The sequence below is a fragment of the Streptomyces sp. NPDC104226 genome (assembly GCF_055584085.1).
On sequence record NZ_JBVJMS010000005.1, the window covers coordinates 558,164 to 615,180 of the forward strand.

Here is a 57,017-nt window from a genome sequence, read left to right on the forward strand (position 1 = left end):
GCCGTCACGGTCCCGGCCGAGAAGGCCAAGGCCTCCTGACCCCGTAGGGGCCGGCAGGACCAGCGGGACCGGTCCGGCCGGCTCGACAGGTTCAGACAGGTTCGACACGCAGTACCCGTACGACCCAGTGCGTCCCGAAGGGGCTGCCCGCCATCCGTGGTGCGGGCAGTCCCTTCGGCATATTCGGGACCGGATCCGGGTAGGCCGTCCGGTCGGAAGTTGTCAGAACTTGTCAGGAGCTCTTCGGAGCCCGTTGGAGGATCCCGCATGAACGACGCCGCGCCGCGGCTGGCCGCTTTAGCCGAAACCCTGCTGGGAGCCCCCCTCCCCGTCCGGATCCGGGCCTGGGACGGCAGCGAGGCCGGCCCGCTCGGCGGTCCGATCCTGGTCCTCAACCACCGCCGCGCCCTGCGCCGGATCCTGTGGAAGCCGGGCGAGCTCGGCCTGGCCCGCGCCTGGGTGGCCGGTGACCTGACGGTCGACGGCGACCTCTTCGAACTGCTGGACCGGGTCGGCGGGCTGCTCTGGGAGCGGGACCGGGAGCCCGCCGCGGAGGCGGCCGCCAAGGCCGTCAAGGGCTTGGGTGACAAGGCCGCCGGTCGCGCGGCCCAGCTGCGCGATCCGCGCACCCGGGCCGCCGTACGGGGCCTCGTGGGCCTGGCGCGGCCGTGGACCAAGCCGGCTCCGCCGCCCGAGGAGGCGCACCGCCGCGGCGGCGGCCCCCGGCACACCAAGGGGAGCGACCGGCAGGCCATCAGCCACCACTACGACGTGGGCAACACCTTCTACGAGCGGGTCCTCGGCCCCTCGATGGTGTACTCCTGCGCCTACTGGACCCCCGGCGGGAGCCTGGAGGACGCCCAGCGGGACAAGCTGGACCTGGTCTGCCGCAAGCTCGCCCTGCGCCCGGGGGACCGGCTCCTGGACGTCGGCTGCGGCTGGGGCTCGATGGCCCTGCACGCGGCCCGGGAGTACGGGGTGAAGGTCACCGGGATCACGCTCTCGCGGGAACAGGCCGCCTACGCCCGCAAACGGGTCGCGGAGGAGGGCCTGGCCGACCTCGTCGAGATCCGGGTCCAGGACTACCGGGACGTCAAGGACGGCCCGTACGACGCGATTTCCTCCATCGGGATGGCCGAGCACGTGGGCGCCGACCGCTACCGCACGTACGCCCGCACGCTGTACGGCCTGCTGCGGCCGGGCGGGCGCCTGCTGAACCACCAGATCGCGCGGCGGCCCGAGCCGGACGAGGAGGCCTACCGGATCGACGCGTTCATAGACGCCTACGTCTTCCCCGACGGGGAGCTGTCCCCGCTGGGCACCACCGTCGGCGAGCTGGAACGGGCCGGCTTCGAGGTCCGCGACGTGGAGGCGCTGCGCGAGCACTACGCGCTCACCCTGCGGGCCTGGGTGGCCCGGCTGGAGGAGCACTGGGAGGAGGCGCAGCGGCTCACCTCGCCCGGGCGGGCCCGGGTCTGGCAGCTGTACATGGCCGCCTCGGCGCTCGCCTTCGAGCACAACCGGCTCGGCGTCAACCAGGTGCTCGCGGTGCACACCGGGACCAGATCGGCCTCCGGGATGCCGCTGCGCGCCCGGGAGTGGCCGGCGTAACCCGTACGGGCGAAACGGCGCAGGGCCCCGCGACGGGATGTCGCGGGGCCCTGCGCCGTTTCGTGGAGCGGTGGCCGCTACTCGGTCTTGATCGCGGTCAGCATGTTCAGCCGGGCCGCGCTGCGGGCGGGCCACATGGCCGCCAGGGCGCCGACGATGCCGGCCAGCAGCATGAAGATCGCGATCCGGTCGAAGGGGATCACCAGGGCGTAGTTCGGGATCGAGCTCTTGATGGTCTCGCCGACGGCCCAGGCGATGAAGGTGCCGAGGGCCACGCCGATCACCGCGCCGAAGAGCGAGATCACGATGGCTTCCAGGCGGATCATGTTCTTGACCCGGCCGCGGTCCAGGCCGATGGCCCGCAGCATGCCGATCTCCTGCGTCCGCTCGTACACGGACATCGCCAGGGTGTTGACGACGCCGAGGATCGAGATGATCAGCGCCATGCCGAGCAGTCCGTACATGATGTTCAGGGCGGTGTTGATCATGCCGCCCATCTCGTTGCGGATGTCCTGCTGGGTGGAGAAGGTGATCGCCGGGTTCTTCCCGAGGGCGTCGACCAGGGCGGCCTCGGCCTTGGGGGAGGCGCCGCCGTCCATCTTGACGTAGGCCTCGCGGACGGTCGGCTCCTCGGTGTGCTGGTCGAGGATCTTGGAGTCGATGACGTACGGGGAGAGCATGCCCTCCATGTCCTTGTAGATCGCGCCGACCTTGAGGTCCGCCTTCTTGTTGTCCTCGAAGGTGACCTTCAGGGTGGAGCCGACCGACAGGCCGGCCGCCTTCGCGGTCTTCTCGGCGACCGCCACCTGGCCCGAGGCCAGGCTCGCCAGCTGACCGCTGACCACGTCCACGTTGAGGAGCTGGCCGATGGCGGCCGGGTTGACGCCGGAGACGGAGTCGTAGCCGTCACCCGCGGTCTTGAAGTACCCCGCCTGCTGCGGGGAGACCGCCTTGACGCCCGGGGCCTTCTCCAGGGCCGGGATCACCGAGGGGTCCATGCTGCCGAAGGTGTCGCCCATGGAGACCTTGTAGTCGGCCTTGAGGTTGTCCGTGGTCATCCGGTCGATGGCCTTGCCCATCGTGATGCCGAGCACGGACAGGGCGGTGACCAGGGTCAGGCCGATCGCCAGCGAGGCGGCGGTGACGGCGGTGCGGCGCGGGTTGCGGACCGCGTTCTGGGCGGCCAGCTTGCCGGCCACGCCGAAGGCCTTCTCCAGCAGCGGGCGGACCGCCGCGATGACCGGCCGGGAGAGGGCCGGCAGCAGGATGATGATGCCGATCATCGTGAGGAAGGCGCCGGCGCCGATGAGCATCCGGCCGTCCCTCCCCGCGATCGCGCCACCGAGGATGCCGAGCAGGCCGAGCAGGGTGACCGCGCCACCGATGCTGTTGCGCAGCACCAGGGACTTGGCGGTGGCCGGCAGGTGGGCGCTGCCCATGGCCGCGACCGGGGCGATCTTGGCGGTGCGGCGGGCGGGCAGCCACGCGGCGAGCATGGTGACCACGACGCCGATGGCGATCGCGGCGACGACGGTCAGCGGGGCCACGACCAGCGGGCCCGCCGGGATCTTGGCGCCGAAGGCGCCCATCGCGGAGCGCATGGCGATCGCGAGGCCGACGCCGGTGACCAGGCCGATGGCGGAGGAGATCACGCCGACGACCAGGGCCTCGGCGAGGACGGAGCGCTTGACCTGGCCGCGGTTGGCGCCGACGGCCCGCAGCAGCGCGAGCTCCTTGGTGCGCTGGGCGACCAGCATGGTGAAGGTGTTGTAGATCAGGAAGACGCCGACGAAGAGCGAGATCAGCGCGAACACCAGCAGCATCTGGTTCATGCTGTTCATCTGTTCGCTGATGAACTTGGCCTGGTCGGCGGCGAGCTGGGCTCCGGTCTGGGCGGTGACGTCCTTGCCGACGACCGGCTTGATCTCCGAGAGCAGCTTGTCGTCGTCCGTGCCCGGCTTCGCGCCGACGGAGAGCTCGTTGTAGTAGCCGGGCTGGAGGTAGAGCTGCTGCGCGGTCGCCGTGTCGAACAGGGCCAGCGAGCCGCCCGCGTTGACCGCGCCGTCCTCGGTGGTGAAGATGCCGGCGAGGGTGTACTCCGTGGCCGGTCCCTTGCCCGCCACCCGGACCTTGTCGCCGACCTTGTACTTGCCGCGCTCGGCGGTGTCCTTGTCGAGGGCGACCTCGCCGGCCTTGGCCGGACCGGCGCCCGCGGTGAAGTCGTAGCGGGGGTCCTTGCCGTCCGCCATCGGGAAGAAGTTGGCGCCGGTGTTGGACCAGCCGTTGCCGATCAGCTTGCCGTCCTGGTCGCCCACGGCGGCGAACCCGGAGACGCGGCCGGAGACGGAGGACACTCCGCCGAGGGCCTTGACCTTGTCGAGGGTGCCCTGGCTGATGCCGGGCTCGCCCTCCTTGGCGCCTTCCTCGGTGCGGCCCTGGCCGTGGGAGGTGACCGAGACGGCGACGCCGTCGAAGCTCTTGGCGGACTGGTTGGACATCGCCTTGCCGACGGTGTCGGTGAAGACGAGCGTGCCGGAGACGAAGGCGACGCCGAGGACGACGGCGAGCACCGTCATCAGCAGCCGGGCCTTGTGCGCGAGCACGTTGCGCAGGGCGGTACGGAACATGGTGGAGGAATCCAGGGTCTGTGGGGTCAGCGGGGACGGGGCGGAGGGGCGTCCCTCAGCTGGTGCGGCCCTTGGCGTCGAAGGCCTTCATGCGGTCGAGCACGCCGTCCGCGGTGGGCTGGATCATCTCGTCGACGATGCGGCCGTCGGCGAGGAAGATGACGCGGTCCGCGTAGGAGGCGGCGACCGGGTCGTGGGTGACCATGACGACGGTCTGGCCGAGTTCGCGCACGGAGTTGCGCAGGAAGCCGAGGACCTCGGCGCCGGAGCGCGAGTCGAGGTTTCCGGTGGGCTCGTCGCCGAAGATGATCTCGGGGCGGGAGGCCAGGGCGCGGGCCACGGCCACGCGCTGCTGCTGGCCGCCGGAGAGCTGGGTGGGGCGGTGGGAGAGGCGCTCGGAGAGGCCGACCATGTTGATCACCGCGTCGAGCCACTGCTTGTCGGGCTTGCGGCCGGCGATGTCCATGGGGAGCGTGATGTTCTCCAGGGCCGTCAGGGTCGGCAGCAGGTTGAAGGCCTGGAAGATGAAGCCGATCTTGTCCCGGCGCAGCTGCGTGAGCTGCTTGTCCTTCAGCGTGGACAGCTCGGTCTCGCCGATGCGGACCGATCCGGCGGAGAAGGTGTCCAGGCCGGCGACGCAGTGCATCAGCGTGGACTTGCCGGAGCCGGAGGGGCCCATGATCGCGGTGAACTGGCCCGCCGCGAAGTCCACGGAGACGTTGTCCAGAGCGACCACCTGGGTCTCGCCCTGGCCGTACACCTTGGAGAGGCCGGTGGCGCGGGCGGCGACGGCCTGGGAGGTGTGCGGGGCGTAGTTCATGGTGGTCACGGAGGCTGCTCCTGTCGGGGGCTGCGGCAGGCGGACCGGGCTCGCGGTCCGCGGTTGGCGGGACTCCTCCATCGTCGCGGCGCCCACCCCCGCTCGGGATCAGCCGTGATGCCCCTTCTCCGGTCCACCGGAGAGTGACCGCGGAGGGCCGCGTCTCCTCCTTTGGTATGACGGCGGCCCGCAGGCGGTAGGGGGAGGCTGCCGGGCGGGCGGCGCCGGGAGGGGAGCGGGAGCCGGGTCGCGCGGCGGAGCGGAGCCGGAAACGGAGCCGGGAACCGAGCCGGGAGCGGGGCGGGGCCGGAGGCGGCACCGGGGGTGGAAAGGCACCGGAAGCGGAGCCGGGCCGAGGGGGTGGCGGACGGGGTGGCGTGCCGGTGGCGCGGGCCATCGAAATCCCGTCAATCCCGCGGTGGCCATGATCGACGCCCGGAACGTGCCGACCGTGGCTTCTGTCCCCTGACGTGCCATCAAGCGCCAATAAAATCAGACAACATCGGTGAGATGCCCAGGTGGGGGCGCAAGTGTTCCGGATAGGCTCGGCGTAGCGTTCAAGGCTTTTCCTAGGGGGCCGCTACGCCCTGCCCGGATGGTGGAATGCAGACACGGCGAGCTTAAACCTCGCTGGCCTTCGGGTCGTGCCGGTTCAAGTCCGGCTTCGGGCACGCTGATGGTGAGGACGTTCCGTTTCAGGCCGGAACGCGCGAGGGCGGGGGCGCCACGAGTGCCCCCGCCCGTCCCGCTGAGCGGGGCCCGTATCAGGGTGCAAAGATCCTCCTCCAGCAGTAGGGCGATTTCTTTGCGTTCGCATTACTCTTGATTCCAAGGCCGCGCACGGTGGCCATGGAGGAGTGAGATGAGGAGCAGCAACCCGGTCTTCTCGCGACGGGGGTTCAGCCGCGACAACGGTGCTTATGCGGGCTTCGGCACGCAGCAGCCCCAGGCCCAGGCCGGGACCGCCACCAACCCGTACGCGACCAACCCTTACGCGACCGACCCGGCCACGGGTATGCCGCAGGCGCCGGTCCGTGGCAACGCGATGACCATCGACGACGTCGTGAGCCGTACGGCCATGACGCTCGGCACGGTCATCCTGACGGCGGCCGTCTCCTGGATCGCGCTTCCGGTCGACCCGGCCAACATCAACAAGTCGTACGGCATCGCCATCGGCGCTGCGCTCATCGCGTTCGTCTTCGCGATGATCCAGTCGTTCAAGGCCAAGCCGGTCCCCGCGCTGATCCTGGCCTACGCGGCCTTCGAGGGCGTCTTCCTCGGCGTCATCAGCTCGGCCGTCAGCACCTACGTCGGCCCCGGTACGGTCGTCCAGGCCGTCATGGGCACGATGTGCGTCTTCGCCGGCGTGCTGATCGCCTACAAGATGCGCTGGATCACCGTGAACCGGCGCTTCGTCGGCTTCGTGACGGCGGCCGCCATCGGCTTCATGCTGCTGATGGTCGTCAACATGCTGTTCTCGGTCTTCGCGGGCGGTGACGGCCTCGGCTTCCGCAGCGGCGGCCTCGGCATCCTCTTCGGTGTCATCGGCATCATCCTGGGTGCCGCGTTCCTCGCCATGGACTTCAAGATGGTCGAGGACGGCGTGACCTACGGCGCCCCCCGCGAGGAGTCCTGGCTGGCGGCCTTCGGCCTCACCATGACCCTGGTGTGGATCTACATGGAGATGCTGCGCCTGATCTCCATCCTCAAGGGCGACTAGTACGCGCTGCTTGACCTGCTTGACCTGAGGAAGGCCCCGCGAGCACACGCTCGCGGGGCCTTCCCGCATGTCGGGGGGTCAGCGGATCGAGTGACCCGGGCGGTCGGGTCGTCGTCGGGGGCTACGGACGGGGGCAGGGGCCGGCTCAGCCGAACCGACGGGCGGCCCTGCGCAGGTCGTACTCGTGGATGATCGCCTTGGCCTGGCCGTACGACAGCTCGTGCGCGCCGAGCAGCCAGCTGACCTTCTCTTCGAACCGGACGAGGGAGGGGCCCTCGTCCACGGCCCGGAGCCAGTCGGAAAGTTCACGACCGGTGGTGTGCGGGATTCTGTCGATCATGTTGCGGTGGGTCTGTTCGGAGAACTCGACGGACATGGGCGCCTCCGGGGGTATCGCCGTGCTGTGCTGTTCTCTTCACGCCACCGTGCCGGAGAGTTCGCCCGTTGGCAATGGCGCCCGGGCGGCGCGTAAGGTCGGCCGGGTGCTCGATACCTCACCCCTGACCGCCGCCGTGGAACGTTTCGCCGACCGGCTGCGGGCCGCGCCGCAGAGCCGGCTCCAGCAGGGCGCCGCCGAGGTGGCGCTGGACCTGGCCCGGGAGCTCTCGCTGCGGGCCCAGCGGCTGGAGGCGGCCGTCGCGGACGCGGCGGATGCCGCGGGCACGGCGGGGGCGGCTCCGGCGCGGACGATGCCCGATGCCGGGATCTTCGTCGTGGGCGACCAGCTGGCCGTGGCCGGGCTGGACCTCGCGGAGGCCCTGCACGCCGCGCAGGCGGGCCCCGCGGGCACACCGGGCCCGGAAGGTCCGGACACGGCGAAGGCCCCGTCCGAGGTGCTGGACGAGGCCGTTCGGCTGGTGGATCAGGCGGAAGCCAGGGCGCTGCGGTGACGCGGACCGGTGCGGGGACTCAGAGCGAGGCGATGACCCGGTCGGCGAGGATGTAGACGTTGCTGTCCGGGTCCTCGGAGTCGCCGCAGGAGAAGGTCAGGGCGTAGGCGCCGGAGATGCCCGAGCCGCCCAGCAGGACCGGTGCGCTGCCCGAGCGCAGGGCGTCGGCGAGCCGCTCGGCGGTCTCCCGGTGGCCCGGGGTCATGCAGAGCGTGGTGCCGTCGGTGAAGACGTACACGTCCAGGGTGCCCAGCGGGCCGGGGCGGACGTCCGCGAGGGCCGTACGGGCCTCCGCGAGCTCCTCCAGGCGGTTGACCGTGCGCTCGTGGTCGGCGCCGGGGTGTGAGGCCTGCACGGGGACGAAGTCGGGGTGCGAGGGGTGGCGTCGGCGGGCGGCGGCCAGCTCGGCCGAGTCCTCCGGGTAGCTCTGGTAGTCCTCGGCGTCGTCGCCCGGCAGCGGGTCCAGCCCGACCAGGTCCGCCTGCCGGGGCAGGAAGACGGGGTTCTCCTCGCCGAGGCCGGACAGGCCGCCCAGCAGCGAGGGGGCGTCGGCGGCGTCACGGGCCTCCTGGGCGGCCCAGAAGGCGCGCGCCTCGGCGAGCTCGCGCTCGCGCTCCTCGGCCAGGGCCTCGGCGACGGCCGCTCGTATCTCGGCGGCGGGGGACTCCACGGCGCTGCGGGCGTGCGGAACGGTGGTGCCGCGGGGCTGCGAAACCGCCAGCTCACCGCGGAGTGCGGTGACCTGCTTGCGCAGGCCGTGGACGGCGTGCAGCGCAGCAGCGCCGACGGCCGTGGCAGCGGCCGTGGTCAGCAGTAGGGCAAGAGACATGGCGCTCACTGACTAACTCCTGATTGATTCGATCCCCCGACTTCCTACATCAGCTTGTCCTGCCCTGGGAATGGCTTGCAGTGCATTACGTCATGAATTGGACAGGCCTTTCGTCCCGGGAGCCCCATCCGTACCAGCCCTGACCTGCGAAAACAATGATCCCCCAGGACTTAGGTCACATCCTGGGGGACATTTGGTCACAGAACGGCCGCGAGAGGATTAGATTCGGCGTCAGTACGCCGTAGGGGATCAAGCAGATCCCGTACGGCGTCTGGCCTCGGCTCTTGATCCCGACGGCTCCGACCTAGCTGAGCCGCTCGATCCTGTGGTCGCGCTGAGCTTCGCCTCCGCGGCGGGCAGGTGCCGTCCTTCGTTCCTCGGGACGACCCCTACCCGCCGCTGCGGCTCAGCTCAGCCGCTCGATCACCATCGCCATGCCCTGGCCGCCGCCGACGCACATGGTCTCCAGGCCGAACTGCTTGTCGTGGAACTGCAGGCTGTTGATCAGCGTGCCCGTGATGCGCGCGCCGGTCATCCCGAAGGGGTGACCGATGGCGATGGCCCCGCCGTTGACGTTCAGCTTCTCCATCGGGATGCCGAGGTCCCGCTGCGAGGGGATCACCTGGGCCGCGAAGGCCTCGTTGATCTCGAACAGGTCGATGTCGTCGACGGTCATGCCCGCCCGCTGCAGCGCCTGCTTGGAGGCCTCGACCGGGCCCAGGCCCATGATCTCGGGGGAGAGGCCGGTGACGCCGGTGGAGACGATCCGGGCCAGCGGGGTCAGGCCCAGCTCGCGCGCCTTGGTGTCGCTCATGACGACCAGCGCCGCGGCGCCGTCGTTCAGCGGACAGCAGTTGCCGGCCGTGATCAGGCCGTCGGGGCGGAAGACGGGCTTGAGGCCCTGGACGGCCTCCAGGGTGACCCCGGCGCGCGGGCCGTCGTCCTGCGAGACGACCGTGCCGTCCGGGGTGGTGACCGGGGTGATCTCGCGGGCCCAGAAGCCGTTCTTGATGGCTTCCTCGGCCAGGTTCTGCGAGCGCACGCCGAACTCGTCCATGTCGGCGCGGGTCACGCCCTTGAGGCGGGCCAGGTTCTCCGCGGTCTGCCCCATCCCGATGTACGCGTCGGGGGTGCGGCCGTCCTCGCGCGGGTCGTGCCAGGTGGAGCCGGTGGACTCGGCGACCTCCTTGGTACGGGCCTCGGACTCGGCGAAGAGCGGGTTGTGGGTGCCCGGGATGCCGTCGGAGGAGCCGTTCACGGACCGGGAGACCATCTCCACGCCCGCGGAGATGAAGACGTCGCCCTCGCCCGCCTTGATGGCGTGCAGCGCCATCCGGGAGGTCTGGAGCGAGGAGGCGCAGTAGCGGGTGATCGTGGTGGCGGGCAGGTGGTCCATGCCCATCTGCACCGCGACGATCCGGCCGAGGTTGTGGCCCTGCTCGCCGCCCGGCAGGCCGCAGCCCAGCATCAGGTCGTCGATCTCGCGCGGGTCCAGCCCGGGGACCTTGGCGAGGGCGGCCTGGATGACCGTGGCGGTCAGGTCGTCCGGGCGGACGTCCTTGAGGGATCCCTTGAAGGCGCGACCGATCGGCGAACGGGCGGTGGAAACGATGACGGCTTCGGGCATCGGGGCTCCAAGGGAGGTGGTGTCGTACCGGGACCGCATGCGAAGTTACCGCCCCGTACCGTCGAGGTCACGGCCCTTGCGATGTGACTCCGGTCGCTCTGGGCACATCCGCGGCGTCCCCCGCCGCACCGCCCGCCGGGGTGCCCGGCGCGCCGCCCGGCCCGGCTCCCGCGCCCGGCTCCGTCAGGTCCTCGCCCGGCACCCGGCGCCTGCGCCGGTACTTGAGCAGCGCCCACGCGCCGCGGGCCCCGGTCACCTCGGTGCCGGCCTGGCCCGCCGCGGCCGAGGCCGCCTTGGCCAGCGGGAGCATGTCCTCGTTGCGCGAGACGTCCAGCCGGTCCGACTCGGGCCACACGCCCAGGGCCGCGCACAGGGTCGGCAGTATGGCCATCGCCGCGGTCGCGTACCCCTCCGCCGACGGGTGGTAGGAGTCCGGTCCGAACATCTCGCGGGGGTTCGCCGCGAACTCCGTCCCCATCAGGTCGCCGATCGAGACCGTACGGGCGCCCAGCGCGAGCACCCCGATCGTCTGGGCGGCCGCGAGCTGGCGCGAGACCCGGCGGGCCAGCCACCGCAGCGGCTGGTAGACCGGCTCGATGGTGCCGAGGTCCGGGCAGGTGCCGACCACCACCTCGGAGCCCGCGAGCCGCAGCCGGCGTACGGCCGCGGTCAGCAGCCGCACCGACTGGGTGGGCGGCATCCGGCGGGTCACGTCATTGGCGCCGATCATGATCACGCACACGTCGGGGGGCGGGACGTCGCCGTCCAGCAGCAGCCCCGTCTGGCGGTCCAGGTCGTCCGACATCGCGCCCGAGAGCGCCACGTTGCGCAGCTCGACCGGCCGCTCGGCCACCGCCGCCAGCCCCGAGGCCAGCAGGGCTCCCGGAGTCTGCCGGGCCCGCCGCACCCCGAGCCCGGCGGCCGTGGAATCACCCAGCACGCCGAACCGCAGCGGGCCCGGACTGAGCTCCGGGCCGCCGAACTCGCTCCCGTACAGCCCGTCCGCGCGCGGCGGATCCGGCAGGCCGGTCCCGACCGTCCGCTTCGCGAACTGCATCTCCGCGACCACAAGCCCCACCGCTGCGGCTCCGACGAGCCCGAGCCCGCCACCGCCGTACGCCGCCCCCGCCGCGATGCGGCGGGCCGTCCTCGCCCTGGACACCCTTCAAGCCACCTTCTCGGTCCCGTTGGCCGGATCCCTGCGCCGTCCTTGCAGACCCTGCCGTCCTGTTGACCTACCTGCCCCGTACGGACGGTCGGCCAATCCCTTTCCGCATAGTCTGGCGGTGCCTCCCGGAGAACCCGTGGAGTCCCCTCCTTGGAGAACATGGTGCAATTCCACGACTCGATGATCAGCCTCGTCGGCAACACCCCGCTGGTGAAGCTCAACCGTGTGACCGAAGGCCTCCAGGCCACCGTCCTTGCCAAGGTCGAGTACTTCAATCCCGGCGGATCCGCGAAGGACCGGATCGCCGTACGGATGATCGAGGCCGCCGAACAGAGCGGAGCACTCAAGCCCGGCGGCACCATCGTGGAGCCCACGAGCGGCAACACGGGTGTAGGACTCGCCATCGTGGCCCAGCAGAAGGGCTACAAGTGCATCTTCGTCTGCCCCGACAAGGTCTCCGCTGACAAGATCAACGTCATGCGCGCGTACGGCGCCGAGGTCGTGGTCTGCCCGACCGCCGTCGACCCCGAGCACCCGGACTCGTACTACAACGTGTCCGACCGCCTCGTGCGCGAGACCCCGGGCGCCTGGAAGCCGGACCAGTACAGCAACCCGAACAACCCGCGCTCGCACTACGAGACCACCGGTCCCGAGCTCTGGGAGCAGACGGACGGGAAGATCACCCACTTCGTCGCGGGCGTCGGCACGGGCGGCACGATCTCGGGCACCGGCCGGTACCTCAAGGAGGCCTCCGGCGGCAGCGTGAAGGTCATCGGCGCCGACCCCGAGGGCTCGGTCTACTCCGGCGGCTCCGGCCGCCCGTACCTCGTCGAGGGCGTCGGCGAGGACTTCTGGCCGACCTGCTACGACGCCGAGGTGGCCGACGAGATCATCGCGGTGTCCGACAAGGACTCCTTCCAGATGACCCGCCGCCTCGCCAAGGAGGAGGGCCTGCTCGTCGGCGGCTCCTGCGGCATGGCGGTCGTCGCCGCGCTGCGGGCGGCCGAGGGCCTCGGCCCGGACGACGTGGTCGTCGTCCTGCTCCCGGACAGCGGGCGCGGCTACATCAGCAAGATCTTCAACGACGAGTGGATGGCCGGACACGGCTTCCTGGAGGACGCGGGCCCCTCCGCCCGCATCCGGGACGTGCTCGCGGACAAGGCGGGCGGCATCCCCTCCCTGGTCCACATGCACCCCGAGGAGACCGTCGGCGAGGCCATCGAGGTGCTGCGCGAGTACGGCGTCTCGCAGATGCCGATCGTCAAGCCGGGCGCCGGCCACCCCGACGTGATGGCCGCCGAGGTCATCGGCTCCGTCGTCGAGAAGGAGCTCCTCTCCGCGCTGTTCGCGGGCGGCGCCTCGCTCGGCGACCCGCTGGAGAAGCACATGAGCGCGCCGCTGCCGCAGGTCGGATCGGGCGAGCCCGTCTCCGAGCTGATGGCGGTGCTCGGCGAGGCCGACGCGGCGATCGTGCTGGTCGAGGGCAAGCCGACCGGTGTGGTGAGCCGTCAGGACCTGCTGGCGTTCCTGGCCAAGGGCGCCAAGTAGCCCGAACGGGGTACGGGGCCCGCGCGCGGGCGACGCGCAAACGGTACGGGCCCGTCACGTGACGGCAGCACCCGCTTAACAAGGCTCCGGCACAGTGGTGGTCGTCGGCAGGGGAGCCCGGGAAACCGGGACCCGGCCGGCACCACGAACGGCGTCGGCGCACCTCCGGAGCGGCTCCCGGACCGCGCGGGACGCCACGGACGCGCGGACGGCCCTGACCCGGCCCGTGTCCTGCGCGGGGACCGCCGTCGTCCCGCCCCCGGGAAACCGGGGTGCGGCGGTCCCCGCGCACACCCCTGTGCGGGGGTACCCGTCGGTCCTGTGCGGGGCTGCCCGTCAGTCCAGCGCGTCGGTGCCGCGCTCGCCCCGGTGACGGCGGCGGAACTTCGTCGCGTGGACGTAGTTGACGCCCAGGATGCCGAGCCAGGCGACGATCAGACCGCTGAGATGGGCCTGGGCGGCGCCGATCGCCGAGAGCGGGATCGCCAGCACCAGGGTGATGATCGCGAAGCCGAAGCGCTCGCCGAAGTTGCCGTCCGGGGAGTCCGCCGCACCCGGATGGGTACCGCGGGCAGCGGTGAGCCGCTCCTCCGCGAGGCGCCGGCGCACCTGCGTGTCGACCTTCTCCACGAACGAGTCCACCAGCGCGGCCTCGTACTCCGACCCCAGCTCCCGCCGGGCGTCGAGCGTGGCGGAGAGTTCCTTCTTCAGCTCCTGCGACTCCATCCCGTCACCCTAGGAGCCGCCGGCCCCGGCGGCACTGGGGCTAGCCCCCGTATCGAGGGAGGGGCCCCCGCCGCGGGACGGTACCGCGCCGCCGGAGGGCCCCGCATCGCGGGAGGGCGTCGCATCGCGGGAAGGCGCCGCATCGCGCCGCACGAGGCTGCGGACGGGCCGGACGACGACCAGGGCGAGGGCGCAGCCCAGGCTGATCGCGGCGCCGGCCAGCAGGAGCGGGCGGACTCCGGCGAGGCTGCTCGCCGGGCCCGACAGGACCTGGCCGAGCGGGATGGCGAGGATCGAACCGCCCACCTCGTACGCCGTCACGCGGTTGAGCCGGTCCTCGGGGATCTGGGTCTGCACCGTGGTGGACCACTGCACGCCCCAGAACGCCCAGCCCACACCGCTGATCGCGTAGCCGAGCATGAGCAGCGGCAGGGCCGGGACCAGGGCCGCGGCCAGCGGCATCATCGGGAACAGGAACATCGCGAAACCGCCGCCGAGCAGCGGGCGGACCGGGCGGACGCGGATCGCGACGAGCCCGCCGAGGACGCAGCCGGCCCCGAAGGCGCCCTCCGCGTACCCGAAGGCGGCCTTGCCGTGCTCGGCGATGATCGAGGCCGCGCCGAGCGGGGTGAGCGGCCCCCAGACGAAGACCCCGAGCACCCACCAGATCAGGATCACGGTCCACAGCCAGGACCTGGAGCGGAACTCGTCCCAGCCCTCCCGCAGGTTCGTGAGGGTGGACTGCGAGCGGTCGGGTACGAAGCGGGGGAGACGCAGCGCGAGCAGGCAGACCCCGCTGATCGCGAAGGTGGCGGCGTCGATCACGAAGACCCAGGCGGTGGAGGTCGCGGCGACGAGCACGCCGGCGAGCGCCGGCCCGGCCATCGTGGCCATCCCCTGGCTCACCCGCAGCACCCCGTTCGCCTGGGTGGGGTCGGTGGAGACCTGGGGGACGAGACTGGAGGTGCCCGGCTGGAACATCGCGGTCGCGATGCCGCCGAGGACCGATCCGCCGATGACGAACCACAGGGCGGGGTGGCCTAGCCAGAGGTAGACGGCGAAGGAGCCCTGCGCCACGCAGCGGACGGCGTCGGCGCCGATCATCTGGGGGAGGGGGTGGAAACGGTCCGCGATCACCCCGCCGAAGACGACGAAGAGGGCGAAGGACCCCATCCAGGCGCCCAGCGCGTACCCGATGCCGCTCACCCCGTAGCCGAGGGAGATCATGGCGACGGCCAGGGCGACCGGCATCATCGTGTCGCCCAGCATCGACACGACGCGGGCGGTGAAGAACAAGCCGAAGTTCCGGGTCCACAGGCGGGTTGCGGGCCGCGGCGGGGCGGAGACGGACGAAGACACCATGGGGGCCAATTCGCTTGGATTCGGTGGGGGGTTGACCGGGTGGAGCTCGGCGGCCGGCCCTTGAGGATCAAGCTCCGGCGGTGGGCCGGTCAAGCGAATTGACGGGGGGCGGGAGGGGGGTCGGCGAGGGCGCCGGGGAGGTGTCGGGAGCGGCGCCGGGAGCGGCGCCGGGGAGGTGCCGGGAGGTCTCGGATGACGGGATCGGGTTGCCGTCCTGCATAGCCGCATGCAGAGTGCTCGGTGACTGAATATCCCGTCGGCGGCCGCTGGGCCGCAGGGTGGGCGGGCGGGACGGAGGGGTACAGGATGAGCGAGAGCCCTGCGGCTCGGCTGCAGAAGCTGTTCGAGGGGCACCGGCTGACGCCGACCCAGCGGCGGATCGCGCACTGCATGGTGCGCGGCGCGGCGGAGGTGCCGTTCCTGTCGAGCGTGGAGCTCGCCGAGCTGGCCGGGGTGAGCCAGCCGTCGGTGACCCGGTTCGCGGTGGCGCTGGGCTTCGACGGTTATCCCGCGCTGCGCCGGCACCTGCGCGAGGTGGCTCCCGCGGAGCGGGCGGGGGGCGGCGAAGAGGACGCGTACAACGAGTACCAGCAGGCCGTGCAGGGCGAGATCGAGAACCTGCGGCAGCTCTCCGCGATGCTCGCCGACCCGGCGCCGGTGCGGGAGGCGGGGCGGCTGCTGGCCGGGTCGAGGCCGCTGGCCGTCCTCGGGCTGCGCGCGGCGTCCTCGCAGGCGCGGGGGTTCGCGTACTTCGCCGCGAAGGTCCATCCGGACGTACGGCTGCTCGACGAGGGCGGCTCGATGCTCGCCGACCGGATCGACGCGGCGGTCGGTGCCGGGGCCTCGGCCCTGCTGTGCTTCGCGCTGCCGCGTCATCCGAAGGAGGTCGCGGAGGCGCTGGAGCATGCGCGGGGGGCCGGGCTGACGGTGGTCACGGTCGCCGACTCCGCCTTCGCGCCGGTGGCCCGCCACTCCGACCTGCTGATCCCGGCACCCGTCGGCACCGGCCTGGCCTTCGACACGGCGTGCGCGCCGATGCTGCTGGGGCGGGTGCTGCTGGAGGCGATGGCGGACGCGCTGCCGGACGCGCAGGCCCGGCTGGAGGCGTTCGACGCGGGGGCGGCGGCGCGGGGGCTGTTCGTGGAGTAGCGGGCTGCGGGTGGGGGTCGGGGCCGGGGCCGGGGTGGGGTGTCGGTCTGGACTGCATGATTTAGGCGCCCCCTGCCCTACTCCGACAGGGCGCGGCCTGTTTCCGCGCCACAAATCACGCTCTACGTCCAGACCGACACCCCACCCCGTCCCCGTCCCCGCCCCACGCAGCAACCCTCCGACCCCGGTGAGTTGTCCAGCCGCCTGGGGGCATTTCAGCCGTCCGGCGTTTGAGGACCGGGGTCTGGGGCGGAGCCCCAGGGGTCCGGGCGCAGCCCGGGGCCCCTTCCCGGTCCCGGCCGTCTTCAGCCTCGCCGGCGTTTGAGGCGCGGGGTCTGGGGCGGAGCCCCAGGGGGTCCGGGCGCAGCCCGGGACCCTGTCTTTCAGCCCGTCCGGCGTTTGAGGACCGGGGTCCGGGCAGCGCCCGGGGAACGGTGGAAGGGCGGGTAGGGGACCTCGCCCCGCGCAGCGGGCCTGCTGCGGGGCACGGCCCGGGGGCTTCGTCAGAGCGGGGTGGTCGGGGTGTCCCCGCCTGCCTCCGCCACGAGTTCCCGCAGGGACTGGGCCGGTCGGGCCAGGGTGAAGCGGACTTCGTCCGAGGGGGTCACGGTGAAGCCGTGGATCGGGGGGCGCGGGAGGCTGTTGTAGCCGTAGTGCGCGGTGAAGGCGTACGCCCCCGTGTCGGGGACGCAGACCAGGTCCCCGGGGGCGAGGAGCGGCAGCTCCCGCGCCGATGCCAGGAGGTCGCCCGCGAAGCAGGCGGGGCCGGCGATGTCCTGGGCGGCGAGGGGACCGGTCAGCGGAGCCCCCTTCGCGGAGTAGGGGAGGATCCGCAGCGGCCAGGCCGCGGGGGCGTAGACGGTACGGGTCGCCAGCTGGACCCCGGCGTGCGTGAGCGCGATCGGCCGGCCGCCGGTGGTCTTCGTGTACTCGACGCGGGAGAGGGTCAGGCCCCCTTTGGCCGTCAGGGACCGGCCGAACTCCGTGACCAGGCCGTACGCCCCCGAGAAGAGCCCGGGGACGGCCGTGCGCAGGGCGTCGACGTACTCCGCGTAGGTGGGGGCGGCCGCGTCCGAGGTGAAGTTCACCGGCAGGCCGCCGCCGATGTCGAGGGTGTCGACCTGGCGGCGTCCGGCCGCCGTGTTGATTTCCTCGGCCAGGGCGTGGAGTTCCCGTACGCCTTCGGCGATGAGGGGCAGCGGGACCCCCTGGGAGCCCGAGTGGGTGTGCAGTCGGGTGAGCCACGGCCGGTCCAGGCAGGCCCGTACGAGCCACTCGCGCGCGCCCGGATCGCGCAGGGCGATGCCGAACTTGGAGGTGGCCGTGGCGGTGGAGAGGGCGTCGATGGTGCCGGCGCCGGTCTGGGTGTTGATCCGTAGGCCGATCGGGGAGGCGGTGGGCGCCGTTGCGACGAGGGCGTCGAGCCGTTCCAGCTCCTGGCGGTTGTCGGCGTTCACCGCGACGCCCAGGGCGAGGGCCTCCCGCAGTTCGGCGGCCGTCTTCGCGGGGGAGTCGAGGACGATGCGCTCCGGCGCGACCCCGGCCGCGCGGGCCAGGGCCAGTTCGCCGGGGCTGGCCACCTCGCAGCCGAGCCCGGCGTCGGCGAGCAGCCGCAGTACCGGGACGAGCGGGGCCGCCTTGACGGCGAAGGCGTGCAGGACGGGGGTGCCGGGGGCGAGGGCCCGGGCGAAGGCTTCGGTCAGGGCGGCGGCGGAGGCGCGGATGCCGGCCGTGTCGAGCAGGCAGAGGAGGGGGGAGTCCTCGTCGATCAGGCCCTGGTCCACGGCGGCCCGTACGGCCAGGTCGCGTCGCCGGGCGGAGCGCTCGGCGGACTGCTCGGCGGGGCCTGCGGCGGTTTGCGCGTGTGCGTCGACTGCCATGTCCGCCATCCCATCATACGGCGCGTCCCTCCGCAGCTGTTGACTGAATCTATTCAGGGGGCGAGGATGTGAATGGATTGACCAACATCGGAGGAGGCACCGCCATGTCAGGACCCCGCCCCGTACGGGCCGCACGAGGTACCGAGCTGAGCACCCTGGGATGGCAGCAGGAGGCCGCGCTGCGGATGCTCCAGAACAACCTCGACCCCGAGGTCGCGGAGCACCCCGACAAGCTCGTCGTCTACGGCGGCACCGGCAAGGCCGCCCGCGACTGGCGCTCGTACGACGCCATGGTCCGCACCCTCCAGACCCTCAAGCAGGACGAGACGATGCTCGTCCAGTCCGGCCGCCCGGTCGGCGTGATGCAGACCCACGAGTGGGCCCCGCGCGTGCTCCTCGCCAACTCCAACCTGGTCGGCGACTGGGCCAACTGGGAGGAGTTCCGCCGCCTGGAGAACCTGGGCCTGACCATGTACGGCCAGATGACGGCCGGTTCGTGGATCTACATCGGCACCCAGGGCATCCTGCAGGGGACGTACGAGACCTTCGCCGCGGTCGCCGCCAAGAAGTTCAACGGGACCCTGGCCGGCACCATCACCCTCACCGCCGGCCTCGGCGGCATGGGCGGCGCCCAGCCGCTGGCCGTGACGATGAACGACGGCGTCGCCATCTGCATCGACGTCGACCCGCGCGCCATCGACCGCCGCATCGAGCACCGCTACCTCGACGTCAAGGCGAACGACCTGCGGCACGCGATGCAGCTCGCCGTCGAGGCCCGCGACGCCCGCAAGCCGCTCTCCATCGGCCTGCTCGGCAACGCCGCCGACCTGCTCCCGCAGATGCTCGCCGAGGGCGCGCCGATCGACATCGTGACGGACCAGACCTCCGCCCACGACCCGCTCGCCTACCTGCCGACCGGCGTCGACTTCGACGACATGGCCGACTACGCCGCCAAGGACCCGGCGGGCTTCACCACCCGCGCGCGAGAGTCCATGGCCAAGCACGTCGAGGCCATGGTCGGCTTCATGGACGCCGGCGCCGAGGTCTTCGACTACGGCAACTCCATCCGCGGCGAGGCCCAGCTCGCCGGCTACGACCGCGCCTTCGCCTTCCCCGGCTTCGTCCCCGCCTACATCCGCCCCCTCTTCTGCGAGGGGAAGGGCCCCTTCCGCTGGGCGGCGCTGTCCGGCGAGGCCTCGGACATCCACAAGACCGACAAGGCGATGCTGGAGCTCTTCCCCGAGAACGAGTCCCTGCACCGCTGGATCAAGATGGCCGGCGAGCGCGTCCACTTCCAGGGCCTGCCCGCCCGCATCTGCTGGCTCGGCTACGGCGAGCGCGACAAGGCCGGCGAGCGCTTCAACGAGATGGTCGCCGACGGCACCCTCGCCGCCCCCCTCGTCATCGGCCGCGACCACCTGGACTGCGGCTCGGTGGCCTCCCCGTACCGCGAGACCGAGGCCATGCTCGACGGCTCCGACGCGATCGCCGACTGGCCGCTGCTCAACGCCATGGTCAACGTGGCCTCCGGCGCCTCCTGGGTCTCCATCCACCACGGCGGTGGCGTCGGCATGGGCCGCTCCATCCACGCCGGGCAGGTGACCGTGGCCGACGGTACGAAGCTCGCGGGCGAGAAGATCCGCCGCGTGCTCACCAACGACCCGGGCATGGGCGTCATCCGCCACGTCGACGCCGGCTACGACATCGCCGAGACGGTCTCCGACGAGCGCGGCGTCCGCATCCCGATGCGGGAGGGCGACTCCGCGTGAGCGAGGACGCCACCGCCGGAGCCTCGTTCCACGAGATGTGGGCCGAGCTCCGGCCCATCGGCCGGCACGCCGACTCCGGCGGCTACCGCCGCTACGCCTGGACCGGCGCCGACGCCGACTGCCGTACCTGGTTCCAGGCGCAGGCCGAGGCGCGCGGGCTCGCGTACGAGACCGACCGCAACGGCAACCAGTGGGCCTGGCTCGGCGACCCGCTGGCCGGTGACGCCGTCGTCACCGGCTCCCACCTGGACTCCGTCCCCGACGGCGGGGCCTTCGACGGCCCCCTCGGGGTGGTGTCCTCCTTCGCGGCCCTGGACGAACTCCGCAGGAGGGGCGCGGAGTTCGCCAGGCCACTTGCCATCACCAACTTCGGTGACGAGGAAGGGGCCCGCTTCGGCCTCGCCTGCGTCGGCTCCCGGCTGGCCGCCGGGCAGCTGACCAAGGAGAAGGCGTACGCGCTCCGCGACGCGGACGGGATCTCCCTCCCGCAGGCCATGGAGGCGGCCGGATACGACCCGGCCGCCATCGGCGCCGACCCCGAACGCCTCGCCCGCATCGGCGCCTTCGTCGAACTGCACGTGGAACAGGGCCGTGCCCTCGACCTCTCCGGGGACCGGGTCGGCATCGCCTCCGCGATCTGGCCGCACGGCCGCTGGCGCTTCGACTTCCGCGGCGAGGCCAACCACGCCGGCACCACCCGGCTGGCCGACCGCCGCGACCCGATGCTCACGTACGCGCAGACCGTGCTCGCGGCCCGCGCCGAGGCGGCCCTCGCCGGGGCCGTGGCCACCTTCGGGAAGATCTCCGTCGAGCCCAACGGGGTCAACGCCATCCCGTCGCTGGTCCGCGGCTGGCTCGACTCCCGCGCCGCCGACCAGGCCACCCTCGACACGGTCGTGACCGCGATCGAGAAGGCCGCCCGCGAGCGCGCGGACGCGGAGGGGATCGACCTGGACGTGGTCCGGGAGTCCTTCACCCCGGTCGTCGAGTTCGAGCACGCCCTGCGCGAGGAGATGAACCGGATCCTCGGCGGGTCCGTCCCCGTGCTCGGCACGGGTGCGGGACACGACGCCGGGATCCTCTCGGCGGCCGTCCCGACCGCCATGCTGTTCGTGCGCAACCCCACCGGGGTCTCGCACTCCCCGCGGGAGTTCGCCGCCGAGGACGACTGCGTGGCGGGCGTCCTCGCCCTCGCCGACGTACTGGAAGGCCTGGCGTGCCGTTGAAGACGTACTGGCTGGAGCACGCCTGGCTCGGCACCCATGTCGAGCCGGGCGTCGCCCTGACCGTGTCCACCAGCGGCTCCGCCGCGGAATCAGACGACGGGCGGATCTCCGCCCTGCGGACCGGGGTCGAGACCCCGCCCCCGGGAGCGGAGGTCCTGCGCGGCCTCACGGTCCCGGGCCTCGCCAACGCGCACAGCCACGCCTTCCACCGGGCCCTGCGCTCGACGGTGCAGGTCGGCTCGGGCACCTTCTGGACCTGGCGCGACTTCATGTACAAGGTCGCCCAGAACCTCACCCCGGACAGCTACTTCGCGCTCGCCCGCGCCGTCTACGCCGAGATGGCACTGGCCGGCATCACCGCGGTGGGCGAGTTCCACTACGTCCACCACGCCCCCGGCGGAGTCCCGTACGCCGACCCCAACGCCATGGGCGAGGCCCTGATCGCGGCCGCCGCCGAGGCCGGCATCCGCATCACCCTCCTCGACACGGCATACCTGTCCGCGGGCTTCGGGGAAGCCCCCAACCCGCACCAGCTGCGCTTCTCCGACGGCACCGCGGACGCCTGGGCCGAGCGGGCCTCGGCCCTCAAGCCCCGCGAACACGCCCTGATCGGCGCCGCGATCCACTCGGTCCGCGCGGTACCGGCGGGACAGCTCGCCACCGTCGCCGCCTGGGCGTCCGAACGCCGGGCACCGCTGCACGTCCACCTCTCGGAGCAGACCGCCGAGAACGACGCCTGCCTGGCGGCCCACGGCCGCACCCCGACCCAACTGCTCGCCGACCACGGGGTCCTCGGCCCGCGCACCACCGGGGTGCACAACACGCACCTCACCGACGCGGACATCGCGCTCCTGGGCTCCACCACCACCGGCACCTGCATGTGCCCCACCACCGAACGCGACCTCGCCGACGGCATCGGACCGGCCGTACGCCTCCAGCGCGCGGGCAGCCCGCTCTCCCTGGGCAGCGACAGCCACGCGGTGATCGACCTGCTCGAAGAAGCGCGGGCGATGGAGCTGAACGAGCGCCTGAGCAGCCGTACGCGCGGGCACTGGACGGCGAACGCCCTGCTCACGGCCGCCACCGAGGACGGGCACGCCGCCCTCGGCTGGACGGAGGCGGGCCGCCTGGAGGCGGGTGCGCTCGCGGACTTCACCACGATCGCGCTCGACTCCGTCCGCACGGCCGGTGCGCTGCCCCGGCTCGGCGCGGAGACGGCCGTCTTCGCCGCCTCGGCGGCGGACGTCCGCCACACGGTGGTGGGCGGCCGCCACATCGTCCGTGACGGCGCGCACACCCTTGTCCCCGACGTCCCGTCGGCCCTGGCCGACTCCATCGCCGCCCTCCGCGGCTGACCCCCCGCCTGCGGCGTGCTCCTTCCCCCACCCCGCCCCTTCCCGAAACCGGGGCTCCGCCCCGGACCCCGCGCCTCGAACGCCGGCGGGGCTGAATTCAGCCGCGCGGCGTTCGAGCGCACCGGCGCGGAGCGCCGGCAACGGGTCCGGGCGGAGCCCGGTTTCGGGAAGGGGAGGGGTGGGGGAACGAACAGTCCTGAGAGGAACCCATGACGACCACCACCGTCATCACGAACATCGGCAGCCTCGTCACCAACGACCCCGCCCTCGGCGACGGCTCCCCCCTCGGCCTGATCCAGGACGCGGCCGTCGTCATCGAGGACGACAGGATCGCCTGGGTCGGCCCCGCAGCCCAGGCCCCCGCGGCGGACGGGACCCACGACGCGCAGGGCCGGGCTGCCATCCCCGGCTTCGTCGACTCCCACTCCCACCTCGTCTTCGCGGGCGACCGCACCGCGGAGTTCAACGCCCGCATGTCCGGCCGCAGCTACTCCGCCGGAGGCATCCGCACCACCGTCGCCGCCACCCGCGCCGCCTCCGACGCCGCGCTCGAAGCGAACCTGGTGCGCCACCTCCACGAGGCCCGCCGCCAGGGCACCACCACCTTCGAGACCAAGTCGGGCTACGGCCTCACCGTCCAGGACGAGGCACGAGCCCTCCGCATCGCCGCCGCGCACACCGAGGAGGTCACCTACCTCGGCGCGCACATCGTCTCCCCGGACTACGCCGACGACCCGGCGGCTTATGTGGACCTGGTCACCGGCGAGATGCTGACCGCCTGCGCCCCGTACGCCCGCTGGGTGGACGTGTTCTGCGAGAAGGGCGCCTTCGACGGGGACCAGGCCCGGGCGATCCTCACCGCCGGCGCCGCCGCCGGACTGATCCCGCGCGTCCACGCCAACCAGCTCTCCCACGGCCCCGGCGTCCAGCTCGCCGTCGAGCTGGAAGCCGCCTCCGCCGACCACTGCACCCACCTCACCGACGCCGACGTGGACGCCCTCGCGCAGGCGGCCGGCACGACCGTCGCCACGCTGCTGCCCGGTGCGGAGTTCTCCACGCGCGCGCAGTGGCCCGACGCCCGCCGGCTGCTGGACGCGGGGGCCACCGTGGCGCTGTCGACCGACTGCAACCCGGGCTCCTCCTACACGAGTTCGATGCCGTTCTGCATCGCGCTGGCCGTCCGTGACATGGGGATGACCCCGGACGAGGCCCTGTGGTCCGCCACGGCCGGCGGCGCCCGCGCCCTGCGCCGCACCGACATCGGCGTCCTTGCCCCCGGCGCCCGTGCGGACCTGGCCCTGCTCGACGCGCCCAGCCACGTCCACCTCGCCTACCGGCCGGGCGTCCCGCTGGTCTCGGCCGTCTGGCAGAAGGGTCTCAAGACGGCCTGAAACAGGCTGAATCCGGACTGTTGATACGGCCCTGTCCTTTGTCTTCCCTCCGTAGGGCCCCGGGGCTACCTTGAGCCACCAATCTGATGTGCCGTCAGTAACTTGTGGCCCAAGGTTCGAGGGGAAGACGAAGGTGTCCGACCGGAAACGCTCCACCGCGCTCGCGCTGGCCTCCGCGCTGGCGGGGGCGGCGGTACTGCTGGCCGCCCCCGCAGCCCATGCGGCCGTCGTCGACGTCCAGTACGACTGCAAGACCCCCATCGGGGACAAGTCGGCGGTCTCGCCGATCGAGATCAAAGGAGTCAAGGAGGGCAGCGGGTACAAGCTGACGATGTCCTTCCAGAAGGGCGTCTCCTCCAGCCCCATCGAGCTCGGCAAGGGCGCGATGACGCCCAGCGCCGTGATCGTGGTCGACGGCGCGGAGAAGGTGTCGGTACCGGTCTCCGGTCCGCCCAACCCCGAGGCCATTCCGGCCAACACCCCCATCAAGATCACCGACCTCTCGGGCACCTACACGCCCAAGAAGTCCGGCAAGGTCACGCTCACCGCCGGCGTGCTCACGATCAAGGCGATGGGGACGACCACCACCTGCACCCCGGGCAACAGCCCCAAGCCGTCCCTCGAACTCGACGTGACGGCCCCCGGAGGCGGCAGCGCCACCGGCTCCACCGGATCTACGGGCTCGACCGGATCCACCGGTGACAGCCTCCCGCAGACCGGTCCCGAGGACTCCGCCATCGCCCTCGGCACCCTCGGCGCCACCGTGATCCTCTCCGGCGCGGCCGGCGTGCTCTGGCTGACCCGCCGCGGCCAGCGGGCCCGGTCCTGAACGGAGCGCACCCGGCCATGTCCGTGCCCCGTTCGCCCCGAAGGTCCGCAGGGCTGCTTCGCGCCGCCCTCGCCGCCGTGGCCGCCGCCGTGCTCTCCTGCACGACGGCGGCCACGGCGGCCGCCGACGAGCCCGGCTGGACCGCCGAGCCCGTCGCCGGGAGCGCACCGGCGGCGGCGAAGTCCGGGGCCCGCCCGTACTTCTACCTCGCGGGCACCTCCGGCACGGTGCTGGAGGACCGCCTCGCCCTGGCCAACACCAGCGACCAGGAGCACACCATCACCCTGCGCGGCGCCGACGCCTACAACACGGCGGACGGCGCCTTCGCCGTGCGCCCCGCCAGGGAGTCGGCCGGCGCGGGCCTCTGGATCAGCTTCGGCGCGGTCACCACGGTCAAGGTCCCGGCGCGCACCCGCGCCGTGGTCCCCTTCACCGTCACCGTGCCGCCCGGCTCCCCGCCCGGGGACCACCCGGCCGCCGTCGTCGCCACCGAGGCCGGGCGCGAGGTGGGCGTACGGGTCCACCTGCGCGTCGACGGCCCGGCGCTGGCGGCGCTCACGGTCGAGGACGTCGCCGTACGGGGCAAGGGTGCGACCGCGCGCGTCGCGTACACGCTGGTCAACCGCGGCAACGTGGCCCTCGCCCCCGAGCTCGCCATCAGCGCCGAGGGCGCCCTCGGCAAGGTCGCCGGCCGCAGCGTCCGCAGCCTGCCGGTCGAGGTGCTGCCCGGCCAGCGCGTCGAGCTGACCGAACCCTGGCCCGGCGCGCCCGTGTTCGACCGGGTCGCCCTGACCCTCACCGTCACGGCCCCCGGCGGGGCCCGCGCCACGGGGAGCACCTCGGCCTGGTTCGTGCCCTGGGGCATCGCGGGCGCGACCGGCCTCGGGCTGCTGGGCCTCGGCGCCGTCGTGGCGGCCGCGCTGCTCCTGGAACGCAAGCGGCGGACCCGGTCCGGCGACGGGCCCGGATCCGGGCCCGCACCGCACGGGAGCGCCGTACCCGAAGAAGCACCAGCGCCGGATCACGAGTTGACGGGAGCACCCAGGTGAGCGCCATGGCCGGTGGGAGACACGGCGGGAAGGTCAGGGCCCTGGTCGCCGCGGGACGCGCGGGGCTGGCGGCAGGGCTGGCGGTGTGCGCGCTGGCGCTGTCCACCGCGGCCCCGGCCGCCGCGGACGACGGGCCCAAACCCGCCGTGGCCCTCTCGCTCAAGGAGGCCGCCAAGGGCACGGAGATCGCCGTCACCGGAACGGGCTGGCGGCCCAAGACCATGGTGATGCTGCTGGTCTGCGGCCAGAACATGATCGGCGGCACCAACAGCTGCGCCAACGCCGACGGCGTGGCCGTCTCCGTCGCCGACGACGGGCACTTCTCCGCCCAGCTCCCGGTGGTCGCCCCGCCCAAGCCCTGCCCCTGCGTGGTCAACGTGACCTCCGTCAACGGGGACCAGTCCACCGTCGCCGCCCCGTTGAAGATCACCGACCACCCGGTGGCCGACCTGCCCGCCGAGGGCGGCACGGCCCGGCTCGCGCTGCTCACCGGGGTCCGGCTCAAGGGCGAGGACGGGGTGCTGACCTGGTTCGGGGCCCCGCCCGGCCGGAAGTTCACGGTCACCGTGGGCAACCTCGGCTCCGCCGCGGTCAAGGACCCGGTCTTCCAGCTCGGCACCGCCCACGGGGTGTTCGCGCCGACCTGGGAAGAGGTCCGCTGGAAGGGCACCGTCCCGCCCGGCGGCAAGGCCGAGGTCTCCCTCGACGCCACCCTGCCGGCCGGCGCCCACGGCGACTACACCCTCTCCCTCAAGTACGGGGAGACGGTCCTGGCCACGCAGCCCTGGGGCGTGGCCCGCCCGTACGGGGTGCTGCTGTTCTGGGGCCTGCTCCTGCTGGTGATCCCGGCCGCGATCTTCCGGATCGGCATGGCCGTCGTCGACAAGGCCCGCCCCCGCGCGGGTCTCGCGGCGGGCGGCCGCCACCGCGGCTCCCGGCCGCAGCCCGACCCGGCGGCGGCGGTGACCGCCCGGCTGCCCCGGATCCCGGCGGTACGGGGGCCCGCGCGAGGCCCCGTACGAGGACCGCTGGCCCGCTCCGCTCCGCCGGCCGAACCCCCACAGACCACCACGGCGGCACTGCCGTGGTTCACCCCGGACAGCGCGCCGGGGACACCGGAAACAGAGGCACCTACCGAAGCACCTGCACCACAGACGTCCGCACCGTCTGAGAACAGTCCGACGACGAAGGGACTTCAGTGAACACCCAACGGAGGGCGAGCGCGGCCGCTGTCGCGCTGCTGCTCGGCGGCGCGGGCATCGCCATGGGGGCCACGCCGGCTCAGGCGGCCGTGGTCGACGTGCAGTACGACTGCAAGACGCCGATCGGGGACAAGTCGGCGGTCTCGCCGATCGACATCAAGGCCGTCAAGGAGGGCAGCGGGTACAAGCTGACGATGTCCTTCCAGAAGGGCGTCTCCTCCAGCCCCGTCGAGCTCGGCAAGGGCGCGATGACCCCGAGCGCGAAGATCGTGCTGGGCGGCGCGGATCCGGGGGAGGTCGACGTCACCGGCCCGGCCAACCCCGAGCCGATCCCGGCCAACACCCCCATCAAGATCAGCGACCTGTCGGGCACCTACACGCCCAAGAAGTCCGGCAAGGTCACCTTCACCGCCGGCGTCCTGCTGATCAAGGCCTTGGGCACCACCTCCACCTGCACCCCGGGCAACAATCCGGGGCCGTCCCTGGAGCTGGACGTGACGGCCGGCGGCGGCACCACCCCGCCGACCACGCCGCCGCCGACCAGCAAGCCGCCCACGAGCCCCCCGCCCACCAGCAAGCCGCCGACCACCCCGCCGCCCACGTCGGCTCCGCCCACCAGCCCCGCGCCCTCCCCGTCCGGCGGCGGCCAGACGGACTTCCCCGGCCAGACCGTGGACGTCACCTTCGACTGCGGGTCCTTCATGCCCGGCGGCCCCCTGAAGGGCAAGGTGACGATCAACGCGAAGAAGAACGGCGGCAGCTACGACCTGACCGCCACCACGGCCAAGGGCGTGATGAACAGCCCCATGGACCTCCCGGCGGGCGCGCTCCAGCCCGCCATGGACGTCAAGCTCGGCGGCGCCGACAGCGGCACCGTCAAGGTCACCGGTCCGGGCAACGCCGAGCCGATCAAGGGCGGCGCGCCGGTCAGCCTCAGTGACATGAAGGGCACCTACAAGCCGGGCAAGACCGGCAAGACCACGCTGACCCCGGGCAACCTGACGATCAACGTGGTCATGGCCCCGGGCTCCGCGCCGATCGTGGTGCCCTGCACGGCGAGCGGAGCCACGGCCTCGCTCACCCTGGACACCGCCGCCCAGCCCGGCGGCTCCGGCACCTCGGGCGGGAGCACCTCGGGCGGCGCCTCCGGCTCCGGCACCCCGGGCGGCCTCGCCCAGACCGGAGCGTCGGACGACGGCGGCATCAAGGCCCTGGCCCTGGTCGCCGGCACGGTCATGCTGCTCGGCGCGGCGGTCTTCACCTTCACCCCGTGGCGCCGCCTGCGCGGCCAGCGGTAACCCGTGACAGCAGAACGGCCCGGCACACCGTGAGGTGTGCCGGGCCGTTCAGGTCCGCGGGGAGGGGGTGCGTCAGTGCACGGAGCCCATCAGGGACTGGACCTTCTTGCGGTACGCGTAGACCGCCACACCGGCGAGGACGGCGGCCGTCGCTTCGAGGGCGATCACCCCGGTGCCGTTGAGGTCCACGCCGCCGATGGAGAGCAGACCGGTGATGCAGTCGCCCGCGGTGACCGCGAGGAACCAGACGCCCATCATCTGGGAGGCGTACTTCTGCGGGGCCATCTTCGTGGTGACCGAGAGGCCGACCGGGGAGAGGCACAGCTCACCGATGGTCTGGATCATGTAGATCGAGACCAGCCACATCGGGGAGACCTTGGTGCCGTCGCCGGCCATGTTCATCGGGACGATGAAGACGAAGAAGGAGGCGCCGACCAGGACGAGGCCCATCGCGAACTTCACGATGGTGTTCGGCTCCTGGTTCTTGCGCGCCAGCCACAGCCACAGCCAGGCGAAGACGGGCGCCAGGGACATCACGAACAGCGGGTTCAGCGACTGGTACCAGGTGGCCGGGAAGCCCAGGCCGAAGATGGTGTCCGCGGTCTTGGAGTCGGCGAACAGCGACAGGGTGGAACCACCCTGGTCGTAGATCATCCAGAACGCGGCGGCGGCGACGAAGAACCAGATGTACGCGGTCATCTTCGACTGCTCGGTGCCCGAGAGGTCGCGGTCGCGCTTGATCTTCAGCAGGACGGCGACCGGGATGGCCAGACCCGCGAGGGTGATCGGGACGAGCGCCCAGTTCAGGGTGTACATGCCCAGGGCGGCCACGATGCCGTAGAAGGCGGCGACCACGACGGCGCCGATGGCGACCTTCGTGATGACGGCCTTGCGCTCCTGCGCGGACAGCGGGTTGGGCACCACGCTGCTCTTCGGGTCCAGGCTCTTGGTGCCGATCAGGAACTGGACCAGGCCCAGGGCCATGCCGACCGCGGCGAGCAGGAAGCCGAGGTGCCAGTTGACCTTCTCGCCGACGGTGCCGACGACGAAGGGCGCGACGAAGGCACCGAGGTTGATGCCCACGTAGAACAGCGTGAAGCCGCCGTCACGGCGCGGGTCGTCCGGGCCGTCGTAGAGGTGGCCGACCATCGTGGAGATGTTGGCCTTCAGCAGACCGGAACCGGCCGCGACCAGGATCAGACCGACGAAGAACATCGCCTGTCCGGGGATGGCGAGCGAGACGTGGCCGGCCATGATCACGAAGCTGGCGATGGCGACCGTCTTGCGGGCACCCCAGACACGGTCACCGAACCAGCCGCCGGGCATGGCCATGAGGTAGACCATCGCGACGTACACGGAGTAGATCGCCGTGGCCGTGGCCATCGTGAAGGCGAGGCCGCCGCCCTGGCTGCCGGTGGCCGCGTCGGCGCCGCCGGAGACCAAGTACAGGACGAGGAGGGCGCGCATGCCGTAGTAGGAGAAGCGCTCCCACATCTCGGTCATGAACAGAGTGGCCAGGCCACGGGGGTGTCCGAAGAAGGTCTTCTCGGCGGAGGGGTCCACCGAGCCCTTCGTCAGGCTGGAAGCCATGGTCGATCCTTGCTTGCTCGGGACGCGCGGCTTCGTGAGCACAAGGCGCCCGGTGAGGGGTGGCCGGTACCGGCTTCGGGTGTTCGGACCCCACGCCCGGGGGTTCGCTCCGCGGGGGCGAAGACGAAAGAACATCCACAACCGGGATCCACGCCCGCCGCGCTCCGTCGCGCGAAGGGCCCGGCCCATAGGTCATTCACTGTCATCTGCCCGGAACGGGCGGTGCGACAACAATGCCTGCCCGATCAGGGCAGAAATAGAGACTTTCGGCTGCTTTTCGCTCGAAAGTCTCGTGGAGGTAGTGCATCAGGCGTCTCGACACCATACGACACGACAGTGGCGCATATGAAAGTACTTGAGATATGGATCACAGGCGACAGTGGAACCAACTGGCCACATTCGAAGGCCGTCAAGGCTCGATGAGCCCAGATAGACAGGGACTTGCAGGCGGGCCTCTGCTTTCGTCCGCCGCGGACTACCATCACCCACATGACGCGTGTACTGCTCGCCGAGGACGACGCATCCATCTCGGAACCCCTGGCCCGCGCCCTGCGCCGGGAGGGGTACGAGGTCGAGGTCCGGGAGGACGGCCCCACCGCCCTGGACGCGGGACTGCAGGGCGGCATCGACCTCGTCGTGCTCGACCTGGGCCTGCCGGGCATGGACGGCCTGGAGGTCGCCCGCCGGCTGCGCGCCGAGGGCCACGGATTCCCGATCCTGGTCCTCACCGCCCGCGCCGACGAGGTCGACACGGTCGTGGGCCTGGACGCCGGCGCCGACGACTACGTGACCAAGCCCTTCCGGCTCGCCGAGCTGCTCGCCCGCGTACGGGCCCTCCTGCGGCGCGGCGCCAACGAGGCCTCCCAGGCCCCGGCCACCCACGGGGTGCGGATCGACGTCGAATCGCACCGCGCCTGGATGGGCGAGGAGGAGCTCCAGCTCACCGCGAAGGAGTTCGACCTGCTGCGCGTCCTCGTGCGCGACGCGGGCCGGGTCGTCACCCGCGACCAGCTCATGCGCGAGGTCTGGGACACCACCTGGTGGTCCTCCACCAAGACCCTCGACATGCACATCTCCTGGCTGCGCAAGAAGCTCGGCGACGACGCGGCCAACCCCCGCTACATCGCCACCGTCCGCGGGGTCGGCTTCCGCTTCGAGAAGAGCTGACAGCGCCTTCGGGCAGAGCTGCGAGTGCCTTCGGGCCGAGCTGCGGCCACCCGGGACCGTATATCTAGGGCATCCTCGGATCCATGCGCCGCCGCCTGATCAACTCCACGCTCGCCGTGGTGCTCGTCGTCATCGCCGTCTTCGGGGTCTCCCTCGTCATCGTCGAGACCCGCACCATCACCAGCAGCGCCCAGGACCGCGTCGAGTCCGAGGCGCTGCGGCTGGTGGGCATCGTCGAGAGCGACGTCCTGGAGAAGAAGCCGGTCGACGCCGGGGCGCTCACCGAACAGCTCGACCCCGGCCGGTACGCCCGGATCACGATCCCCGGCCGGGAACCGGTCGAGATCGGGACGCGCATCACCGGCAGCGTCGTCCGCGGCACCGCCCGCGGGGAGCAGGGCGAGACCGTGGTCGTCGAGGAGTCCCGCTCCACCGTCACCCGCGAGGTCGGCCGGACCCTGGCCGTGGTCGGCGCCGTCGCCCTGCTCGCCGTCGTGGCGGCCGTCCTGCTCGCCGTACGCCAGGCCAACCGGCTGGCCTCCCCGCTCACCGACCTCGCCGAGACGGCCGAGCGCCTCGGATCGGGCGACCCGCGGCCCCGCCACAAGCGGTACGGGGTCCCCGAGCTCGACCGGGTCGCGGACGTACTGGACTCCAGCGCCGAGCGGATCGGCCGCATGCTCACCGCCGAGCGGCGCCTGGCCGCGGACGCCTCGCACCAGCTGCGGACCCCGCTCACGGCCCTGTCGATGCGGCTGGAGGAGATCACCGTCACCGACGACCTGGAGACCGTACGGGAGGAGGCGACGATCGCCCTCACCCAGGTGGAGCGGCTGACCGACGTGGTCCAGCGGCTCCTGACGAACTCCAGGGACCCGCGCACGGGCTCGGCCGTCCCCTTCGACCTGGACGAGGTCGTCAAACAGCAGCTGGAGGAGTGGCGCCCCGCCTACCGCAGCGCCGGCCGGGCCGTCGTCCGCTCCGGGAAGACCGGCATCCGGGCCGTGGGCACCCCGGGCGCGGTCTCGCAGGTCCTGGCGACCCTGGTGGAGAACTCCCTCATGCACGGCGGCGGCACCGTGGCCCTGCGGACCCGCGTGATCGGCAACCAGGCCGTCCTGGAGGTCACGGACGAGGGGCCGGGCGTCCCGCCGGACCTCGGCAACCGGATCTTCGAGCGGGCCATCAGCGGCCGCAATTCCACCGGCATCGGCCTCGCCGTGGCCCGGGACCTCGCGGAGGCCGACGGCGGCCGTCTGGAGCTGCTCCAGACCCGGCCGCCGGTGTTCGCCCTGTTCCTCAGCCGGACCGCGCCGGAGCGCTCCGAGCCGGAGCGGACGGTCCGCTGAGGGCGGCCGCGGGCGACGGCCGCGGGCGGGGTGCCTCAGTTCGCGGCGGTCTCCGGGGTCCGCGCCGCCGCGGCCTGCGCGTCCGCTGCGGCCTGGCCGTCGCGCTGCTCGACGACCAGCGAGGCCGTGGACGGCGCGGGCAGGGCCTTGAAGACCCACGTGCGGTAGGACCAGAAGCGGAACACGGTGGCGATGCCGATGCCCGTGAACTTGAAGAAGTTCGAGGCGAGCGGCCCGTCCCAGTGGAAGCCGTAGGTGGCCGTGAACAGGATGCCGTTCTCGATCACGAGCCCGATCGCGCTGAACGCGACGAACAGCCCGAGCTCACGGGTGCGGCCCGCTCCGGTCCGGTCGGCCCGGTCCCGGTAGGCGAAGTAGCGGAAGCCCAGGTAGTTCGTGACGATGGCCACCAGGGTGGCTATCACGCTCGCGCGCACCACCTGGAGATCGGTGACCTGCCGGATCAGGTTGAAGACGCCCAGGTTGACCAGGACCCCCAGCCCGCCGACGGCCCCGAACCTGGCGATCTCGCGCGCGAGCCCGCGCACGCGGTCGAGGACGGATCCGTTCTCCGGCTTGCTCATATGAGGCTCAGTCCTGTCTTCGGGGCCCCCGTATGAGGCGTCACACGTTTCGTTTTACCTGCGCGCCCATGCTAAGTGTCCCCCCGCCGGTACGTCTGCGCCTTCGGACACCGTGCGACACACGGCACATCCACCACACCCGACCGCCGGGTACCGGCCAGTGGCGTCCCCATGCGGGTCCGGATGGCGGAATACCGCCGGATACCCTGGAGGAGTGACGTTCCCGGTAGTCGGCATGGTCGGCGGCGGACAGCTCGCCCGCATGACCCACGAGGCGGGCATCCCCCTCGGCATCAGATTCAAGATCCTCAGTGACACCCCACAGGACTCGGCGGCCCAGGTCGTGAGCGACGTCGTCATCGGCGACTATCGCGATCTGGAAACCCTCCGCGCCTTCGCGCGCGACTGTGACGTGATCACCTTCGACCACGAGCACGTGCCCATCGCGCACCTGCGGGCCCTGGAGGCGGACGGCATCCCCGTCCGGCCCGGACCCGACGCGCTGGTGCACGCCGCGGACAAGGGGGTGATGCGCGCCCGCCTCGACGAGATCGGCGCGCCCAGCCCCCGCCACCGGATCGTGAGCGATCCGGCGGACGCGGCGGCCTTCGCCGAAGAGGTCGGCGGGTTCCCCGTCATCCTCAAGACGGTGCGCGGCGGGTACGACGGAAAGGGCGTGTGGTTCGTCCGTACGCAGGCAGACGCCGAGGCCCCGTTCAAGGCGGGCGTCCCGGTCCTGGCCGAGGAGAAGGTGGACTACGTCCGCGAGCTCGCGGCCAACATCGTCCGCTCCCCGCACGGCCAGGCCGTGTCCTACCCCGTCGTGGAGTCCATCCAGGTGGACGGGGTCTGCGACACGGTCATCGCCCCCGCCCCGAACCTCTCGGAGGCCCTCGCCGGCGAGGCCCAGGCCCTGGCCCTGCGCATCGCCAAGGAACTCGACGTGACCGGCCACCTGGCCGTGGAGCTGTTCGAGACCACCGACGGCCGGATCCTGGTCAACGAACTGGCGATGCGCCCGCACAACAGCGGCCACTGGACGCAGGACGGTGCCATCACCTCCCAGTTCGCCAACCACGTGCGGGCCGTCCTGGACCTCCCCCTCGGCGACCCGCGCCCCCGTGCCCGCTGGACGGTCATGGCGAACGTGCTCGGCGGGGACTACCCGGACATGTACGCGGCGTACCTCCACTGCATGGCCCACGACCCGCAGCTCAAGATCCACATGTACGGCAAGGACGTGAAACAGGGCCGCAAGGTCGGCCACGTCAACACCTACGGCGACGATCTGGACGATGTGCTGGAGCGAGCACGTCACGCAGCCGGCTATCTCAGAGGATCCATCACCGAATGAGCACCTCCGCAGCAGCTCCCGTCATCGGCATCGTCATGGGATCGGACTCCGACTGGCCCGTCATGGAGGCCGCGGCCCAGGCCCTCGACGAGTTCGAGATCCCCTACGAGGTCGACGTGGTCTCGGCGCACCGGATGCCGCGCGAGATGATCGCGTACGGCGAGCGCGCCGACGGGCGCGGCCTGAAGGCGATCATCGCGGGCGCGGGCGGGGCCGCCCACCTGCCCGGCATGCTCGCCTCCGTCACCCCGCTGCCCGTCATCGGCGTACCCGTCCCGCTGAAGTACCTCGACGGCATGGACTCCCTGATGTCGATCGTCCAGATGCCGGCCGGAATCCCGGTCGCCACCGTCTCGATCGCCGGCGCCCGCAACGCCGGGCTGCTCGCCGTACGGATGCTGGCCGCGCACGACCCGGAGCTGCGGGTCCGCATGAACGACTTCCTCCAGGACCTCAACGACCAGGCGACGGAGAAGGGCAAGCGGCTGCGCACCAAGGTCGCCGGCCAGGAGTCGTTCGGATTCGGCAAGTGACCGCCGACGCCGCGGGCGCGACGGGAGCCGCCCGGCACCTGGACGCGGCGCGCGAACTGCTCGCCGAGCACCCGGTCGTCGACGGACACAACGACCTGCCCTGGGCCCTGCGCGAGACGGTGCGCTACGACCTGGACCAGCGGGACATCGCCCGCGACCAGAAGGGCCGGCTGCACACCGACATCCCCCGGCTGCGCGCCGGCGGGGTCGGTGCGCAGTTCTGGTCGGTCTACGTGCGCTCCGACTACGCGGGCGACGAGGCGGTCAGCGCCACCCTGGAGCAGATCGACGTCGTCGCCCAGTTGATCGACCGTTACCCGCACGACCTGGTGCGGGCCCTGACGGCCGACGACATGGAGGCCGCGCGCGCCGAGGGCCGGATCGCCTCGCTGATGGGTGCCGAGGGCGGGCACTCCATCAACAACTCGCTCGCCACCCTGCGCGCCCTGCACCAGCTCGGCGTGCGGTACATGACGCTCACGCACAACGACACCATCGACTGGGCGGATTCGGCGACCGACGAGCCCCGGCACGGGGGCCTCAGCGAGTTCGGCCGCGAGGTCGTCCGCGAGATGAACCGGATCGGCATGCTCGTCGACCTCTCGCACGTCGCCGCGACCACGATGCGCGACGCGCTCGCGGTCACGGCGGCGCCGGTGGTCTTCTCGCACTCCTCGGCCCGGGCCGTCTGCGACCACGTGCGCAACATCCCCGACGACGTGCTGGCGCTGCTGCCGGCCAACGGCGGGATCGCGATGGCCACCTTCGTGCCCAAGTTCATCCTCCCCGAGGCCGTCGAGTGGACCCTGGCCGCCGACGAGAACCTGCGCGCGCACGGCCACCACCACCTCGACACCACCCCGGCGGCGATGGCCCTGCACCGGGCCTTCGAGGAGGCGCGCCCGCGCCCGGTGGCCACGGCCGCGACCGTCGCCGACCACCTCGACCACATGCGCGAGGTGGCCGGCGTCGACCACATCGGCATCGGCGGGGACTACGACGGCACCGCCTTCACCCCGGCAGGGCTGGACGACGTGGCCGGGTACCCCAACCTGGTCGCCGAGCTGCTGGCACGCCGCTGGTCGAAGGCCGACCTGGCCAAGCTGACCTGGTCGAACGCGGTACGGACGCTGCGCGACGCCGAAGCGGTGGCACGCGAGCAGTCGGCCTCCCGGGGCCCGTCCAACGCGGTGCTCCAGGCCTGAGGTTCCAGGAGTACCGCGGCTTCCCGAGCGGCCCGCCCGGCGGATCCGGCGTACGGGCTGTGACCAGCGAGATCCTGCCGGTTACACCCGAACGCCACATCCGCCGGGCGCCCCGGGCGTCCCACATGTCACGGTGGCAACATCTTCCCTGCTTCTCTCCCGCTGCATTCGTCACGACACAGCCGCCGAGACCGGAGCGCACGCCATGGCCGACCTGCAGGACGAACCGCACACGAACCCGGTGGCCCCCGTGGGCCCCGGCTCCCTGGGAGCCGAGGATCCCATCGGCGCGTTGCTCCCGGGCGCCCTGGACCGGGCCGCCGCACTGCTCAGCGTCCATCCCGTCGCGGATGGCAGCAACACCCTCGTGTGGACCCTGCGCGAGAGTCCGTACCACGACATCGAGACCTCGGACGCGGGCGTCGACACCGACATCCCGCGGCTGCGCGCCGGGGGAGTGGGCGCCCAGTTCTGGTCGCTGCTCATGCCGCGCGAGTCCGGGTCCACCGACCAGGTGGTGGCCGACACCCTCGAACAGATCGACGTGGCGCTGGCCCTGATGCGCCGGTACCCCGACGGCCTCTGCCTCGCGCTGACCGCCGACGACCTGGCGGACGCCCGCAACCGCGGCCGCATCGCCTCCCTCCTCGGCCCCGTGCCCGGCCGCACCCTGACGGACTCGCTGGGCGTACTGCGCGCCTTCCACGCACTGGGCGTACGGATCCTCGCGCCGGCCGGGGCGCCGTGGGCGATGGAAGGGCTGACGGCCTTCGGCCACGAGGTGGTCAAGGAGATGAACCGGCTGGCGATGCTGCTGGACCTGCGGGGCTGCCCGCCCGCGCCGGCCTGCCAGCTCGCCGCGGCCTCCAAGGCGCCGGTGATCATCTCGCACACCGGGGCGGCCGCGCTCAACCCGCACCCGGACAACGTGACCGACGAGGTGCTGCTCGCGCTGCGCGCGGCGAACGGCCTGGCGATGGTCAGCTTCGACACCGCGCTGACCGGGGACTCCCTGCACGCGGTGGCGGACCACGTGGACCACGTACGAGCCGTCGCGGGCCCCCACTGCGTGGGCCTGGGCGCCGGCTTCGGCGCCGAGCCGGGCGTCCCCCGGCCGACGGGACTGACGGACCCCTCGGGCTATCCGCGACTGATCGCGGAACTGCTGGAGCGGGGCTGGCCGGAGACCGACCTGGCGCTGCTGACCTGGGGGAACGCCCAGCGGGTGGTGCGGGACGCGGAGTTCACGGCCCGCGCGGCGCAGCACCGCAGGGCGACCTGAGCGGGATTCACGGGATCCACGGGATTCAGACGCGTGCCGGGACCTCGGACCCGGCCTTGGACGCCGGGGCCGCCACGGTCCCGGCGTCCTTCGCGTGCACGTGCGCGGAGCCGCTCGCGGGGACGGGGCTCACGCTGGCCCGCCACAGGCGCAGGCAGGACCAGACGGCCGCCCAGGCCAGCAGGCCGTTGCGGAGCACCAGGAGGAACGTGCCGAAGCCGGTGCCCGGGAGGATCTCCGAGCCGTAGGTGATCGGGTAGATCGCCGTGCTGAGCGCGGTCGAGGCGACGATCAGCCAGGCCACCGGCCGCTGCGTGGTGTGCTTGCAGGTCAGGCAGACGGCCGCGAGGCCGACCAGCCAGATCAGGTACTGCGGGCTGAGCACGCGGCTGGTGATGGTGAAGACGAGGATGGCGCACAGGGCGGCGTCCAGCGGGGTCGCGGTCGTCCAGCGCCGGGCCTTGACCCGCCACAGCAGCAGCCACGCGAACCCGACGACCGTGAGGCCGACGGAGAGCAGGGCGACGCTGGAGACGTAGGGGCCGAGGTACTCGTAGGCGCCGTAGCGGACTTCGATCTTCCCGGACCAGGCGCCGACGAGCTTGCCGAACATCAGGGCGGAGCCGCCGAGGGACTCGACCTGGATGCCGCGGTTGCCCTGGTTGCCCAGGAAGCCGAGGGTGTCGCGGAAGAACAGCGCGAGCACGGCGAGCAGCACGGCCCCGGCCGCGACGGCCGAGAGGACGGCGTCGCGGGTGGTGCGGCCGCGCGGGGTGCCGATCAGCGTGAGCAGCGGCCAGACCTTGACCAGGGCCCCGATCCCGGCGAGGACGCCGCCGAGCTTGCGGCGGAAGCGCAGGCACAGCAGCGAGCCGACGGCGAGCAGGGTGACCTGGAGGTCGTAGCGGCCGAAGGGCAGCGACAGCAGCAGCGGCAGCGCGGTCAGCCACAGCACGGCGCCGGCCAGGCTGCCGTCGGCCCGCCGGGCGGCGCGGACCAGGCCGACAGCGATCAGCGCGTCGCAGACCACGGTCAGGGCGACGAAGGCCTGGAAGTAGGTGAGGAAGGGGAGCAGGTCGGGCGAGAGGAAGATCGCCGCAGCGGCCGGAGGGTACTGCCACATGACGTCGTCGTGCGGCATGGTCCCCGTGACGAGGACGTCGTACCAGTTGTTGTAGGTCTGGGTGATCTCCACGCGCACCGACGAGGTGCCGTGCAGGTTCACCACCAGCAGGACCACCATCAGCGTCCGGGTGGCCAGCCAGAACCCCGCCATGGCCAGGCGGCCGGCGCGTCCGCGGAGTGCGGAGTCGATGGTCGTGCTCGTACTGGTCATCGGCCGTGAGTCTAGCGATCCATTGCGCGGGGCCCGGCGGCTGCCGCCAACGATCCGGTGACGAGATGTGAAACCGTGCATTCCGGAACGAAGCGGATCAAGGTCTGCCGGGGGCGGACCCGGAGGTCAGGCGCGCGGGCGGCCCATCGCGCGGTAGGTCCAGCCGGCGGCGCGCCACAGGGCGGGGTCGAGGGCGTTGCGGCCGTCGAGGAGGAGCCGGTCGGTGACGACCTCGCCGAGGGCCGCGGGGTCCAGGTCGCGGAACTCCCGCCACTCGGTGAGGTGCAGCACGACCTCGGCGCCGCGGGCGGCGTCCAGGGCGGTGTCGGCGTACCCGAGGGTGGGGAAGACGCGGCGGGCGTTGTCCATGCCCTTGGGGTCGTAGACGGTGACCTGGCCGCCCTGGAGGTGGATCTGGCCGGCCACGTTCAGCGCGGGGGAGTCGCGGACGTCGTCGGAGTCCGGCTTGAAGGTGGCGCCGAGCACGGCGACGCGCTTGCCGAGGAAGGAGCCGCCGACGGCGTCGCGGGCCAGCTCGACCATGTGGCCGCGGCGGCGCATGTTGATGGAGTCGACCTCGCGCAGGAAGGTCAGCGCCTGGTCGGCGCCGAGCTCGCCGGCCCGCGCCATGAACGCGCGGATGTCCTTGGGCAGGCAGCCGCCGCCGAAGCCGATGCCGGCGCGCAGGAACTTCTTCCCGATGCGCTCGTCGTACCCGATGGCCTCGGCCAGCTTCACCACGTCGCCGCCGGCGGCCTCGCAGACCTCGGCCATGGCGTTGATGAAGGAGATCTTCGTGGCGAGGAAGGAGTTGGCGGCGGTCTTGACCAGCTCGGCCGTGGGGAAGTCGGTGACGACCAGCGGCGTGCCCTCGCCCATGGGGGTCGCGTAGACCTCCCGCAGGAGCTTCTCGCCGCGTGCCGTGCCGGTGGAGGTGACCCCGATGACGATGCGGTCCGGGTGCAGGGTGTCCTGGACGGCGAAGCCCTCGCGCAGGAACTCCGGGTTCCAGGCGAGCTCGATCTCCTCGCCGGCCGGGGCGAGCGCGGTCAGCTTCGCGGCGAGCCGCTCGGCGGAGCCGACGGGCACGGTGGACTTGCCGACGACCAGGGCGGGCCGGGTCAGGTGCGGGGCGAGCGATTCCACGACCGCGTCGACGTAGCTCATGTCGCAGGCGTACTCGCCGTGCTTCTGCGGGGTGTTCACGCAGACGAAGTGCACGTCGGCGTCGAAGGCGCCGAGCTCCTCGTAGGAGGTGGTGAAGCGCAGCCGGCCCGTGGAGCCCGGCAGTCCGGCCACGTGGGAGGCGAGCAACTCCTCCAGTCCCGGCTCGTACATGGGCACACGCCCGCCGGACAGCATGGCGATCTTCTCCGGCACCACGTCCAGTCCGAGCACCTCGAACCCCAGCTCCGCCATTGCCGCGGCGTGCGTGGCGCCGAGGTAACCGGTGCCGATCACAGTGATCTTGAGGGGGGCCATGGGTGCTCCTGGAGGTGCTGGGCCGTTCGCGGCAACCGAGCATAGTCGGGCCGGTGACCGGGGATGCATTCCGGCGTCCGTCACCCGTCCGCCACCCGGTGGCCACACCGTAGCCCCCTGCCCGCCGCCCGCGCCGGGGCGGCTGTCATGCAACTCACGTGCAACGCCCGTGTCGCGGTCGGCGCACGGACACTAAGCTTGGGCTACTTAACGGTAGTTAACAGCACGTACCACCTGGGGAGTGAGTGATCTTGGCGGGTTCTGCCGACTTCGACCTGTACCGCCCGGCCGAGGAGCACGACATGCTCCGCGAGTCCGTCCGCGCGCTCGCCGAGGCGAAGATCATGCCCTTCGCCGCCGCGGTCGACGAGGAGTCCCGCTTCCCGCAGGAGGCCCTGGATGCCCTGGTCGCCAGCGACCTGCACGCCGTCCACGTGCCCGAGTCCTACGGCGGCGCCGGCGCCGACGCCCTCGCCACCGTGATCGTGATCGAGGAAGTGGCCCGCGTCTGCGCCTCCTCCTCCCTCATCCCGGCGGTCAACAAGCTCGGCTCGCTCCCGGTGATCCTCTCCGGCTCCGAAGAGCTCAAGGCCAAGTACCTCGGCCCGCTGGCCAAGGGCGACGCGATGTTCTCCTACGCCCTCTCCGAGCCCGACGCGGGCTCGGACGCCGCGGGCATGAAGACCCGCGCCGTGCGCGACGGGGACTTCTGGGTGCTCAACGGCGTCAAGCGCTGGATCACCAACGCCGGCGTCTCCGAGTACTACACGGTCATGGCCGTCACCGACCCCGAGAAGCGCTCCAAGGGCATCAGCGCCTTCGTCGTCGAGAAGTCCGACGAGGGCGTCTCCTTCGGCGCCCCGGAGAAGAAGCTCGGCATCAAGGGCTCCCCGACGCGCGAGGTCTACCTCGACAACGTCCGCATCCCCGCCGACCGCATGATCGGCGCCGAGGGCACCGGATTCGCCACCGCGATGAAGACCCTCGACCACACCCGCATCACCATCGCCGCCCAGGCGCTGGGCATCGCCCAGGGCGCGCTGGACTACGCCAAGGGCTACGTCCAGGAGCGCAAGCAGTTCGGCAAGCCGATCGGCGACTTCCAGGGCGTGCAGTTCATGCTCGCGGACATGGCCATGAAGATCGAGGCCGCCCGCCAGCTGACGTACTCGGCCGCGGCCCGCTCGGAGCGCGTCTCCGGCGGCGGCCCGCACGAGGACCTCACCTTCTTCGGCGCCGCGGCCAAGTGCTTCGCCTCGGACGTGGCCATGGAGGTCACCACGGACGCGGTCCAGCTCCTCGGCGGCTACGGCTACACCCGGGACTACCCGGTGGAGCGCATGATGCGCGACGCGAAGATCACCCAGATCTACGAGGGCACGAACCAGGTCCAGCGCATCGTCATGGCCCGCAACCTCCCGTAGGGACCGGCCCCCGACCGTGTGAACGCGCGTGCCCCCGGCGTAGGCCGGGGGTACCGCGGACGCCCCGTACGGCGTGGCTAGGCTGTGCGCCCGACCGGTCTTCGGTACGGGATTCGGGGCGGGTTTCAGGGCAGGGAACGACCGTGTTCGTAGAACATGACATAGCGGGACTGATGCGGCAGATCGCCCGGCAGGACGTCCTGGAGATCGGCTCCGACGGGACCATCGGGCCCGCGCGGGGTGCCGCCCTGGCCCACATCGCCGAGTGCTACGGGTTCGAGTACTACGAGGCGCTCCGCACCGGACACAAGAAGGCGAACGTCCTGGTCCGGATGTACCGGGACCCGCGCCCTGAGGCCCGGGACCGCGAGGTGGCCGCCATCACCGCACACCCGCAGGCCGGCAACGGCGGAACGGTGCCGGGAATGCGGCAGGGCACGCTCAAGCCCCTGCCCGAAACGGCCGCGGCCGTCGCCCGGACGAAGGACCGGATCCTGTTCGACACCATGGTCGCCGCGGCGGACAAGCGCCAGCAGCTGACCGCGTACGGATCCTGCGCGTTCGCCGTGCTCCTGATGCTGGTCCTCGGCGAGCCGGTCCTCGCGCTGGTCGTCGGCGTCCTCCTCACCGCCTTCCTGGTCGGCGCCTTCCGGCTCGGCGCGGTCCGGCGGAGCCGGATCGCACAGCGGCTGGGGGCCGCCGGGTACCACCAGGTGCGGGACGAACACGGCGCGCTGCGCTTCCTGCGCCCCGGCCAGCAGCTGCCGGGCCACGCCAACCCCTTCGCCTCCTGACCGCGGTGACCGCCGCGACCACCCTGAGCTGCGGCGCAGACGACCGCACACATCGGGCACCAGCCCCCTGGGGACCCCCCGGATGGGCTAAATTTGGACCTTCGTACGCCGGAACCGGTTGGGGAGAACGCAAATGACCGAAGCGATCCTGCTGGTCGGCGGACAGGGGACGCGACTGCGCCCCGTCACGGTGAACACACCGAAGCCGATGGTCCACACGGCAGGTGTTCCCTTCCTCGCCCACCAGATAGCCAGGGCCGCCGCCGCCGGCGTCACGCACATCGTGATGGCCACCTGCTACCTCGCCGAGGTCTTCGAGCCCTACTTCGGGGACGGATCCGCCTTCGGCGTCCACCTGGAGTACGTCGTCGAGGACGAGCCCCTGGGCACCGGCGGCGCCATCCGCAACGCGGCCCGGCTGCTCACCGGCGGCCCGGACACCCCGGTGCTCGTCTTCAACGGGGACATCCTCACCGGCCTGGACATCGCCGGGCTCGTCGAATCGCACGAGGCGGCCGACGCCGACGTCTCCCTGCACCTGGTCCGGGTCGACGACCCGCGCGCCTTCGGCCTGGTCCCCACCGACGCCCACGGGCGGGTGCTGGCCTTCACCGAGAAGCCGCAGACGCCCGAGGAGATCATCACCGACCAGATCAACGCCGGCTGCTACGTCTTCCGGCGCAGCGTGATCGACAGCATCCCGGCCGGCCGGTCCGTTTCCGTGGAGCGCGAGACCTTCCCGGGGCTGCTCGCCTCCGGGGCCACCCTGCACGGGGTCACCGAGAACACGTACTGGATGGACCTCGGCAAGCCGGAGGCGATCATCCAGGCCTCCGCCGACCTGGTCCGCGGCGTCGTCCCCTCCCCGGCCGTCCCCGGACGCCGCGGCGAGTCCCTCGTCCTGCCGGGAGCCCACGTGGCGGCCGGGGCCAAGCTGTCGGGCGGCACCGTCGTGGGCGCCGGAGCCCGCATCGAGGCGGGTGCGGTCGTCCAGGGCTCCATCGTGCTGGGGGACGCGGTCGTCGGACCCGACGCGCAGGTGTCCGCCAGCCTGATCGGCGCCGGCGCCTCGGTGGGCGCACGGACCGTGCTGGACGCCGCCGTCATCGGTGACGGAGCCGAGGTGGGGGCCGACAACGAGCTCCGCGCCGGAGCCCGGATCTGGTGCGGGGCGCGACTGCCCGACGCGGCGATCCGCTTCTCCTCCGACGCCTGATCCGGACGGGCGCCCCCGTCCGGGGCGCCCGCGACCGGGCTCGGTGAGCGGGTTCCGCGATCAGGCTCCGCGACCGGGCTCCGTGATCAGTTCCCGCGGACGGTGACCTTCTCGTCCTTCTGGATCTGCTGCACCAGCTGCTGCACCTTCGCCTTGTCCCAGACGAGGTTGCCGCCGCGCTGGCCGGAGATCGGCATGTTCATGGACACGCCGTCACCGCCGCTGATGCCCTTCATCGCGAAGAACATCGACCCCATGTCCCACAGCCCCATGTCCTTGTCCACGATCAGCGTGTCCAGACCGGCGCCCAGCACCGGGTACAGCTTGAACGGGTTCATGATCGTCGTCGGGGTCGCCGCCTGGCTGGCCAGCGCCGACAGGAACTTCTGCTGGTTCTTGGTCCGCTGCAGGTCCGACTCGGCGAAGGCGTAGCGGGTCCGTACGTAGGCCAGCGACTGCTCGCCGTTCAGCGTCTGGGTGCCCTCCTTGAAGTCGGCCCCGGACTTCTCGTCCTTGAACCCCTTCTCGATGTTCAGCTCCACCCCGCCCAGCGCGTCCACGATGTTCGCGAAGCCGGCGAAGCCGATCTCCGCGTAGTGGTCGATGCGCAGGCCGGTGTTGAACTCCACCGTCCGCACCAGCAGCTCCGGGCCGTCCTCCGCATACGCGGCGTTCAGCTTGACCCGGCGCCCCTGGCCCGCGAACTTCTTGCCCGACTCCGAGCCGACGAAGGACGGGATCTCCACGTCGGAGTCGCGCGGCAGGGAGATCATCGTGTTCCCGCTGGAGCACTTGGCGAGGATCATCATCGAGTCGGTGCGCTTGCCCTCGGCCGAGCCGGTGTGGAGCTTCTTCTTGTCCTCGGCGGACATGCCCTCACGGCTGTCGGAGCCCACGATCAGGTAGGTCGTGCAGTCGCCCTCCTTCGGGCGCTCGATGACCTTGGAGAGGTCGACCTCGCGGCGCACGTTGGAGTCGGCCCAGAAGTAGGTGCCGATGCTCGTCACGAGCAGGCCCGAGACCAGCACGATCGAGCCGATCTTGATCCGCTTGCGCCAGTCCGGGGCCGGTCCCGCCGGCCGGGCCGGGCCGCCGGGGCCCCCGGGCCCGCCCGGTCCGCGCCCGCGCGGCCCACCGGGCGCCTGCCCGCCGCCGTAGACCTGGCCGGTGTTGTACCCGCTGTCGTAGCTGCCACCGCTGTACGAGCCGTCCTGCTGCGGAGGCACGTAGGCGGGCCCGGCCGGCGGCTGGGCCGGGCGGCGCGGGGGCTGCCGGGGCTGCGGAGGCTGCTGCGGCTGCCGGGACGCCTGAGGGCCGGGGCCGGGCCGCTGGACGTGCCTCATCCGCCGTGCGCCTTCCGGCTCCGCCTGGCCGCTGCCGCGGCCGTACCCGTCATCGCGGCGGCCGCGCTGGTCCTGCTCGCCGCTCCACCCGTCCCAGTCACTCATGTGCCCAAGAATGCCTGGCCGGAAGGCCCGCGGAACACCCCCGTCGGCTCTTCGTACCGGTGCTGTTGCAGAGCTGATGCCGGCGAGCCGCACTTAAGCTGTCTCCATGACAGAGATACCGGGCGAGCTGCGCGGAAAGCCGATCTCGGCTTCCCGCACCACCCTGAGCCACATCATGACCGCCAACGACACCAACCTCCTCGGTACGGTGCACGGCGGCGTGATCATGAAGCTGGTGGACGACGCGGCCGGTGCCGTGGCCGGCCGCCACTCCGGCGGCCCGGCGGTCACCGCCTCCATGGACGAGATGGCCTTCCTCGCGCCCGTCCGCGTGGGCGACCTCGTCCACGTCAAGGCCCAGTGCAACTGGACCGGCCGCTCCTCCATGGAGATCGGCGTACGCGTCCTCGCGGAGCGGTGGAACGAGTCCACCCCCGCCACCCAGGTCGGCAGCGCCTACCTGGTCTTCACCGCGGTCGACGCCGACGGCAAGCCCCGCGAGGTCCCGCAGGTGATCCGGGAGACCGAGCGGGACGAGCGGCGCTACCAGGAGGCCCAGATCCGCCGCACGCACCGGCTCGCCCGCCGCCAGGCCATCCGCGACCTGCGGGAGGAGCGGTCCGCGCAGGGGCTGGACGCCGACATCTAGTGCGCCCGGACCCACTGCACCCGCCCCTGTACCCGCACCTGCACCCGCAGCTCCTGCGCGCGGCCCTGCCGCCCCGCTCCACCCGGAAGGCTCCATGAACCGCCGCTCGGCCGTGCTCGCCGGCCTCACCGGCCTCGCGGGCATCGCGGGCCTCGCCGCCGCCGTCCCGATGCTGACGAAGGACTCCCCCCAGGCACCCGCCGGGGGAGCGCAGTCCCCCGAAAGCTCCCCCGAGCCCTCCTCCGGCACGGGGCGGCCCCGCACCATCCGCCTCATGCCCCTCGGCGACTCGACGGCCGCCGGTTCGGGAAGCTCCGGCCGCGCCGGCTACCGGCTGCCCCTGGAGATGCTGCTCTCCGGCCAGTCCGGGTACACCGTCGACTTCGTCGGATCCCAGGCGCAGGGACGCATGACCGACAACCAGCACGAAGGCCATCCCGGCTTCACCATCGACAAGATCCGCGCCGGGGCGGACCGATGGATCAGGACCGCCCGGCCGGACGTGGTCCTGGTCTCGGCCGGCCTCAACGACCTGAACCAGGGCGACGACCCCGAGCACGCCGCGGACCAGGCCCAGGACCTGGTCGAGCGGATCTTCGCCCTGCGCCCCGAGGCGACCGTCGTCATGCAGGGCCTGGTCCCCACGACCCCCGGCTCCCGGGGCCTGGACCTCACCGGCCCCATCGCCACCTACAACCAGCGCCTCAAGCGGATGGAAGCGGAGCTGCAGCAGCGCTCGGGCCGGCACTTCCGCTACGTCAAGCCGCCCTGGCTGACCCCCGCGGACCGGGCGGACGCGTCCATGCCCGCCGAGCTGGCCGACGGCCTGCACCCGAACGACAGCGGGTACGAGAAGGTGGCGGAGGCCTACTACGAGGCCCTGGAGAAAGCCCACTCCGCCGGCTGGTTCGGCTGAGGGCACCCGCCCGGGCCGGGGCGGCACCCGCCAGGGCCCGGGCCGTACCCGCTCCGGTCAGGAGCCGCCGCAGACCACCTGGTCACCGGTGACCACACCGAACTCGCCCTGGTACGGGTCCTCCGCGCGCACCGGCACCACCTTGCGGTAGTCGGCGCCCGCGATCACCACCACGGTCCGCCCCTGCCCCCGCACGGCCCGCAGCTCACTGCCGGGCAGCGCGGTGGACACCGTACGGGCCGACCGGTCCCAGCGCGGGTCGTACGTGATCACCGTGCGCTTGACGTCCCGGCTCGCGCCGTTCCCCGGAGCCCGGGTGGTGTCGAAGCCGGTGGCGCGCAGCGCCGAGTCCACCCGGGTGCCCAGCCCGTCGATCCGGGTGCCGTTCTCCACCTGGACCCGGACCTGGCCCGGGGGCACGTCCACCGGCACCGCCGGCTGTCGGCGCACCGGCTTGCCGGGGGCGGGGGCCTCGGGCGGGGCCATCGGCCGGTCCTCGCGCAGCGCCTGGAAGAGCTTCGCGGCCTTCCCCTCGTCCCATTTCACGGTCGAGCCGATGCCCTTGACCGGGAAGGAGGGGTTGCCGACGGGCACGGAGGCGAACTCCGAGGAGGACGGGGTGAAATCGCGCATGGCCTGTCCGAGCGCCAGCATCTGCTCCGAGCCGAAGCCCCGGTCGGCCCGGACCGAGCTCAGCAGGGTGGAGCTGACCTGCTTGAACTTGACGGGGTTGAGCAGCACCCCGCCGCCCGTGGCCTGCTTGATCAGGGCGGCGATGAACCGCTGCTGGCGCTGCATCCGGCCCAGGTCGGAGGCCCCGTCGACATGGCGCGAGCGCACGTACTGCAGGGCCTGGCCGCCGCTGAGGCGGTGGGTGCCGGGCAGCAGGTCGAGTCCGGTGTTGGGGTCCTTCATGGTCTTGGCCGTGCAGATCTCCACGCCGCCCATGGCGTCGACCGTCTTCATGAAGCTGGTGAAGTCGACCTCCAGGTAGTGGTCGATCTTCACCCGGGTCATGTTCTCGACGGTGCGCACGGTCAGCTGGGGCCCGCCCTCGGCGTAGGCGGCGTTGAGCTTCACGGGGTGGGCCCCGTGCGGTTTGCCGCTGGAGCCGTCCACGTGCGCGGGCAGCTCCACGAAGCTGTCCCGGGGGAGGCTGACCACGCTGGCCCGCGACCGGTCCGCCGAGAGGTGGACCAGCATCACGGTGTCGGTGCAGTGGCAGGGCGCGCCGCCCAGGCGGTACTCGCGCTTCTCCTCGGCGGTGATCTTGTCCCGGCCGTCGGTGCCGACGAGCAGGAAGTTGATCCCGTGCCCGGCCTGCGGGCGGTTCTTCATGTCCTTGAAGGGGTCCACCCGCTGGATCCCGGTGTCCAGCCCGGTCATCACCGCGTGCCCGAGGGCACCCGAACCCAGGACGAGCACCGACAGCCCGGCGGCGAGCCGGACCCCCCAGCGGGGTCTGTCCGCCGGCCGCTTGCCCCCCGTCCGGGGCCCGGCCGGTCCGCCGGGCCGCGGCGCGCGCTGCGACGGCCGGGCGGACCGGGCGGGCAGGGCGGGTCGGGTGGGACGGTGCGGCTGGGGCACGGGGGACACCTCGCACGTTCGGCAGATTCGTCAGAACAGTAGGCCCATACGATCAGCCGTTGTCCTTACTGCTCATCCGGCGCGCACCCGGTTCCCCCGTACGCGGTAACGTGACACCGATACCCGACCTTGAAGGACCACATGCCCGCCCAGCAGCCCGCAGTCTCGGTGATCATGCCGGTACTCAACGAGGAGCGCCATCTGCGCAACTCGGTCCACCACATCCTCGGACAGGAGTACGGGGGTGAGATGGAAGTGGTGATCGCGCTCGGGCCGTCCAGGGACCGTACCGACGAGATCGCCGCCGAGTTGGTACGGGAGGACCCCCGGGTCCACACCGTCCCGAACCCCACCGGCCGGACCCCCGCCGCCCTCAACGCGGCCATCCAGGCCTCGCGCCATCCGATCGTGGTGCGCGTGGACGGCCACGGCATGCTCTCCCCGAACTACATCGCCACCGCGGTCCGCCTCCTGGAGGAGACCGGCGCGCAGAACGTCGGCGGCATCATGCACGCCGAGGGCGAGAACGCCTGGGAGGACGCCGTCGCCGCCGCGATGACCTCGCGCATCGGCGTCGGCAACGCCGCCTTCCACACCGGTGGCAAGGCGGGCCCGGCCGACACCGTCTACCTCGGGGTGTTCCGGCGGGAGGCCCTGGAGGCCGCCGGCGGATACAACGTGGAGTTCGTCCGCGCCCAGGACTGGGAGCTGAACTTCCGCATCCGCGAGGCCGGCGGGCTGATCTGGTTCTCGCCGGAGCTGAAGGTCCAGTACCGCCCGCGCCCCTCGGTCCGCGCGCTCGCCAAGCAGTACAAGGACTACGGGCGCTGGCGCCACGTGGTGGCCCGCTACCACGCCGGCTCCATCAACCTGCGCTACCTCGCCGCACCGGCCGCCGTCTGCGCGATCGCCGCCGGCCTGGTCGTCGGAGCAGCCGTCACCCCGTGGGCCTTCGTCCTCCCGGCGGGCTACCTCGCGGCGATCACCGTCGGCTCGGTCCCGGCCGGCAAGGGGCTGTCGCTCAAGGCCCGGCTGCGGATCCCCGTCGCCCTGGCGACCATGCACGTGTGCTGGGGCTACGGCTTCCTGACCAGCCCGCGCTCGCTCGCCGCCAAGGTCATCGCGAGCCGCCGCCCGTCGGTCCGGCGGGACCCCGCCGAGGCCTGAGCGCACGTACGCACACCAAAGGGGTGACCCGGTCCGCCGAGGACCGGGTCACCCCTTTCGGTGTGTGTGAGGGGGGCAGCCCCTCAGCTCACCAGCGGTACGGCTTGTAGATGTCCATGCAGCTGGTGTCCGTGCCGTTGAGCACGTCCGCCGACTCCGGGACCGAACCGGCCTCGGGCGGCGCCTGCACCGGATAGGTGGCGCCCTCGCGCCAGTCCGCGCCCACCAGGACCGTGATCTTGGCCGACGCGGCCGACTTCTGCACGGAGGTGGCCGGGATACCGAGCGCCGCGGCCACGCTCTGCGCGTCGGCGGCCTGGGCATCGGTGGCGTAGCGGACGACCGTCGTCTTGTCGGGGGTCGACGCGCCGTCCGCCTTGGCCAGCGAGAACCCCTTGGCGACCAGCTCGCCCGCGATGGCCGTGGCCCGCTTGGGCACCGGCTGCGCCCCGACGCCCGTGCCGTTGACCACCTGAACGGCGATCTTCGCGGGGTTGGAGGCCGGCGGCGCGGACGAAGGCTGCGGCGTCGGCTCGGTCGACGGAGCGGGGACGGAGGGGTCTCCGCTCGCCCCCGGGCCGCCCTCGGCCGGAGCCGGGTCGCCGTTCTTGTCCATGGCCACGTCCTTGCGGAGCAGCTGCCAGACCTTCTCGGCGTCCGTGGGGTTGAGGATCAGCCGGTCCTTGTCGCTCGGAGCTTGCAGCACCGGGATCGTGGCCGACGTGATGCGGTTGACCGGCACGTCCTTGAGCAGCAGGGCGAGGTCGAGGAGCTTCTTGACGGACCCGATCTCCTCGGAGACCTTCAGCGCCTTCGTCGCGGCCTCCGCCAGGCCCGTGAGGCGGGGGAGATCGGTGAAGGCGTTCTGGCTCTTGAGCCCGCGCATCATCGAGTTCATGTACATGTGCTGCGCCTTGGCCCGGCCCATGTCACTGCCGAAGGCGTGCCGCGTGCGCAGCCACTGGAGCGCCTGCTCGCCCTGGACCCTGGTGGTGCCCGCCTTCAACTTGAGGCCGGAACCGCCCGTCCCCGATCCGGGCTCCGACTGGTCGAAGACGTTCTGGTTGACGCAGACGTCGACGCCGCCGATCGCGTCGGCCATGCTCACGACCCCGGTGAAGTCGATCAGCATCCAGTGGTCGATGTAGACGTTGGCCATCTTCTCCCAGGTGGCCAGGGTGCAGCCGGCGCCCCCGCGCGCGAAGCTCTCGTTGATCATCATCTTGGTGGCTTTGTACTTGGTGCCCGTCGCGGGATCGGTGCACTCGGGGATGTCCACCAGGGTGTCGCGCGGAACGGAGGTGATCGAGGCGTTCTTCCGGTCGGCCGATATGTGGACCAGCATCTGCACGTCGGCCCGCACGGGGCCGCCGATCAGGTCCCAGCCGCCGCCGAGCTTCGCGTTCTCCTCGTCGCGCAGGTCGGAGCCGAGCATCAGGATGTTGATCGGGCGCCGGCCCGCGGCGTCGGCCTCGCTCCGGGCGACCCCGCTGTCGCCGCTCAGGCGCTGGCCGCTGCGGATGTTGCCGTTGAGGTGGCGGTAGTAGAGGTAACCGGCCGCCGCCGTCCCGAGTATGAGCAGCGCGACGATGGAGGCCGCCCAGCGCAGTATGCGGCGCCGCCCGCGCCGGGTCGGCCGCTTGCCGCCCTTGCCACCGCCGCCGGCGCCGCGGCGGTGGCCGGAGCCGGACCTGGGCGCGGGTACGGCACTGGTGGCCGTCGGCCGGGTGCCGGATCCGGATATGCCGTCGCCGGCCCGGCCCGGCGCCCCCTCCCCTTGCACGCTGCTGTGCCTCACGCGTCCCCCATCACGATCACTCTGTGTCGGTATTGTGCCGGTCCGACGGGCGTCGGCACGTCATTGCGTGACCGCGGGGGGCCGGCCGGCCCCCCTGTCGGTCACTTGGCGCAGACGGACTTGTCCGCCTCGACCCGCTGGACGCCTTCGGGTGCCTGCGCGGGCGCCGTCATGGAGACCCCCGCCCCCTTGAAGTCGGCGCCGAGCGTCAGCTTCATCGGCGTCTTGGGTGCGGCGTCGGCCGTACCCATCTTCAACGCCGTCGCGGGCAGGCCCATCATGTCCGCCAGCGTCCTTGCCTGGTCGGCCTGGTTGGGTGCGTACTCCAGCTGCGTGGTGTCCACCTTGGCGGGTGCGTTGCCCAGGTTGCTGGACTTCGGCACCCCCTTGGTGTTCTGCAGCCAGTTCAGCGTGCCGGACGCGGATCCGGCCGGGCCGCCGCCGTTGTAGACGTCCACCCGGACGTCCTTGGCCTGCGCGCGGGCGCCCTGCAGCAGGGCGTCGAGCTTGGCCTTCGCATCGGCGTCGGCCGCGTCCTTCGCCGCCTGTTCCTTCTTCTCGACCTCCGTGAGGGAGACGTCCCCGCGGATCATCTGCAACAGCGGTTCGGCCTGGGCCTGGTTGACGACCACGGTGGCCTTGACCTTCTCCGCCGGATTGTCGAGCACCGGAAGTGTGGTGAAGGTGATGTTCTTGAGGTCTATGTTCTTCAACTCGCCGGCAAGTTCGGTAAGTTTCCCGATCGAACCTATCCCCGAATCCACACTGAGCGACTTCGTGGCCGCTTCCGCGAGGGAGAAGAACTTCTTCGGACTCGTCAGCGTTTCCTTGGACTTCATCTCGCGCATCATCGAACTGAGGAACTGCTGCTGCGTCTTGATGCGGTCGAGGTCGCTCTCGTTGCCGAAGGCGTGCCGGGTGCGTACGAAGGCCAGCGCCTGCTCGCCCTCCAGCCGGTGCTCGCCCGCCGTCAGCTTGAGTTTGGAGTCCCTGTCGTTCACGTCCTTGGCCACGCAGACCGGCACCCCGCCGACCGCCGTGCTCAGGTTCTTCACCGCGTTGAAGTCGGCCATCATGAAGTGGTCGACCTGGATCCCGGTGAGCTCCTTGACCGTGCGCATCGTGCAGCCCGGGTCGCGGCCCGCCTGTCCGAGGCTGGTGTTGAAGCGGGCCCCCCGCTCGCCGGGGATGTCCTTCGTGGAGCCGTCCGGCTGCTTCGTGGGGCACGTCGGCAGGTTGGTGATCAGGTCGCGCGGGATGGACAGCGCCGTGGCGTTGGACCGGTCCTTCGACACGTGGAAGAGGATCGTCGTATCGGCGTGGCCGACGCTGCCGGCGTCCCCGTACCCCTCGTTGCCCGCGCCGCTGCGTTTGTCCGTGCCGATGACCAGGATGTTGATCGGCTGGTCCTTCTTGAAACCGCCGCTGGTGCCCGCGTCGCCGATGTCGGTGACGGCGATGTTGCCGTTCAGGTGCTGGTAGTAGAGGTACCCCGCCACGGAGCCGCCGATCAGCAGCACCGCCAGGGTTCCGCCCGTGATGGTCAGGGCGCGTTTGCGACCGCCACCGCCCACTTTGCGCGAACGCCCGCCGCGCCGGCCTCCGCCGGGGGGAGGGGCGTCACCGCGGCGCGGTCCGGGGACCGCGGGGGAGGGGGCGGCGGGGGAGCGGGGAGGAACGGGGGTTCTGCGGGGCGCCGCACGGGGGGCGGACCGCTGCGACGGTGCTTGCGCAGAGGTGTCTTCCAGTCGCAGCTCGTAGTTGCCGGTGCGGGGGTTGAGTACCCACTGATCTGCGGGGTCGATCTCGTCGGCCCGCCCACGGCTTTGCGCATCCACGGTTTGCTCGAATCCTCCGTCGGTGCTTCGCGACGCGCCTCCCCCAGGCGCACGGTCAACGATCCGGCTGCTGGCGCACGGCCTCTGTGCTGGCCGGGCGCCGGATCGCTCACCTTATCCGGACAGGTTCGCCGCAAACCATGCTGGTGATGAATTCCACGCACTTACAACGGGGCAATCGCCCCAACAAGCTCGGCCCGGGCACCGGCTTTTGGGATTGCTTTACCGGCAGTCGGCCACCCCGGCCGTGGTGCCGGTGAAGGTGGGGACGGGAGTCGAGGGCTCCGCGGTTCCCGGGCTGTCGCCGGTGCTGCCCGGCGCGCTGCCCTCGGCGCTGTCCTCGGCGGGATCCGCCTTGCCGTCGCCCGCAGCCTCGTCCCGGGCCCCGTCCGGCCGCTCGGCCGGAGCGGGCGTGGCCGTGCCCTTGGGCGCGGGCGGGGCGATGGTGAGCGGCTGGTCCGCGCGCAGCCGCTGGAAGAGCTGGGTGGCGTCCGGCTGGCGCAGTTCGTCCCGGTTCGCGTCGGCTGCGTACGGCCGCCGCGGCACCGTGAGGAACTTGATCTGGTCGGTCGGGATGTCGCGTACGCCCCGGACCAGTTCGTACAGCCCGCGCAGCGAGGCCAGCCCCGGGTCGGTGGTCACCGAGGAGGTCGCCGCGTCCAGCAGCGGGTAGAGCCGGGCCGGATTGAGCAGCACCCCGTTGCTCTGCACCTTCTTGACCAGCGACCCGAGGAACGCCTGCTGGCGCTCCATCCGCTCGGTGTCGCTGCCGTTGCCCAGGCTGTGGCGGGCCCGGACGAAGCCCAGCGCCTGCTCGCCCTGCAAGGTCTGCCGGCCCGCCGGCAGCTTCAGCTTGGCCTCGGCGTCGTCCACCGGCCGGCGCAGGCAGACCTCCACCCCGCCGATGGCGTCGACCATCTTCTTGAACCCGCTGAAGTCCAGCACCATGTGGTGGTCGACCCGGATCCCGGTCATCGCCTCCACCGTGCGGATCGTGCAGGCGGTCCCGCCCCACTCGAAAGCCCAGTTGAACTGGGCGAACTGCTCGCTGGTGCGGCTCCCGTCCGCCTTCAGGCACGCGGGTATCTCCGCCATCAGGTCCCGCGGTATCGACACCGCCGTCGCGCTCTTCCGGTCCGCCGGCAGGTGCAGCAGGATCGTGGTGTCCGAGCGCTGCGTGCCCTCGTCCTGCCCGTACCGGGCGTTGCCCGCGCCGGTGCGCGAGTCCGAGCCGATCAGCAGGATGTTCTGCGCGCCGCCCGCGAGGTGGATCGGGCGTTCCTTGTCGTAGCGCCGCAGCTCGGCGGCGGCGGAGGTGTCCTCGGCGATGTTCCCGTCGAGCTTGGAGTAGATCCACCAGCCCGTGCCGGCCCCGACGACGGCCAGCAGCCCGGTCCCGAGCCCGATCCAGCGCAGCAGCCGGCGCCGCCTGCGGCCGTTCGGAGGCTTCCCGCCTCCGGCCGCATCGGTGCCGCCCGGTATGCCTGCGCTGTCCGACACTCGCGTTCCGTCCCCTCACCCGAACCGGTACGGGCCGTACGGGTGAGTACGGCCTGTGCCGATCCTGCCCCCGGGTGATCGGTGCGGCCCGGGGGCACGGCCCCGTATAGGGCCATGTGGGTGACAAATAGCCCAGATCCGGCATTGGGCGGTCCGGGTGACGGCGGGGTCAGGCCGTGTGGGTGACCCGCTCGCTCTCGATCCGCTGCGCCAGCGCCCCCTCCGTCAGCCCCTCGGCATTGCGGCACAGCACCACGGAGCCGCCCGTGGCCAGGGCCGCGTAGAGCCCGGCGGAGAGACCCTCCCAGCTGTCGTAGCCCTGCCGGGACAGCACCCGGGCGCCCTCGCCGAAGCCGAGCTTCGCCGCGTCCTCGCGGGCCCGCTCGCAGATCCGTGCGTACGAGAGCTCCTCGCCGCCGACCACCAGGCCCGGGCCGTCCGCGTCCACGGGCTGGAAGGGCGCGAAGCGGTCGCCCTGCCCCGGCACCTCCACCGCGTAGTCGGCGAACCCGGCCGGCGGCTGCGGGAAGCGCCCGCCCAGCGGCCGCAGCGCGAGCGCCACCCGCTCGCCGGAGCACACGGCGGCCTCCTCCAGGGTGTCCGGCCCGCTCACCACCAGATCGGCATCGCCCGGATCCCCGCCCACCTCCGCCACGACCCCGACGGAGGCACAGGCGAGCAGCCACACGGCGCTCTGCCAGTGCGCGGGGAGCAGCAGGGCGAGCCGGTCGCCGGGCTCGGCGCCCAGGTCGCCCTGGAGCAGATTGGCGGTCTTGGCCACCCAATTGGCGAAGGTGGCGACGGACAATTCGACGCGCTCGCCCGTGGCGTCGTCGTAGAAGGTGACGAGCGGGCGGCCGGGATCGGCGGCGAGCGCGGATCGCAGCAGGTCGGCAGGGGTGCGGTCAGTGGCGTTCACGGACCAGAGCCTACGCGGGACGGCCCGCGCCCCTCCTCCGTACGGCCGCAGCACGATCCCCCGTACGGGGGAGGGGTATCGGTGCCGGGGTCGGACGGTACGTCAGTTCTCGGATGGCGCGGGCCTGCGGCAGTCCACACCATCCTTTTCATGCGTGCATTCCTTGCTTCCTCGATCGGCGTCGCGACGGCTGCCGCACTGGCCCTGCCGCTCGCGCTTCCCTCCACGGCCCTCGCACACCCGGCGACGACGCGGCAATCGGCCGGGGCGGTCCCGGCAGCCCCCGCGGCCCCAGTGGCCCCCGCCGGATCCACCCAGTCCCTGCCGCTCGTCCCCGTGGGACCCGCGGCGGACCGCACCCCCGGCGTGCCCGGCATGAGCACCTCGCCCCGGCTGCCCGAGACGCAGGGCCTGTCGGAGCGCGACGTCAAGACCTTCTCGCTGGTCGGCGTCGTCTGGGACGACGCGAGCACCCCGCTCGGCGGCCGCGTCCAGGTCCGCACCCGCTCCGTGGCCACCTCGGCCTGGTCCGACTGGCAGGACGTCGACACCCACAACAGCGAACACGCCGCCGACCCCGGCACGGCGGAACGCGGCACCGGCCGCGTCCGCGGCAGCACCGCCCCCCTGTGGGTCGGGGAGTCCGACGGCATCGAGGTCCGGGTCCAGGCCGAAACGGGCGGCCACGTGGTGAGCAGCGGGCTCCCGACGGGCCTGCGCATCGAGCTGGTGGACCCGGGAGCCACGCCCGGCGCCCCGTCGGACGCGAAGAACGGCACCGCGGAGGCCCCGCCCGTCCTCGACGACGACAAGGGCGAGCTGGCCCTCCTCCCCGGCATGACGATGGAAGCGGCGGAGTCCTCCTCCGCCAACATCCCGATGGCCCCCCTGGGAGCCAAGGAGATCCCCGCCCTCAACAAGGCCGACTCCACCGCCGACGCCGTCCTCGCCGACGAGGCCCTCGCGGCCGCCCCGTACATCGGCCCGCGCCCGAAGATCGTCACCCGGCTGGGATGGGGCGCGGACGAGAGCCTGCGCGAGAAGGGCTTCGTCTACACGAACACGGTCAAGGCCGCCTTCGTCCACCACACCGCCTCGGGCAACAACTACGCCTGCAAGGACGCCCCGGCCGTCCTGCGCAGCCTGTACCGCTACCACGTGGTCAGCAGCGGCTGGCGGGACATCGGCTACAACTTCGCCGTCGACAAGTGCGGCACGATCTACGAGGGCCGGGCGGGCGGAGTCGCCAAGGCGGTGCTCGGCGCGCACACCATGGGGTTCAACACGGACAGCATGGGCGTCGCCGTCATCGGCACCTTCACCTCGACGGCCACCCCCAAGCCCGCCGTCGACGCGGTGGCCCGCCTCACCGCCTGGAAGCTGGGCCTCTTCGGAGCGGACCCCCGCGCGAAGACCACCCTCCGCTCGGGCGGCGGCAACCTCTACGCGAAGGGCAGCAACGTCCGCCTGAACGTCATCTCGGGCCACCGCGACGGCTTCGCCACGGAATGCCCCGGCCGCCTCCTCTACAACGCCCTCCCCCCCACCCGAACCGCCTCAGCCAAACTCCAGGGCCGCCCGTAGCCCAGCCCTGGCGGCCACCGCTGCGCGGGCCCCTCCTTGACGCGTCGCTCGCACCGCTCGGCCCTTGCGGGCCTCCCGGGCTTCGCGTCGCTGCGCCGGACTCCGTCCGGCGGTGGTCGGTCGGGGCTGTCGCCCCTGCCGTCCGGCGCGGGTGCGGGTGGGCGGGTGCGGCTGGGTCGGCCCTGCGGGGCGAGGTCCCCTACCCGCCCTTCGCCCGTT

Annotated in this window: 46 protein-coding genes and 1 tRNA gene (1 of these 47 cut by a window edge); 28 read left to right on the forward strand and 19 right to left on the reverse strand. The window is 72.1% G+C overall.

The features are described 5' to 3' along the window. A protein-coding gene (locus ACZ60J_RS18950; protein ID WP_469683174.1) for an NAD(P)/FAD-dependent oxidoreductase crosses the window boundary here: on the forward strand, positions 1 to 39 show its end. The gene continues 1,347 nt to the left of window position 1, outside the view; the window shows 39 of its 1,386 coding nt (coding positions 1,348-1,386); its start codon lies beyond the left edge, outside the window; it ends in the stop codon at positions 37 to 39. A gap of 228 nt (positions 40 to 267) precedes the next feature. Further along, the gene (locus ACZ60J_RS18955; RefSeq protein WP_469683176.1) at positions 268 to 1,611 is read left to right on the forward strand and encodes a class I SAM-dependent methyltransferase; all 1,344 of its coding nucleotides are present in this window, start codon (positions 268 to 270) and stop codon (positions 1,609 to 1,611) included. 77 nt (positions 1,612 to 1,688) lie between these two features. On the opposite strand, the gene ACZ60J_RS18960 is transcribed toward ACZ60J_RS18955, so the two are convergent. Then, entirely contained in the window at positions 1,689 to 4,238 is a 2,550-nt protein-coding gene (locus tag ACZ60J_RS18960; protein ID WP_469683178.1) for an ABC transporter permease, read from the reverse strand. 55 nt (positions 4,239 to 4,293) lie between these two features. After that, positions 4,294 to 5,058 (reverse strand): ABC transporter ATP-binding protein, encoded by a 765-nt coding sequence (locus tag ACZ60J_RS18965; RefSeq protein WP_469683302.1) that lies wholly within the window; start codon positions 5,056 to 5,058, stop codon positions 4,294 to 4,296. Between the two features lie 589 nt (positions 5,059 to 5,647). Between ACZ60J_RS18965 and ACZ60J_RS18970 the strand changes: the two genes are divergently transcribed. Next, positions 5,648 to 5,729: transfer RNA gene (locus ACZ60J_RS18970), tRNA-Leu, on the forward strand. A gap of 191 nt (positions 5,730 to 5,920) precedes the next feature. Beyond that, positions 5,921 to 6,778 (forward strand): Bax inhibitor-1/YccA family protein, encoded by an 858-nt coding sequence (locus ACZ60J_RS18975; RefSeq protein WP_469683179.1) that lies wholly within the window; start codon positions 5,921 to 5,923, stop codon positions 6,776 to 6,778. A 145-nt stretch (positions 6,779 to 6,923) separates the two neighbouring features. On the opposite strand, the gene ACZ60J_RS18980 is transcribed toward ACZ60J_RS18975, so the two are convergent. Then, positions 6,924 to 7,154, reverse strand: a complete 231-nt coding sequence (locus ACZ60J_RS18980) for a DUF4287 domain-containing protein (RefSeq protein ID WP_469683181.1) — start codon at positions 7,152 to 7,154, stop codon at positions 6,924 to 6,926. A gap of 106 nt (positions 7,155 to 7,260) precedes the next feature. On the opposite strand from ACZ60J_RS18980, the gene ACZ60J_RS18985 reads away from it, so the two are divergent. Continuing rightward, positions 7,261 to 7,668, forward strand: a complete 408-nt coding sequence (locus tag ACZ60J_RS18985; protein WP_469683182.1) for a hypothetical protein — start codon at positions 7,261 to 7,263, stop codon at positions 7,666 to 7,668. A 19-nt stretch (positions 7,669 to 7,687) separates the two neighbouring features. Here ACZ60J_RS18985 and ACZ60J_RS18990 read toward each other — a convergent pair whose 3' ends face one another. From ACZ60J_RS18990 to ACZ60J_RS19000, 3 genes are all read right to left on the reverse strand, one after another. Further along, positions 7,688 to 8,497 (reverse strand): hypothetical protein, encoded by an 810-nt coding sequence (locus ACZ60J_RS18990; protein ID WP_469683184.1) that lies wholly within the window; start codon positions 8,495 to 8,497, stop codon positions 7,688 to 7,690. A gap of 406 nt (positions 8,498 to 8,903) precedes the next feature. Next, positions 8,904 to 10,124 (reverse strand): acetyl-CoA C-acetyltransferase, encoded by a 1,221-nt coding sequence (locus ACZ60J_RS18995; protein ID WP_469683185.1) that lies wholly within the window; start codon positions 10,122 to 10,124, stop codon positions 8,904 to 8,906. Between the two features lie 67 nt (positions 10,125 to 10,191). Next, entirely contained in the window at positions 10,192 to 11,286 is a 1,095-nt protein-coding gene (locus ACZ60J_RS19000; RefSeq protein WP_469683186.1) for an SGNH/GDSL hydrolase family protein, read from the reverse strand. Between the two features lie 168 nt (positions 11,287 to 11,454). On the opposite strand from ACZ60J_RS19000, the gene ACZ60J_RS19005 reads away from it, so the two are divergent. Beyond that, on the forward strand, positions 11,455 to 12,840 hold the full coding sequence (locus tag ACZ60J_RS19005) for a cystathionine beta-synthase (protein ID WP_469683304.1): 1,386 nt from the start codon (positions 11,455 to 11,457) through the stop codon (positions 12,838 to 12,840). 336 nt (positions 12,841 to 13,176) lie between these two features. Here the strand turns inward: ACZ60J_RS19005 and ACZ60J_RS19010 are convergent, their stop codons facing one another. Both ACZ60J_RS19010 and ACZ60J_RS19015 read right to left on the reverse strand, forming a co-directional pair. After that, positions 13,177 to 13,566 (reverse strand): hypothetical protein, encoded by a 390-nt coding sequence (locus tag ACZ60J_RS19010; protein WP_469683188.1) that lies wholly within the window; start codon positions 13,564 to 13,566, stop codon positions 13,177 to 13,179. Between the two features lie 9 nt (positions 13,567 to 13,575). Beyond that, positions 13,576 to 14,928 carry an MFS transporter gene (locus ACZ60J_RS19015; protein WP_469683190.1) on the reverse strand — a complete coding sequence of 451 codons (1,353 nt, stop codon included), beginning with the start codon at positions 14,926 to 14,928 and terminating at the stop codon, positions 13,576 to 13,578. A 306-nt stretch (positions 14,929 to 15,234) separates the two neighbouring features. Here ACZ60J_RS19015 and ACZ60J_RS19020 point away from each other — a divergent pair, with 306 nt between their 5' ends. Then, the gene (locus ACZ60J_RS19020; RefSeq protein ID WP_469683192.1) at positions 15,235 to 16,077 is read left to right on the forward strand and encodes a MurR/RpiR family transcriptional regulator; all 843 of its coding nucleotides are present in this window, start codon (positions 15,235 to 15,237) and stop codon (positions 16,075 to 16,077) included. A gap of 503 nt (positions 16,078 to 16,580) precedes the next feature. On the opposite strand, the gene ACZ60J_RS19025 is transcribed toward ACZ60J_RS19020, so the two are convergent. Continuing rightward, complete coding sequence (locus tag ACZ60J_RS19025) at positions 16,581 to 17,966, reverse strand: type III PLP-dependent enzyme domain-containing protein (protein WP_469683194.1); 1,386 nt, start codon at positions 17,964 to 17,966, stop codon at positions 16,581 to 16,583. A 95-nt stretch (positions 17,967 to 18,061) separates the two neighbouring features. On the opposite strand from ACZ60J_RS19025, the gene hutU reads away from it, so the two are divergent. The 8 genes from hutU to ACZ60J_RS19065 all read left to right on the forward strand — a co-directional run bounded on the left by hutU (position 18,062) and on the right by ACZ60J_RS19065 (position 28,076). Then, the gene (gene hutU / locus ACZ60J_RS19030) at positions 18,062 to 19,726 is read left to right on the forward strand and encodes a urocanate hydratase (RefSeq protein WP_469683195.1); all 1,665 of its coding nucleotides are present in this window, start codon (positions 18,062 to 18,064) and stop codon (positions 19,724 to 19,726) included. 35 nt (positions 19,727 to 19,761) lie between these two features. Beyond that, complete coding sequence (locus tag ACZ60J_RS19035; protein WP_469683306.1) at positions 19,762 to 20,952, forward strand: allantoate amidohydrolase; 1,191 nt, start codon at positions 19,762 to 19,764, stop codon at positions 20,950 to 20,952. Next, positions 20,943 to 22,307, forward strand: coding sequence for a formimidoylglutamate deiminase (locus tag ACZ60J_RS19040; protein ID WP_469683197.1), 1,365 nt, complete (start codon positions 20,943 to 20,945; stop codon positions 22,305 to 22,307). Before ACZ60J_RS19035 ends, ACZ60J_RS19040 begins: the two co-directional genes overlap by 10 nt. A 209-nt stretch (positions 22,308 to 22,516) precedes the next feature. Next, positions 22,517 to 23,698: an imidazolonepropionase gene (hutI, locus tag ACZ60J_RS19045; RefSeq protein WP_469683199.1), complete on the forward strand. Its 1,182-nt coding sequence runs from the start codon at positions 22,517 to 22,519 to the stop codon at positions 23,696 to 23,698. 133 nt (positions 23,699 to 23,831) lie between these two features. Beyond that, a complete protein-coding gene (locus ACZ60J_RS19050; RefSeq protein ID WP_469683201.1) occupies positions 23,832 to 24,527 on the forward strand; it encodes an LPXTG cell wall anchor domain-containing protein in 696 nt (231 codons plus the stop codon). Between the two features lie 17 nt (positions 24,528 to 24,544). Beyond that, on the forward strand, positions 24,545 to 25,576 hold the full coding sequence (locus ACZ60J_RS19055; protein ID WP_469683202.1) for a hypothetical protein: 1,032 nt from the start codon (positions 24,545 to 24,547) through the stop codon (positions 25,574 to 25,576). Positions 25,577 to 25,581: 5 nt separating this feature from the next. Further along, a complete protein-coding gene (locus ACZ60J_RS19060; RefSeq protein WP_469683204.1) occupies positions 25,582 to 26,778 on the forward strand; it encodes a hypothetical protein in 1,197 nt (398 codons plus the stop codon). Continuing rightward, positions 26,775 to 28,076: a hypothetical protein gene (locus ACZ60J_RS19065; RefSeq protein WP_469683206.1), complete on the forward strand. Its 1,302-nt coding sequence runs from the start codon at positions 26,775 to 26,777 to the stop codon at positions 28,074 to 28,076. The genes ACZ60J_RS19060 and ACZ60J_RS19065 overlap by 4 nt, the downstream gene beginning before the upstream one ends. A gap of 72 nt (positions 28,077 to 28,148) precedes the next feature. Here ACZ60J_RS19065 and ACZ60J_RS19070 read toward each other — a convergent pair whose 3' ends face one another. Further along, positions 28,149 to 29,666 carry a peptide MFS transporter gene (locus tag ACZ60J_RS19070; protein WP_469683207.1) on the reverse strand — a complete coding sequence of 506 codons (1,518 nt, stop codon included), beginning with the start codon at positions 29,664 to 29,666 and terminating at the stop codon, positions 28,149 to 28,151. Between the two features lie 489 nt (positions 29,667 to 30,155). On the opposite strand from ACZ60J_RS19070, the gene ACZ60J_RS19075 reads away from it, so the two are divergent. Both ACZ60J_RS19075 and ACZ60J_RS19080 read left to right on the forward strand, forming a co-directional pair. Beyond that, positions 30,156 to 30,833, forward strand: a complete 678-nt coding sequence (locus ACZ60J_RS19075; protein ID WP_250736849.1) for a response regulator transcription factor — start codon at positions 30,156 to 30,158, stop codon at positions 30,831 to 30,833. 83 nt (positions 30,834 to 30,916) lie between these two features. Continuing rightward, positions 30,917 to 32,182, forward strand: a complete 1,266-nt coding sequence (locus ACZ60J_RS19080) for an ATP-binding protein (protein ID WP_469683209.1) — start codon at positions 30,917 to 30,919, stop codon at positions 32,180 to 32,182. Between the two features lie 35 nt (positions 32,183 to 32,217). On the opposite strand, the gene ACZ60J_RS19085 is transcribed toward ACZ60J_RS19080, so the two are convergent. Continuing rightward, complete coding sequence (locus ACZ60J_RS19085) at positions 32,218 to 32,766, reverse strand: GtrA family protein (protein WP_469683211.1); 549 nt, start codon at positions 32,764 to 32,766, stop codon at positions 32,218 to 32,220. Positions 32,767 to 32,980: 214 nt separating this feature from the next. Between ACZ60J_RS19085 and ACZ60J_RS19090 the strand changes: the two genes are divergently transcribed. From ACZ60J_RS19090 to ACZ60J_RS19105, 4 genes are all read left to right on the forward strand, one after another. Next, positions 32,981 to 34,120, forward strand: coding sequence for a 5-(carboxyamino)imidazole ribonucleotide synthase (locus ACZ60J_RS19090; protein WP_469683213.1), 1,140 nt, complete (start codon positions 32,981 to 32,983; stop codon positions 34,118 to 34,120). After that, a complete protein-coding gene (purE, locus tag ACZ60J_RS19095; protein ID WP_469683214.1) occupies positions 34,117 to 34,653 on the forward strand; it encodes a 5-(carboxyamino)imidazole ribonucleotide mutase in 537 nt (178 codons plus the stop codon). Before ACZ60J_RS19090 ends, purE begins: the two co-directional genes overlap by 4 nt. Next, complete coding sequence (locus ACZ60J_RS19100; protein WP_469683216.1) at positions 34,650 to 35,858, forward strand: dipeptidase; 1,209 nt, start codon at positions 34,650 to 34,652, stop codon at positions 35,856 to 35,858. Before purE ends, ACZ60J_RS19100 begins: the two co-directional genes overlap by 4 nt. 205 nt (positions 35,859 to 36,063) lie before the next feature. Then, on the forward strand, positions 36,064 to 37,140 hold the full coding sequence (locus ACZ60J_RS19105) for a membrane dipeptidase (protein ID WP_469683218.1): 1,077 nt from the start codon (positions 36,064 to 36,066) through the stop codon (positions 37,138 to 37,140). A gap of 25 nt (positions 37,141 to 37,165) precedes the next feature. On the opposite strand, the gene ACZ60J_RS19110 is transcribed toward ACZ60J_RS19105, so the two are convergent. Then, positions 37,166 to 38,476: a glycosyltransferase 87 family protein gene (locus ACZ60J_RS19110; RefSeq protein ID WP_469683220.1), complete on the reverse strand. Its 1,311-nt coding sequence runs from the start codon at positions 38,474 to 38,476 to the stop codon at positions 37,166 to 37,168. A 126-nt stretch (positions 38,477 to 38,602) separates the two neighbouring features. After that, the gene (locus ACZ60J_RS19115) at positions 38,603 to 39,958 is read right to left on the reverse strand and encodes a UDP-glucose dehydrogenase family protein (protein WP_469683222.1); all 1,356 of its coding nucleotides are present in this window, start codon (positions 39,956 to 39,958) and stop codon (positions 38,603 to 38,605) included. Between the two features lie 251 nt (positions 39,959 to 40,209). Between ACZ60J_RS19115 and ACZ60J_RS19120 the strand changes: the two genes are divergently transcribed. The 3 genes from ACZ60J_RS19120 (at position 40,210) to manB (ending at position 43,392) form a co-directional block, all read left to right on the forward strand. Beyond that, positions 40,210 to 41,382, forward strand: coding sequence for an acyl-CoA dehydrogenase family protein (locus tag ACZ60J_RS19120; protein ID WP_254387593.1), 1,173 nt, complete (start codon positions 40,210 to 40,212; stop codon positions 41,380 to 41,382). Between the two features lie 143 nt (positions 41,383 to 41,525). Continuing rightward, on the forward strand, positions 41,526 to 42,176 hold the full coding sequence (locus ACZ60J_RS19125) for a hypothetical protein (protein WP_469683224.1): 651 nt from the start codon (positions 41,526 to 41,528) through the stop codon (positions 42,174 to 42,176). A gap of 133 nt (positions 42,177 to 42,309) precedes the next feature. Continuing rightward, positions 42,310 to 43,392 carry a mannose-1-phosphate guanylyltransferase gene (gene manB, locus ACZ60J_RS19130; RefSeq protein ID WP_469683226.1) on the forward strand — a complete coding sequence of 361 codons (1,083 nt, stop codon included), beginning with the start codon at positions 42,310 to 42,312 and terminating at the stop codon, positions 43,390 to 43,392. Between the two features lie 86 nt (positions 43,393 to 43,478). Here manB and ACZ60J_RS19135 read toward each other — a convergent pair whose 3' ends face one another. Next, entirely contained in the window at positions 43,479 to 44,840 is a 1,362-nt protein-coding gene (locus tag ACZ60J_RS19135; RefSeq protein WP_469683227.1) for an LCP family protein, read from the reverse strand. Between the two features lie 106 nt (positions 44,841 to 44,946). On the opposite strand from ACZ60J_RS19135, the gene ACZ60J_RS19140 reads away from it, so the two are divergent. Together ACZ60J_RS19140 and ACZ60J_RS19145 are read left to right on the forward strand one after the other, a co-directional pair. Then, positions 44,947 to 45,489, forward strand: a complete 543-nt coding sequence (locus ACZ60J_RS19140; RefSeq protein WP_469683229.1) for an acyl-CoA thioesterase — start codon at positions 44,947 to 44,949, stop codon at positions 45,487 to 45,489. 94 nt (positions 45,490 to 45,583) lie between these two features. Further along, the gene (locus tag ACZ60J_RS19145) at positions 45,584 to 46,405 is read left to right on the forward strand and encodes an SGNH/GDSL hydrolase family protein (protein WP_469683230.1); all 822 of its coding nucleotides are present in this window, start codon (positions 45,584 to 45,586) and stop codon (positions 46,403 to 46,405) included. Between the two features lie 57 nt (positions 46,406 to 46,462). Here ACZ60J_RS19145 and ACZ60J_RS19150 read toward each other — a convergent pair whose 3' ends face one another. Further along, complete coding sequence (locus tag ACZ60J_RS19150; RefSeq protein WP_469683308.1) at positions 46,463 to 47,959, reverse strand: LCP family protein; 1,497 nt, start codon at positions 47,957 to 47,959, stop codon at positions 46,463 to 46,465. Positions 47,960 to 48,133: 174 nt separating this feature from the next. Here ACZ60J_RS19150 and ACZ60J_RS19155 point away from each other — a divergent pair, with 174 nt between their 5' ends. Further along, positions 48,134 to 49,159: a glycosyltransferase family 2 protein gene (locus ACZ60J_RS19155; RefSeq protein WP_469683232.1), complete on the forward strand. Its 1,026-nt coding sequence runs from the start codon at positions 48,134 to 48,136 to the stop codon at positions 49,157 to 49,159. Between the two features lie 88 nt (positions 49,160 to 49,247). Here ACZ60J_RS19155 and ACZ60J_RS19160 read toward each other — a convergent pair whose 3' ends face one another. From ACZ60J_RS19160 to ACZ60J_RS19175, 4 genes are all read right to left on the reverse strand, one after another. Then, on the reverse strand, positions 49,248 to 50,957 hold the full coding sequence (locus tag ACZ60J_RS19160; RefSeq protein ID WP_469683234.1) for an LCP family protein: 1,710 nt from the start codon (positions 50,955 to 50,957) through the stop codon (positions 49,248 to 49,250). Positions 50,958 to 51,058: 101 nt separating this feature from the next. Continuing rightward, a complete protein-coding gene (locus tag ACZ60J_RS19165; RefSeq protein ID WP_469683236.1) occupies positions 51,059 to 52,795 on the reverse strand; it encodes an LCP family protein in 1,737 nt (578 codons plus the stop codon). Positions 52,796 to 53,017: 222 nt separating this feature from the next. Further along, a complete protein-coding gene (locus tag ACZ60J_RS19170; RefSeq protein ID WP_469683237.1) occupies positions 53,018 to 54,295 on the reverse strand; it encodes an LCP family protein in 1,278 nt (425 codons plus the stop codon). Positions 54,296 to 54,464: 169 nt separating this feature from the next. After that, positions 54,465 to 55,214, reverse strand: a complete 750-nt coding sequence (locus ACZ60J_RS19175) for a TIGR03089 family protein (RefSeq protein ID WP_469683239.1) — start codon at positions 55,212 to 55,214, stop codon at positions 54,465 to 54,467. A gap of 150 nt (positions 55,215 to 55,364) precedes the next feature. On the opposite strand from ACZ60J_RS19175, the gene ACZ60J_RS19180 reads away from it, so the two are divergent. Next, positions 55,365 to 56,798, forward strand: a complete 1,434-nt coding sequence (locus ACZ60J_RS19180) for a peptidoglycan recognition protein family protein (RefSeq protein WP_469683240.1) — start codon at positions 55,365 to 55,367, stop codon at positions 56,796 to 56,798. Positions 56,799 to 57,017: the final 219 nt, after the last annotated feature.

Bases quoted from the DNA above. Each gene is read 5' to 3' on its own strand.
- ACZ60J_RS18955 (WP_469683176.1), top strand. From the start codon at position 268: ATGAACGACGCCGCGCCGCGGCTGGCCGCTTTAGCCGAAACCCTGCTG.
- ACZ60J_RS18960 (WP_469683178.1), bottom strand. From the start codon at position 4,238: ATGTTCCGTACCGCCCTGCGCAACGTGCTCGCGCACAAGGCCCGGCTG.
- ACZ60J_RS18965 (WP_469683302.1), bottom strand. From the start codon at position 5,058: ATGAACTACGCCCCGCACACCTCCCAGGCCGTCGCCGCCCGCGCCACC.
- ACZ60J_RS18975 (WP_469683179.1), top strand. From the start codon at position 5,921: ATGAGGAGCAGCAACCCGGTCTTCTCGCGACGGGGGTTCAGCCGCGAC.
- ACZ60J_RS18980 (WP_469683181.1), bottom strand. From the start codon at position 7,154: ATGTCCGTCGAGTTCTCCGAACAGACCCACCGCAACATGATCGACAGA.
- ACZ60J_RS18990 (WP_469683184.1), bottom strand. From the start codon at position 8,497: ATGTCTCTTGCCCTACTGCTGACCACGGCCGCTGCCACGGCCGTCGGC.
- ACZ60J_RS18995 (WP_469683185.1), bottom strand. From the start codon at position 10,124: ATGCCCGAAGCCGTCATCGTTTCCACCGCCCGTTCGCCGATCGGTCGC.
- ACZ60J_RS19010 (WP_469683188.1), bottom strand. From the start codon at position 13,566: ATGGAGTCGCAGGAGCTGAAGAAGGAACTCTCCGCCACGCTCGACGCC.
- ACZ60J_RS19015 (WP_469683190.1), bottom strand. From the start codon at position 14,928: ATGGTGTCTTCGTCCGTCTCCGCCCCGCCGCGGCCCGCAACCCGCCTG.
- ACZ60J_RS19020 (WP_469683192.1), top strand. From the start codon at position 15,235: ATGAGCGAGAGCCCTGCGGCTCGGCTGCAGAAGCTGTTCGAGGGGCAC.
- ACZ60J_RS19025 (WP_469683194.1), bottom strand. From the start codon at position 17,966: ATGGCGGACATGGCAGTCGACGCACACGCGCAAACCGCCGCAGGCCCC.
- hutU (WP_469683195.1), top strand. From the start codon at position 18,062: ATGTCAGGACCCCGCCCCGTACGGGCCGCACGAGGTACCGAGCTGAGC.
- ACZ60J_RS19035 (WP_469683306.1), top strand. From the start codon at position 19,762: ATGTGGGCCGAGCTCCGGCCCATCGGCCGGCACGCCGACTCCGGCGGC.
- hutI (WP_469683199.1), top strand. From the start codon at position 22,517: ATGACGACCACCACCGTCATCACGAACATCGGCAGCCTCGTCACCAAC.
- ACZ60J_RS19055 (WP_469683202.1), top strand. From the start codon at position 24,545: ATGTCCGTGCCCCGTTCGCCCCGAAGGTCCGCAGGGCTGCTTCGCGCC.
- ACZ60J_RS19060 (WP_469683204.1), top strand. From the start codon at position 25,582: ATGGCCGGTGGGAGACACGGCGGGAAGGTCAGGGCCCTGGTCGCCGCG.
- ACZ60J_RS19070 (WP_469683207.1), bottom strand. From the start codon at position 29,666: ATGGCTTCCAGCCTGACGAAGGGCTCGGTGGACCCCTCCGCCGAGAAG.
- ACZ60J_RS19075 (WP_250736849.1), top strand. From the start codon at position 30,156: ATGACGCGTGTACTGCTCGCCGAGGACGACGCATCCATCTCGGAACCC.
- ACZ60J_RS19080 (WP_469683209.1), top strand. From the start codon at position 30,917: ATGCGCCGCCGCCTGATCAACTCCACGCTCGCCGTGGTGCTCGTCGTC.
- ACZ60J_RS19085 (WP_469683211.1), bottom strand. From the start codon at position 32,766: ATGAGCAAGCCGGAGAACGGATCCGTCCTCGACCGCGTGCGCGGGCTC.
- purE (WP_469683214.1), top strand. From the start codon at position 34,117: ATGAGCACCTCCGCAGCAGCTCCCGTCATCGGCATCGTCATGGGATCG.
- ACZ60J_RS19105 (WP_469683218.1), top strand. From the start codon at position 36,064: ATGGCCGACCTGCAGGACGAACCGCACACGAACCCGGTGGCCCCCGTG.
- ACZ60J_RS19110 (WP_469683220.1), bottom strand. From the start codon at position 38,476: ATGACCAGTACGAGCACGACCATCGACTCCGCACTCCGCGGACGCGCC.
- ACZ60J_RS19115 (WP_469683222.1), bottom strand. From the start codon at position 39,958: ATGGCCCCCCTCAAGATCACTGTGATCGGCACCGGTTACCTCGGCGCC.
- manB (WP_469683226.1), top strand. From the start codon at position 42,310: ATGACCGAAGCGATCCTGCTGGTCGGCGGACAGGGGACGCGACTGCGC.
- ACZ60J_RS19135 (WP_469683227.1), bottom strand. From the start codon at position 44,840: ATGAGTGACTGGGACGGGTGGAGCGGCGAGCAGGACCAGCGCGGCCGC.
- ACZ60J_RS19140 (WP_469683229.1), top strand. From the start codon at position 44,947: ATGACAGAGATACCGGGCGAGCTGCGCGGAAAGCCGATCTCGGCTTCC.
- ACZ60J_RS19145 (WP_469683230.1), top strand. From the start codon at position 45,584: ATGAACCGCCGCTCGGCCGTGCTCGCCGGCCTCACCGGCCTCGCGGGC.
- ACZ60J_RS19155 (WP_469683232.1), top strand. From the start codon at position 48,134: ATGCCCGCCCAGCAGCCCGCAGTCTCGGTGATCATGCCGGTACTCAAC.
- ACZ60J_RS19180 (WP_469683240.1), top strand. From the start codon at position 55,365: ATGCGTGCATTCCTTGCTTCCTCGATCGGCGTCGCGACGGCTGCCGCA.